The sequence below is a fragment of the Jidongwangia harbinensis genome (genome assembly GCF_020216025.1).
GTDB classification, from domain to species: domain Bacteria; phylum Actinomycetota; class Actinomycetes; order Mycobacteriales; family Micromonosporaceae; genus Actinoplanes; species Actinoplanes harbinensis.
The window spans coordinates 1-57671 of the sequence record NZ_JAIWNC010000037.1 but is presented as its reverse complement, the minus strand read 5'-3'; the positions used below and the strand labels follow the sequence as shown (position 1 = coordinate 57671).

Sequence of the window (57671 nt, the reverse complement as noted above, 5' to 3'; positions counted from 1 at the left end):
CGCTCCGCGCCCTAACTCGACACGCCCCCTCCACCCTGTCCCGGCGTGTCGAGAAAGGGCCCCCTCCGCACCCGAAAACCACACACCCCCTCCACCCTCGCCCAGCGTGTCGAGGAAGGGCTCCATCCGCGCCTGAAAACCACACAACCCGATCGACCGAGCACGCGTGTTGAGACGGGGCGCGCGCCGCACCCGGAAACCACACGCACCCGACGCCGGCCGAACCACAACGACGCCCTCGGCACGCCTTCCCGGCCCTCGGCCCGCCAAGCTTGGAGTCATGGCGGAATAAAGTCGCATCAAACAGACAATCCAGACAGCGCAGCTGAAGATCGGCGGAGACGTCCCGGCCGGCGAGGCCGCGGCCGATGGAAAGAAGGCCGGCGAGCCTGCGGCCGACGGGAAGGCGGCCGACGGAAGGCGAGAAGGCGGACGGCCGGCGGGCAGGGCGGCGAGTGATGAGACGCCGCGAGCGGACGGCAGCAGACTGCACGCCGCGGAAGACAGCACCGCGGAAGACAGCACCGCGGAAGACAGCACCGCGGAAGACAGCACCGCGGAAGACAGCACCGCGGAAGACAGCACCGCGGAAGACGGCACCGCGGAAGACGGCGGACGGCCGCGCGCACGCCGCCGTCCGCACCTCACCCGGTAGTAGACAGGTACCGGTAACCCAACCGTTCCAGGCGTCCCCGCTCCAGGCAGTGCCGACCGTCCAGCAGCACCGGCGTCCGCATCAGGCCGACGAACTTGCCCCAGTCCAGGTCCAGGTACTGCGACCACTCGGTCACCAGCACCACGGCGTCGCTGTCGTCGAAGACCTCCTCGACGGTGCTCGCCAGGCGGCCGGCCAGGTCCGGCTGTTCGCGGCGGAACCGGTCCCCGGCCACCGGGTCGTGCAGGACCACCCGGGCGCCGCGCGCACCGAGTTGCCGGGCGATGTCGATGGCCGGTGCGTCGCGCAGGTCGTCGGTGTCCGGTTTGAACGCGAGGCCGAGCAGCCCGATCCGGCGCCCCTTGAGGATGCGCAGTTCGTCCAGCAGGCGGTCCACCACCACCCGGCGCTGCTGCTGGTTGACCTCGCGGGCGGCGCTGACGATCGGCATCTCGTGGTGGTACTCGCCGGCCGTGGTGATCAGGGCGGCGGTGTCCTTGCCGAAGCAGGAGCCGCCCCAGCCCACGCCGGGCTGCAGGAAGCGGGGGCCGATCCGGGCATCCAGGCCGATACCGCGCGCCACCTGGGTGATGTCCGCGCCGACCTTGCCGGCCAGCCGGCCGACCTCGTTGATGAAGCTGATCTTGGTGGCCAGGAACGCGTTGGCCGCGTACTTGATCAGCTCGGCGGAGGCCAGGTCGGTGGAGACCATCGGCACCGCGCCGATCCCGCCGGGACGGGGCAGGAAGGTGGGCGGGGTGAAGGTCTGGTTCAGCACCGCCCGGTAGAGCCGGTTCAGCACGTCCAGGCTGCGCGGGTTGTCGGAGCCGACCACGATGCGGTCGGGGTACAGCGAGTCGAAGATCGCCACGCCTTCGCGGAGGAACTCGGGGTTCGACGCCACCGAGAACTCGCCGTCGGGGCGGCGGCCGTGGGTGCGTTCGAACGATTCGCGCAGGATCGAGTCGACCCAGTTGCTGCTGCCGATCGGTACGGTCGACTTGTTCACCACCACGGTGAAGTCGCCGCCGACGTGCCGGCCGACGGTCTCCGCGGCCGAGCGCAGGTACTGCAGGTCCGGGTTGCCGTCCGGCAGCGACGGGGTCTGCACCGCGATGAACACCACGTCGGCACCGGGCACGCCGTCCGCGTAGTCGGTGGTGAAGGTGAGGCGTTCGGCCGCCTCGGCCAGCACCGACTCCAGGTGCGGCTCGTAGATCGGTGACCGGCCGCCACGCAACATGTCGACCTTCGCCGGATCCAGGTCGACGCAGGTGACCTCATGGCCGAGGAAGGCCAGGCTGACGCCGGTGGTGAGCCCGACGTAACCCGTGCCGACGACACACACCTTCATCCTGGGGGTCCCCTTTCCGCCTCTTCGCGGGACACGGTAGCCCACGAGGGCGCGGGGGTTGGCCGGGCCGGAGCCCTCAACCGGCGGCCGTAGCTGCCGAACATCAGGAACGTGACGGTGGGGAGCGAGGTGCGTCCGGCCGGTGCCATTCTGGCACCGGAACCCGACCCTGCCCACGATCCGCAGGCCGCGCTCCTGGTGGAGCTGGTGTCCTTCATGACCCGGGACATCGCCTCGGTCGACCATCTGGTCGGCGTCGTCCACCAGTACCTGGGCACGCTGGGGCTGAGCACCGTGACCGTGTTCACGCTGGCGCCGGAGGACGGCACGCTGACCCGCCTGGCCGGGCCGGCGCACACCCGCGACGACATGATGCTGGCCGGAAAGGTGTTCCGGGTCCCGGCCGGCGGGCCCCCGGTCAGCGACGGCACCCGCATCGCGGTCCGGTTGCGGGTCGGCGGGCAGACCGTCGGCGTACTCCTGCTGGCCGGTCTCGGGCCGGACGTGCTCCGCCCGGACGTGGTAGCCGCGGTCGGCCTGCACTTCGCCACCACGCTGCAGTCGCTGGCCGCGGAGCGGCAGCGCCAGTTCATCACGCACTCCACCGCCACCATCCGCAAGCTCTTCGAGGAGGGTACGGTCGCGACCAGCGTGGAGGCGGCCGGCCGGCTGCTGGCCACCGCGGTCGCCGAGGCGTTCCGCACCGAACACGCCGCGATGCACCTGGTCGACGCGGACGGGCGGATCATGCACGCGTTCGGCGGCAACATCGGCGCCGGACTGGACGAGAAGCTCGGCCGCAACCTGGTCGGCAAGGTCGCCGCGGACTCGCCGGTGTGGCGGGCGGCGATCGAGGCCGGCGGGCCGATGCTGGTCGAGGACGTGCTGTCCACGCCGGTACGCGACGGCGGGTTCGTCGAGACGATGGGGCTGCGGTCGTACATCGCGATGCCGTTGATGTCCGCGCACGGCCCGGTCGGCATGGTGATGTGCGGAGACAGCCGGAGCCGGGAATGGAGCAGCCACGACCGGGTGCTCGCCGCCCAGCTCGCCGTCGAGGGCGCACTGATCGTGGACAGCGCCCGGATGCGCCAGGCCGAGCAGGCGCACATGGCCGAGCTGACCCGGCAGGCGTTCCACGACGCGCTGACCGGACTGCCGAACCGCTCGCACCTGCTGGAGACGGCGGAGGAGGCGATCGCCGAGGCCGGCTCGTCCGGTCGCCGGATGGCGCTGCTGCTGCTCGACCTGAACGGGTTCAAGCAGGTCAACGACACCCGCGGGCACCACGTCGGCGACGCGCTGCTGCACGCGGTGGGCCGCCGCCTGATCGGCACGCTGCGGTCGAACGACCTGGTGGCCCGGCTGGGCGGCGACGAGTTCGCCATTCTGCTGCGCGACCCGGACCCGCAGCGGGCGGCGGCGATCGCGGACCGGCTGCACGAGCGGCTGCGCGACCCCTACCTGATCGAGGGCGGAAAGGTGGAGGTCGGCGCCAGCATCGGCGTCGCGATGTTCCCGGACCACGCCGACGACGTGGCGTCGCTGATGCGCGGCGCGGACGCGGCGATGTACCGGGCGAAGCGTCAGGGTGGCGGTGTGCAACCGGCGCGCTGACCGGCCATAGACTTCCCTTCCATGCTCACCATGCAGGACGCGCTGGCCCGGTTGATCGCCTACTGGACGGAACAGGGCTGCCTGACCGTCCAGCCGATGAACACCGAGGTCGGCGCCGGGACGCTGAATCCGGCCACGTTCCTGCGGGTGCTCGGTCCGGAGCCGTGGCGGGTGGTGTACGTGGAGCCGTCCGTGCGGCCCGACGACTCCCGGTACGGCGAGAACCCGAACCGCATCCAGACGCACACCCAGGTGCAGGTGGTACTGAAGCCGGAGCCGGGCGACGCCCAGGAGCTGTACCTGGGCAGCCTGGCCGCGCTGGGCATCGACGTGAGCGCGCACGACGTCCGGTTCGTGGAGGACAACTGGGCGTCGCCGGCACTGGGCGCCTGGGGCCTGGGCTGGGAGGTGTGGCTGGACGGGCTGGAGATCACCCAGTTCACCTACTTCCAGCAGGCCGGCGGGCTGAATCTGGAGCCGCCGGCGGTGGAGATCACGTACGGCATCGAGCGGATCCTGATGGCGCTGCAGGACGTGCAGCACTTCAAGGATATCGCCTACTCGCCCGGGGTGAGCTACGGCGAGGTGTTCGGGCAGGCCGAGTACGAGATGTCCCGCTACTACCTGGACGACGCGGACGTCGGCGCCAACCGGCAGCTGCTGGAGCTGTACGCCGGCGAGGCCCAGCGGATGGTCGACGCGGGGCTGCCGGTGCCGGCCCACACGTACGTCCTGAAGTGTTCCCAGGCGTTCAACGTGCTGGACGCGCGCGGCGCGGTCTCCACCGCCGAGCGCGCGGCCGAGTTCGCCCGGATGCGCCGGCTGGCCGGCGACGTGGCGCGGCTGTGGGTCGCCAAGCGCGACGAACTGGGCCACCCACTCGGGGTCAGCGCCCGGCCCACCCCGGCCGCACCCGCCGGCACGCCGGCACCACAGGACACGCCGCGGATGCTGGTCTTCGAGGTGGGCACCGAGGAGATGCCGCCCGCCGAGGCCCGGGCCGCCCGCGACCAGCTGGAACGCGAACTGACCGACCGGCTCGCCGGCACCCGGCTGACGCACGGCGACATCCGGGTGGTCGCCACGCCGCGCCGGCTGGTCGCCGTGGTGGGTGACGTCGCCGCCCGCGAGTCCGACCACGTCCGTACGGTCCGCGGGCCCAAGCTGAAGGCGGCGCACGGTCCGGCGCTGGCCGGGTTCGCGCGTTCCCAGGGCGTACCCGTGGAATCGGTGTCCCGCGACGAGGTGGGCGTCTTCGTGCAGAAGCACGAGACCGGGCGGGCCGCCCCGGAGGTGCTGGCCGACGTGCTGGGCAAGGTGGTCGGTGCCCTGCGGTCGGCGAAGAACATGCGGTGGAACGATCCGCAGCTCGCCTTCACCCGGCCGGTCCGCTGGCTGCTCGCGCTCTGGGGCGACGACGTGGTGCCGGTGGCGGTGTCCACGCTGGCCGCCGGGCGGCGGACCCGGGTGCTGCGCACCGCCGAGGCGCCGGTGCTGGAGATCGCGTCGGCCGAGACGTTCGCCGAGACGCTCGCGGTCAACGGCGTGGTGGCGGACGCCGAGGACCGGCGCGACCTGATCGTCACCGGCGCGCAGGACCTGGTCTACCCGGACGGCCGGATCGACGTGGCCGGCGAGAGCGCCCTGATCGACCAGATCACCTATCTGGTCGAGGCGCCGAACCCGCTGCTCGGCACGTTCGACGAGAGCTACCTGGCGCTGCCCGACGCGGTGCTCACCACGGTGATGCGCAAGCACCAGCGGTACCTGCCGGTGCGGGACGCGGACGGCGCGCTGCTGCCGATGTTCGTCGCGGTGGCCAACGGCGTGGTCGACGTCGGCCTGGTGCGCACCGGCAACGAGGCGGTGCTGCGGGCCCGGTACGAGGACGCGGCGTTCTTCTACCGCGCCGACCGGCAGACGCCGCTGACCGCCATGCGCGACCGGCTGTCCCGGCTGACCTTCACCGACAAGCTCGGCTCGATGGCCGACCGCGCCCGGCGCATCGCCACCCTCGCGTCGGCCCTGGCCGCGGACGTGGACCTGTCCGCTCCGGACGCCGCCACACTGGACCGGGCCGCGCCGCTGGTCAAGTTCGACCTCGGCTCCCAGCTGGTCACGGAGATGACCAGCCTGGCCGGGGTGATGGCCCGGGACTACGCGCTGAACGCCGGCGAGAGCCGGCAGGTCGCCCAGGCCGTATACGAGGCCGAGCTGCCCCGGTCCGCGGGGGACGCGCTGCCCGCGTCCCTGCCGGGCGCGCTGCTGTCCCTGGCGGACCGGCTGGACCTGGTCGCCGGCCTGGCCGCCACGGTGGGCCTGCCGACCGGCAGCAGCGACCCGTTCGCGGTACGCCGGGCGGCGCTGGGCCTGATCGCCGTGCACCGCGCCCACCCCGCGCTGGCCGGGATCAGCCTGACCGACGCCCTGCGCCGGGCCGGCGACCTGCAGCCGGTGGAGGTGACCGGGGCGGTGCTGGCGGACGCCGCCGGGTTCCTGGCGAAGCGGCTGGAGCAGGCGCTCACCGAGGAGGGCCATCCGGTGGACCGGGTCCGGGCGGTGTTGCCGCAGGCCGGCCGCCCGTCGGTGGCCGACCGGTTCCTGGCCCAGCTCGCCACGCTGACCGGCGACGCGGCGTTCGTGGCGGTCGCCGAGGCGGTCCAGCGGGCCCGGCGGATCGTGCCCGCGGACACCCCGGCCGGCTACGACCCGGCGCTGCTCAAGGAGCCGGCCGAGGTGGCGCTGCACGAGGCGGTGCGCGGGCTGCCGCCGGTGTCCGATCCGGCCGGTCTGGGCGCGGCCGCGGGACCGCTCGCCGCGGCGGTCGGCCGGTTCTTCGACGAGGTGTTCGTGATGGCGGACGATCCGGCGCTGCGGGCGGCGCGGCTGGGGCTGCTGCGGGAGGTACGCGACCTCGGCGCCGGCCTGCTGGACTGGACCCAGCTCCGCCTGGGCGCCAGCTAGGCGGCGGCGTTGCCGGGCGGCGGGGTCAGCGTGATCCGGTGCAGCCGCTCGCCGTCCAGCCCGTACTGGGCGTGCAGCGTGCAGCCCGGCAACGTCCACCGGTCCCACGGGCCGAAGTCGCCGAGGAACTTCTCCCGGTAGGCCTCCCCGCTCTCGCCCGGCCGGCCCAGCTCCGCCCACAACGCCGAACGCCGGGACAGCCGGCCGGCCCCGCCCGGGATCTCGCCGCGGTAGGACGCGAAGCCGTCGTCGCCGTGGAAGTGCAGGAAGACCGCGGTGACCGTGCCGTGGGCGTCGGCGGCGATCTCCAGGCCGCGGTCCCGCGCCGAGTACGAGCGGGACAGCCCGGCCCGCGGCACCAGCCCGTACGTGCGGAGGAGCTGCTGGGTGCGGGCGGCGAGCACGCTGCGGCCCAGCAGCTCGGTGGGATCGCCGGGCCGGGCCGGCGGCTCGATCGGCACGCCGGCCGGGTCGGTGCTCATTCGGCGAACCGGGTCGAACAGCGGCTCGTGCGAGCCACCCGGGCGGGCGCCGGGCTTGTGGCCGTACCGGTCGACCGGTCGCTGCGGTCGGGCGCGGCGCGGGAAGAGTCCCAAGGTGTCACCCCACGAAGGCCGCTCACGGTGAGCGCTCGGATATCCACAGTAATGTTTACGGTCTTCTTGCCTCAACGGATGAACGGGTGGCCGGAGGTACTTTCCGGCGGCAAACGACCGCCGCGTGGACCAGGCGATTTCGCCGGGCCGCTACGTCGGCTTCGCCTGGTGGACGACTTGATCACGTCGACTGGCCGTCGGGAGGCGCGGCGACGGTCGCCCGCTCGTCCCGTGGAGAACCCGTGGCAGACCGCCGTCAGGTGCTGCGCTGGGGGACGCTGGCCGCCGGCGCCCCGCTCGTCGCTTCCGCCGCGCCGGCCGTGGCGTCCGCCCGGCCCGCCAGGCGCACGCTGGTGGTCGGGCACCGGGGCGCGTCCGGTTACCGGCCGGAGCACACCCTGGCCGCGTACGAGCTGGCCGCCCGGATGGGTGCCGACTACATCGAGCCGGACCTGGTCAGCACGAAGGACCGGGTGCTGGTGGCGCGGCACGAGCCGGAGATCGGCGGCACGACCGACGTGTCCGCGCGGCCGGAGTTCGCCTCCCGGCGGCGGACCGTGGTGATCGACGGGGTGTCCACCACCGGATGGTTCACCCACGACTTCACGCTGGCCGAGCTGAAGACGCTGCGCGCGGTCGAGCGGATCCCGCAGCTGCGACCGCACAACACGCTGTACGACGGGCTGTTCGAGGTGCCCACGCTGACCGAGGTGCTGCAGCTGCGGGCCCGGCTGTCCCGGGAACTGGGCCGGGACATCGGCGTGTTCCCGGAGACGAAGCACCCCACGTACTTCCGGGGCCTGGGCCTGGATCTGGAGACCCCGCTGGTGCGCGCGCTGCGGCGGCACGGGCTGGACCGGCCCGGCGCCAAGGTGTTCGTGCAGTCGTTCGAGGCGGTCAACCTGCGCGGCCTGCGGCGCGACCATCGGCTGCGGGTGCCGCTGGTGTTCCTCACCGGCGGCTCGGGCGGGCCGTTCGGGGACCCGCGGACGTACGCCGAGTACCTGACCCCGGCCGGTCTGCGCGAGCTGTCCGGGTACGTCGACGCGCTCGGCCCGGAGAAGAACCAGGTGGTGGCCCGCAACCCGGACGGCACGCTGGGTGAGCCGACCGGCCTGGTGGGCCGCGCGCACGGTGCCGGGCTGCAGGTCATCCCGTACACGTTCCGGGCGGAGAACCAGTTCCTGCCGGCCGACTACCGGGTGGGCACCGAGGCGGCCGGGTACGGCCGGGCGCTGGACGAGCAGATCGTGTTCCTGCGGGCCGGCGTGGACGGGTTGTTCACCGACCAGCCGGACGTCGGCGTGCTGGCCCGGGAGCTGGCCCGGGTCTGACCGCGCGGGGGTTCCACCGGAGCGCCCCGGCGTCGTCACGCCTCACCACCGGGTCGGCTCCGGCGGCAGCATCTTGTCCGGTATGCGGAGATGGCACCAAAAAGACCTTGGACAAGACGGTCGCCCGCCGCCGGACCGCCAGGACCCCGGGGTTGAGCGGCTTGCGCCGGGTGAGCAGGATGTCGGGATGCCCCGCATCGATCTACGACTGCTCGTCCTCGTACCCGTGCTGATGTCCGCCGCCGCCTGCGGTGACGATGCCGAACCGGCCGACCCGCCGCCCTCCCCCGTGGTTTCCGTGGCGGTGCCGTCCGAGCCGCCCTCGGCACCGCCGACGAGCGAGCCGGCGAACAGGCCGACCAGCAAGCCGGCCAGCAAGCCGAAACCGACCGACTCGGTGTACGTCGAGGAGGACGAGGACCCGACGCCCGAGGCCGGCGATCTGCCCGACGAGTCGCAGGCGCACCTGGACGAGGCGCTCGGCATCGAACTCGGCGCGCTGGAGGGCGCTCCGAAGGCGACGGCCGGGCCGCGGCGCGCCAAGCTCGACAAGCTGCCGGAGAGCCCGACCCAGGTGCTCGCCGCGCTGCGGGACTACCCGTGGTACTCCCCGGAGGCCCGGCAGGCCTACGACCGGGCGGTCAAGGCCAACCGGTGACGGTCCGGCCGGAGCGCGCACACGCTCCGGCCACCACCGTCGGCGCCGGTCAGGGCACCCGGGCACGCTCGGCGAACTGCGGCCGGACCGTGGCCGGGCGGGAACCGTCGAGGTCGGTGAAGTCGTACTCCGCGGCCAGCTCGGCGGCCACCAGGCACCGGCCGCGGTGGCGGGCGACCTGTGGATCGGCGGCCAGCGCGGCCACCGCCCGGCCAACGAACTCCGGCGACTCCGAGTTGGACAGGTCGAAGTAGTCGGCCGCCCGCATCACCCCCTCGGTGCGCACCAGGCCCGGATAGAGCCCCACCGCGGTGACGTCCCGCGCGGCCAGCTGGGCGGCGGTGACCGCGACCATCCGGTCGTCGGCCGCCTTGGCCACGGAATACGCCACCTGGTCGTCGCCGCTCGGATAGCTGCCCGGGAAGAACGACACCGTGACCACCAGCGCGCCCGGGCGCAGCACCGGCACCGCGAACACGGTGGCCGCGTAGTGGGCCCGGACCCCGGCCGCGAACATGTCGTCCCACACCCGCAACGGCTGCTCCCAGAACGGGCCCGCCATGTCGGCGTGCCGGTCCTCGTGGTGGGCGGCGTAGCCTCCCCACACGTTGTTGACCAGCAGGTCGAGCCCGCCGCTCTCCGCCCGGACCCGCTCGAACAGCGCGGCCGTCCGGTCGTCGTCGGTGTGGTCGCAGGCCACCGCGATCCCCCGGCCGCCGGCCGCCGTCACGGCCCGGGCGGTGTCCTCCACGGTGCCGCCGACGCTCGGATAGGTCGGCCGCCCGGCGGTCGAACGGCCGGTCACGTAGACCACGTGACCGGCCGCGCCGAGCGCCAGGGCGATCCCCTTGCCGACTCCCCGGCTGGCGCCGGTCACCACTGCCACCCGCTGTTCCGTCATGCCGGAGAGAGTGGCAGAGGGGTACGACAGAATCAGTTCTTGTTCACCAGCGTCGGGTAGATGTGCTCGAAGCTCAGCGCCTTGCCGAAGCCGGACGCCACGATGAACGTGATGCCGAGCGCGACGGCGAGCACCACGACCGTGAAGCAGGCGTACGCCACCGTGGTGCCGATCCGGTTCGGGGTGGGCGCGGAGACCCCGGTCGTGTGCACCCGCGGCTCGCCGCCGGTCCCGTAGGCCAGCGCCCGCACGCCGAGCGCGAACAGGGCCGGCAGCCCGGCGCCGAGGACCAGGCAGACCGCCAGCACCTGACCGGCGCCCTCCAGCGCGAATCCGAGATTGTGCATGATCGTCCTCTCAGCCGGCCGTGGTGGCGGGCACCGGGTCGGCGGCCGGTGACACCGCGCCGTCCCACTCGTCGTTGACGTTGTGGTGGCCGACCGGGGTCCGACGCGACCACAGGTACATCCCGCCGGCCGCGACCAGCAGCAGCGCGAAGATCGCGATCGCTCCGCCGAGCCCGCCGATCAGGTTGCCGGCGGCCCACACCGCGGCGCCGACGAAGCCGGCGGCGGGCAGCGTGATCAGCCAGGCGCCGACCATCCGGCCGGCCAGCCGCCAGCGCACCGCGGCTCCGCGGCGGCCGACCCCGGAGCCGAGGATGGATCCGGTGGCCACGTGCGTGGTGGAGAGCGCGAAACCGAGGTGGCTGGACGCCAGGATGACCGCGGCCGCGGCGGACTGCGCCGCCATCCCCTGCGGGGGCGCGATGTCGACCAGACCCTTGCCGAGGGTACGGATGATCCGCCAGCCCCCGAGGTACGTACCGAGCGCGATCACCACCGCACAGGAGGCCTTGACCCACAGCGGCACCGCCCCGGTCTGGCTCCAGTGCCCGGAGGCGATCAGCGCGAGCGTGATGACGCCCATGGTCTTCTGCGCGTCGTTGGTGCCGTGCGCCAGCGAGACCAGCGAGGCGCTGCCGATCTGGCCCCACCGGAAGCCCTGGTCGGTGAAGCGTTTCGCGACGCCGACCGTGACCTGGTAGATCAGCCAGGTGCCGACCGCGGCCACCAGGCCGGCGATGACCGGGGACAGCACCGCGGGCAGCAGCACCTTGCCGACCACGCCGTCGAGCTTCGAGCCGTCGCCGTTCCAGTTCACCCCGGCCCAGCCCAGGCCGGCGATGGTGGCACCGACCAGCCCGCCGAACAGCGCGTGGGAGGAACTGGACGGCAGGCCGAGCAGCCAGGTGAACAGGTTCCACACGATGCCACCGACCAGGCCGGCGAGGATGATCAGCAGCAGCGCGGTGCCGCCGTCGGCGAGCAGTTCGGCGCGCGGCGCCCCGGTCTTGTCCTGGATCTTCACCACCGCGTTGGTGACGGTCAGCGCGACCTCGACGGAGAGGAACGCACCGATCAGATTCAGGATGCCGGAGAGGGCGACGGCGGTCTTCGGCCGCAGGGCCTTGGTGGCGATGGAGGTGGCCATCGCGTTCGCGGTGTCGTGGAATCCGTTGGTGAAATCAAAGCCGAGGGCAGTGATGATCACCAATGTCAGGATCACGAAATCTTGGGTCACGAGAGGATCGTGGCGGGCGCGGCCGGGGACTTTCCAGCACGTGAACGTGTGAAGTTACGAAGTTCCGCTCGCGTTAACCCGCCGTTTCCCTAAATTCATCGATAAGTAACGATGAGGTGACGCTACGCGCATACGGCAAAGGCCGGGCGCCCCGTGGACACCCGGCCTTAACCTTCCGTTCAGTCCTGCGGCTGCAGAACCACCATCGTCGTGCCGGTCTGACCGTCGGCATCGGTGTACTCCGCCACGAAGACCGCGGCGATGTTCCCCTCACCGGAGTGCCCCGGGTCGAGGAACGTGGTGAACGATCCGGTGCAGCCCGAGGCCGTGGAGATCTCGTGCCCGTGCTCGTTGTGGCCCAGGATGAACCGGACCGTGACCGCGGAGCAGTTGACCGGTTCGTCGTCGGCCACCGCGACCTCGAAGTTCACCGTGTCGCCGAACTCGAACGGCTGGTCGTCGGCCGGCGTCACGAAGGACACCGTCGGGACCACCGGGCCGACGTGCACCAGGTACTCCGCGGACGCGGACCGGCCGGTCGAGTCGGTGACCTTCAGCGTGGCCCGGTAATCGCCGTTCTCGGTGTAGGTGAACGACGGGTACGGGTGCCGCGAGTCCACGTCGCCGTCGGCGTCGAAGTCCCACGCGTACTTCAGGGCGTCGCCGTCCGGGTCGACGGTGCCGGCGCTGGTGAACGACACCGTGAGCGGCGCGTCCCCGACCACGTTCTCCGCGTTGACCTTGACCACCGGCGTCTTGTTGGACGGCGCGTAGTCGATCCGGGCGAGCTGGGCCTCCGGGTTCTCGGAGAAGTACCCGTCGCCGTACTCCAGGACGTACAGCGCGCCGTCCGGGCCGAACTCGACGTCCATCGGGTTGTCGATGGGAATCGACGGCACCACCGACTCGATCGCGGTGACCTGGTCGTCGGCGTCCAGCGAGAACGCCTTGACGTAGTCCCGGGTCCACTCGTAGAACAGCGGCTTGCCGTCGTAGTGGGCCGGCCACTTGACCCGCGAGTCGCTGCGCGCGTCGTACTGGTACGCCGGGCCGCCCATCGGACCGATCCCGCCGGCGCCCAGCTCCGGGAATTCGGCACTGGGATCGTACGAGTAGATGACCTCCGCCTTCTTCACCGACGGCAGGTTACGCAGACCGGTGTTGTTCGGCGAGTCGTTCACCGGCTGGGCGCAGTTGAACGGCCGGCTCGCGGTCTCGGTGGCGAAGTCGTAGTCCATGTACGGCAGGCCCGGATCGACGCAGTACGGCCAGCCGTAGTTGGCCGGGGAGTCGATCGCCATCCAGCGGCCGTGCCCGGCGGGCCCCCGCTGCGGGTCCGGCTCGTCCGCGTCCGGGGAGTAGTCGGCCAGGTAGACCACGCCGGTGGTCTCGTCGACGTCGAACCGGAACGGGTTGCGCAGACCCATGGCGTAGATCTCCGGCCGGGTCTTCGCGGTGCCGGGCTGGAACAGGTTGCCGCGCGGGATCGAGTACGTCCCGTTCGGCTTCACCTTGATCCGCAGCAGCTTGCCGCGCAGGTCGTTGGTGTTGGCCGAGCTGCGCTGCGCGTCGAACGCCGGGTTGCGGCCCGGGCGCTCGTCGACCGGTGAGTACCCGGCGGAGAAGAACGGGTTGGTGTCGTCGCCGGTGGACAGGTACAGGTTGCCCTGGGCGTCGAAGTCGATCTTGCCGCCGACGTGGCAGCAGATGCCCCGGTCCGTCGGCACCTGCAGGATCTTCTGCTCGGTGCCGAGTTCCAGGGTGTTGCCGCGGAGCTTGAACCGGGACAGCTGCAGGTGGCCCTTGAACCGCGCGAAGTCGGCGGCGGTGCCGGTGAACGGCGCGTCGCCCTCGTTCACCAGCGGCGTCGCCGGGTTGTCGGCCGGCGTGTCCAGCACCGGCGAGTAGTACACGTACACCCACCGGTTGCTGGCGAAGTTCGGGTCCACCGCGATGCCCTGCACGCCCTCCTCGTCGTGCAGGTAGACCGGGATCGTCGCGGCCAGCACGTTGCGCCCGGTCCGGGGCTCGTGGATGCGTACCTGACCCTTGCGGGCGGTGTGCAGCACCCGGCCGTCGGGCAGCACGGCGAGCGCGATCGGCTCGCCGGGGAAGTCGTTGAGCGTCACCTTCTGGAACTCGGAGTCCGGCGGCGGTGCGGCCGCGGCCGGAGTGCCGAACCCGGTGACGGTGGTGACGAGGAGGACCGCGCCGGCCGCGGCAGTGAGGATTCGTCGCATGTCAGAACCGCAATCCTTCGAGGAATTCGTAGCCCACTCGGGCGGTGTCCAGTGCCTGCTCCGGGGTGCGCGGCGGGGTGCCCGCGTCGTCGCGCTCGACGATGTACTCGACCAGTCCGGCCTCCTTGGCGTGCCGGAAGATCCGGCCGAAGTCGATCAGACCGGCTCCCGGGTCGTTCATCGGTGCGTTGGTGAACGCGCTGGTGTCCACGCCCATGTCCTTGACGTGCACCTGCTTGATCCGGCCACGGTGGCGGTGGATCAGGTCGACCGGGTCGGCGGCGCCGCGCCAGGCCCAGTAGAGGTCCACCTCGAGGTGCACCAGGCGCGGGTCGGTCCGGCTGGTGAGGATGTCGAAGCCGGTGCGGTCGCCGCCGTCCTGGCGGACGAACTCCAGGTGGTGGTTGTGGTAGCCGAAACTCAGGCCGGCCCGGCGGGCCAGTTCGCCGGCCTTGTTGAGGTCGTCCGCGAACGCCCGGTACACCGCGCCGTCGCGGACCGGCCCGTTCGGCCCGAGCCCGAAGAACGCGTGGACGATGTACTTGTTGCCGACGATCGCCGCGTCCTCCAGCGTGCGCTTCCAGGTGTCGGCGTTCCACGGCTGCGGGATGCCGGCGTGCCCGGAGGTGGCCCGGATGCCGGCGTTGTCCAGGGCGGCGCGGAACTGGGTCGCGGTCCGGCCGACGAACCCGGCGTGCTCCACCCGGGTGTAACCGATCTCGGCCAGCTCGGCCAGGCTCTCCTCGAGGTTGATCTCGAGCTGGTTGCGCAGCGTGTAGAGCTGGACGCTGATGTTGTCGCGGGGCACCCGGTGGGGTCCGTCGCCGTGCCCCGAGCCGGCCTGCGCCGGTGAGCTGAGCACTGTGGAGGTTCCGACGGCGGCCGCTCCGGCCGCGGCGGCGCCGAGGAGAGTTCGTCTGCTGAGGTGGGACTCGTGCTGCATGGCGTGGTGCCTCTCGGTCGAAGTGCGGGGTGACGAGGGCGCGCGGCATCGGCCCGCGCCGTGCGTCGGGCGACTTCCGTGCATCGAGGATGTCCGCCAGGGACGTTACCGGGAAGTTAAGGCTGCCACGAGATAAAGATTGGTCAGAATATGCAAAAGTTTCAATGACATGAACCACAACTCCGTCTCATTCGGACGGATCGTTCGGTCTACCGTGGCACGAGACGGGCCGCCAGCGCGACCGCATTTAGATCACCGTCACGCAGCCGGTCCGCGGCCTCCCGCTCACCGAGACCCTCCAGCCGCTCCGCCGCCGTGGCGAGCAGCCCGGCCTCGCCGCTGAGCAGGCGCCGGGCCAGCCGCGCCTGGAACGGGCTCAGGTCCGCGTACGCGCAGCGGTCCAGCGCCGCGATCGTCTCCTCGTCCAGCGTGCCGGCCAGGGCCCGCTCCGTGACGATGTGCAGCAACCAGGACGGCCACCAGCTGTACCGCCCGATCAGCAGCCCGGACCGCACCGCCTCCTCCGGCGCGCGGTCCGCCTCCAGCAGGCGCAGCGCCAGCGGGATGTCGAACCGCTCCAGCCGCAGCGCGGCGAGGAACACCCGCAGCAACGGCTGGGTGCCCACGAACGACTCGGCCTCGGTCGCGGCCCGGGCGTATCGGCCGTGCAGGGCGTGGCTCATCGCGGCGGCCTCGACCGTGGAGATGGACCCGGTGGACCGCTCGGCCATCCGCTCCAGCGTGGTGGCCAGGCGGGTCGCGGCCGCCGACGCCAGGCCGGCGAGTTCGGCGTTGCCCGGCCGGTTCAGCCCGCGCACCACGACATCGGTGGCGATCTTCACCTCCTGCCGGAGCAGCGGCGCGGAGACCTTCCGGATGATCAGGTCACCCAGGCCGTCGACCAGGTACGCCGGGTCGAACCGGTCGGAGGACGGCGGGAACTGTGCCCACCACGTCTCGGGATGCGCCTGATCCTGCACCCGTCCAGCCTGGCGTACCGCCCGGCGTCAGGTGCGCGGATTCACGATCGTGGCCGGGTTCAGCATCCCGGCCTTGACCACGGTCCGGCTCAACGGCCGGGTCAGCTCCGCGAGGCGGGTGCACCCCGCCTCGCCCAGCACCCGGTACGCCGGCTCGGTCAGCCGGTCGGTCGCCGCCTCCACACCGGCCCGCAGTTCCCGGCCGGCGTCGCTGAGCACCGGCTCGTCCGCGGCCAGCAGGCCGCGGGCGCGCAGGCCGTCGACCGTGCCCGCCCACTCGTCCGCGCTCCACCCCCGGGTGGTCCGCAGGAACCCCGCATCCGCCTCGCCGGAGGCCACGTGCAGCACCAGCGACTCCGGGCCGGTCACGCCGGCCTGCAGCAGCGCCGCGCAGTGCCCGTCGCCGCGGAACTCCCGGAGCAGCGTCTGCGCGTGGAACAGCACCAGGTGCGGTTCGGCCGGCCAGGGCAGTTCGGCGTGCGCGGCGTACAGCGGCCGGCCGGCCGGGAACGCCGCGGCGGACTCGGCGGCGCGGCGGGCCAGCGCCGCGGCCTCGGCGACCGCCGGGGAGTCCACCGCGTCGCCCAGCCCCCGGCGCAGCGCCGCGTCGGCCGCGTCCATCCGGGCCGCGAGCATCGCCGCCGGCGTGGTGACCGCCCAGGCGGCGGGCAGCGCGCGGGCCACCAGGCGCGGGTGGAAGTTGTAGAACAGCGCGGTGACCGGGCCCGCGCCGACCGGGCCGAGGGCGGCGGCCCGGGACGCGAAGTAGCCGGTCATGCCGTCGATCCCGTGCGCCGCGTAGCGTTCGGGGGCCTCCGGCACGAAGTAGATCAGCGCGTGCAGCGGCTCGGTGACCCGCCAGGCGCGGCGTACCGGGGATTCCTGGGTCATGCCTGGTCTCCGAACGGTATGGGCATCTCCTCGGCGCGGCCGATGCCGGTGGAATGCGCGGGCGGGGGCCGGTCGTGGGTGCGGGCGTACCGGCGCCCGGGCCGGCGGGTGACCTCGAACGGGACCATCGCCACCGGTGCCGGCGGCGGCCGGAACGGGCCGGTGCCCCAGCGCACCCAGATCGCGACCCGGCCGGCCTCGGCCTCGGCGAGGAGCTTGTCGACGGTGCGCCGGCGGTCGGTGTGGTCCACCTCGACGGCGAGCGGTGGGCCGTCGGCCCGGGCGCAGGCCACGTCCAGCACCGAGTGCTGCCGCTCCAGCGGCGGCGGGAGCGTCACCACGCTGGGCGCCCGCCGGTAGACCCGCCAGCGCTGCGCCTCGCCCCACTCCACCACGGCGTCGATGATGCGCGCGGTCACCTCGTCGGTGCCCAGGTCGGCGAAGGTCAGCCGGTCCAGCCACCGGCCCAGCGCCTCCGCCTCCATGGGCGACAGCCTAGGACAGCGGCTAGTTCGCCGCGGCGACGGACTCCGGGGTGGCCGGCGCCGCGGCGTCCCGCTGGGCCGCCAGCAGCCGGGTCAGGTCGGCCGCCGGCATCGGCCGGGCGAGGTGGTAGCCCTGGCCCAGGACGTACCCCAGCTCGCGCAGCTTCGCGGCCTGCGCGCCGTTCTCCACCCCCTCCGCCACCGCCTCCAGCCGCAGCGCGTCGGCGAGCTGGATCACCGCCCGGGCGACCGCCTGGCGGGCGTCGCAGGCGGCCGGGTCACCGTCGTCGATCTCGATGCCGTCGACGAACGACTTGTCCAGCTTGACCACCGCGGCCGGGAACGAGCGCAGCAGGCTGAGCGACGACTCGCCGGTGCCGAAGTCGTCCAGCGCCAGATGGACGCCCATGTCGTCGAGCTGGTGCAGCGCCTGGGACACCTGCCGGCCGCGGAGCACCTCGGACTCGGTGAGTTCGAGCAGCAGCCGGTCGGCGGGCAGGCCGCTGTCGGCCAGCGCGGCGGACACGTCGGCCACGAAGTCGGGGTCGTGCAACTGCCGCGCGGACACGTTCGGGCCGGCCTTGTCCAGCGCGTCCGGGCCGAACTCGGCCAGCCACGCGGCGGCCTGCCGGCAGGTCTCGCGCAGCACCCAGCGGCCCAGCGGCACGATCAGTCCGGTGCGCTCGGCGGCCGGGATGAACTCGGCCGGGGACACCAGGCCGCGGGTCGGATGCTGCCAGCGGGCCAGCGCCTCCACGCCGGCCACCCGGCCGGTGACCAGGTTCAGCACCGGCTGGTAGAACACCCGGAACTCGCCGGCGTCGAGCGCCCGGCGCAGTTCCCCGCCGAGCTGCATGTGGGCCTGGACCGGCTCCTCCATGCCCGGTACGAACCGCACGTGGTTGGCCTTGCCGCGCTGCTTCGCCGCGTACATGGCGACGTCGGCGTGCCGCAGCAGGGCGTCCCGGGTGGTGCCGGCGCCCGCGGTGGCGATGCCGATGCTGGCCTGCACCAGCAGCCGGTCCTCGCCCAGCGGGCGGCTGAGCGCCTCGTGCAGCCGCTGCGCCACCGTCTCGCCGACCACGGTCCCGCCGACCATCAGCACCGCGAACTCGTCGCCGCCCAGCCGCACCGGCAGCCCGTCGCCCGCGGTCTGCTCGCGCAGCACCCGGGCCAGCGACACCAGCAGCCGGTCGCCGACACCGTGGCCGAGCGAGTCGTTGACCGCCTTGAAGTCGTCCAGGTCGATCAGCAGGACCGTGACGTCGCCCTCGTCGCCGGTGGCCAGCGCGGCGGCCAGCCGGTCCCGGAACAGCGCCCGGTTCGCCAGGCCGGTGAGCCCGTCGTGGGTCACCTCGTGCTGCAGCCGTTCCTCGGAGACCCGCTTCTCGTGCAGCAGCCGGGCGTTCTCCCGGAACGCCACGAACTGGCGCGCCGTGATCAGGCCGGCCACCAGCACGGCGGCCACGATGACGGTCCGGGCGGTCCAGTGCACCGGGCCGAACGCCACCGCGAGCAGCGGCACCGCGGCGGCGGCCACCCCGGCGTACGGAAGCAGCTTGTTGTCCCGGCGCCGGGCGGTGCGGTCCACGCCGGTCGAGTGCCACTGCGCCCGGGCGGCGAGCGTGACCAGCACCGGGGCGACCGGCATGACCACGGACTGGGCCGGCACGCCACCGGCGTAGCCGTACCGCACGGCGAGCACGGCAACCGCCGCGGCGGTCAGGCCCATCGCCGCGATCAGCCGGATCGCGGTGCGGTCCACCGCGCCGGCGGCGAGGTACGACACCTTGGTGATCCCGCCGACCGCGAGCAGGAAGGAGAGCGCGACCAGCACCATGGCCTGCGAACTCCACCGCTCGTCCGCGGTCAGCATGGGCGCCAGCCCGAAGTGCCACAGCACGGTGGAACAGCCCAGGAACGCAATCATGCGGTCCAGGTGCAGCCGCCAGCGCTCGCCCGGCGCCGGTGAGCCGGCCGGCACCCGGGCCACCGCCCACATGGCCACCGTGAACCCGATCGCCACCAGCGCGGCGGCCGGGACCGGCATGGTCCGGGTGGCCGCGTCGGGATGGTGCACCAGCATGTCGACGCCGAGCCAGCCGTACCCGACGGTGAGCAGGCCGACCGCGACCAGCAGGCGGCGCCAGAAGCGCACCGCCACCGGGCCGAGCGCCACGCCGCGGCACAGGCGGAACACCGCGAACCAGGAGATCAGCCCGCCGATCGGCAGGAACGAGTAGGCGAGCGCCTCGGTGCCGGCACCGACCGTCACGTACGCGGCGTACCAGGCACACCCGGCGACCAGCACCGCCACCGTGGCCAGGACGGGGCGCAGCGGCGGGTCGGGGTCGCGGGCCATGTCGCAGTGATCGGCGGAGCCGGACGGCACTGAAGGAAACCGGCGTCGCCGCCGGTAACGCGGATCTTCGGCCCAGATCACCCGATCACGCTAGGCAGTCACCCCGGCGCCGCACATCCGTCGACCGGCCAACCCGGGTACCGCACGTGATCAACCAGCGGCCCACCCCGCCTGGCTTTCCCCACGCCGCACCGACAGGATGGGGGGACGCGCTAGGCGGAGGTGCCGCATGCCCGACCCCATGGAGGCCGTCCGCCGGCTTCTGGACCTGCGGCACCGAGGCCGCACCGAGGATCTGCCCGGCACGCTCGCCGACGTGGCGCCGTTCCTCGACGCGACCGAGGTGGCCGTCCTGCTCGTCGACTACGAGCAGATCGCGCTCTGGCCGCTCAAGGGCACCCCGCCCGGCCCGGACCGGGAGATGGTGGTCGACGGTACGGCCGCCGGCCGGGCCTTCCGCAACGCCGAGCCGATGCTCGACGAGACCGACGACGGCGTCCGGCTGTGGCTGCCGCTGCTGCACGGCGCCGAGCGGCTGGGCGTGCTGCGCGCCCGGCTCAAGACGGACCCGGACGACCGGCTCCGCGACGACCTGCGGGTGATCGCCGCCCTGGTGGCGGAGCTGATCGCCAGCCGCCGGTTCTACGGCGACGCGGTGGAGCACACCCGGCGGCGGCTGCCCATGCAACTGGCCGCGGAGATCGTCTGGAACCAGCTGCCGCCGCTGTCGTTCGCCGCCAACGACACCATCGTGACGGCCGTGCTGGAGCCGTGCTACGACGTGGGCGGCGACGCGTTCGACTACGCGGCGAACGACGAGATCCTGCACGTGGCGCTCTTCGACACGGTCGGGCACGGCATCGACGCGAGCGCGCTGACCACGCTGACGCTGAACACGTACCGCAACGCCCGCCGGTCCGGGCTCGACCTGGCCGACACGTACCGGTCGATCGACAAGTGGATCCGCGCCCAGTATCCGGGCGCGTTCGTCACCGCGCTGCTGGCCGAGCTGGACACGGTGACCGGCACGTACCGCCGGATCAGCGCCGGGCACCCGAGCGAGCTGCTGATCCGTGGGACGGTGGCGCTGCCGTCGCTCCCCACGCCGACCGCGCTGCCGCTCGGGCTGGGGCACATGGTGCCGCGCGGCCCCGGGGTCACCGAGCAGCAGCTGCGGCCGGACGACACCCTGGTGCTGTACACCGACGGCATCACCGAGGCGCGGTCCGCCGACGGGGAACTGTTCGGCCTCGACCGGCTCGGCGACTTCCTGGTCGACCGGCTCGGCCGCGGCACCCCACCGGCCGAGATCATGCGCCGGCTGATCCACACCATCGTGTCCTACGAGAACGGCGAGCTGCGCGACGACGCCAGCGCTGCCCTCCTGCAGTGGCGCCCCGGCGGCCGGCACGGCTGACCGGCGGCCCGGTCACCGGCGCCGCCGGGGCAGCAGTCCCTGGGAGACCGCCACGCCGGCCAGCACCACGGCGGCGCCCACCGGCTGGTTCCAGTGCAGGTCCTCGCGCAGGACCAGCACGCCGACCAGCGTGGCGACCACCGGCATCAGGTAGGTCACCGACGTCGACGTGCTGGCGCCGGCCACCCGGATCACCTGGAAGTTGAGCACGAACGCCACGCCGGTGCCGAGCGCGCCCAGCGCCAGCACGCTGAACAGCACGTCGCCGGAGAGCGCGGCCGGGTCCGGCGGGGCGCCGGCCAGCAGCGGCGCCGCCACGGCGAGCTGGACCAGGGCGGCCAGCAGCTGCGCCGCGGCCATCGAGACGCCGCTGCCGGCGCGGCCGGTGATGAACTTCTTCTGGTACGGGATCGCGAACGCGTAACACATCGCCGCGCCGAAACACATCAGCTGCCCGGTGAGCTGGGCACCGCCGACGCCCTGCCACACGCCGAGCACCACCAGCACCCCGGCGAACCCGATGCCCAGCCCGGCCGCCCGGCGCGAGGTCATCCGCTCGGTGCGGAACGCCAGCACCGCCACCGGCAGCGCGGCCAGCGGCGTGGCCGCGTTCCAGATGCCGGCCAGCACCGACGACACCCGCTGCTCGCCGAAGCCGAACAGCGTGAACGGCAGCACCACGCCGGTGCACGCGACCACCGACAGATGCCCCCAGAGCCGCAGGTCGCGGGGCAGCCGGTCGCGGGTCACGGCCAGCACCAGCAGCAGCGTCAGGACACCCGCGGCGACCCGGCCGAAGGTGAGCCACAGCGGGTGCACCTCGCGCACGCCGACCTTGATGAAGAGGAAACTGGTGCCCCAGATCGCCGCGAGCAGCAGATAGCTGGGCAGCCAGCGGCGCAGCTCGCCGGGCGCGGCGGCCGGAGCGGTCAGGTCAGGACCGGTTCGGGTGGTCACCCCTGACACTCTGCCCAACGGGTACGACAATCTCCGGCGGTTTTCCGGCCTCGAATCCGGCCGGCGGTGTGTCGTCCGTCTCTTTGCCTCAGCCGCCCTTCCGGGTCAGCACGCCGCGCGCCGGCACCGACCAGATCTGCCCCGGCCGGGCACCGTGCCGCTGCAGGATCGCGTTGGCCGCGATCGCCCCGGACACCGCCGCCCGTTCCATCAGCGCACTGGGCATGCGGGTCCGCACCCAGTCACCGGCCAGATACACGCCGTCCGCGTCGGTACGGACCCCGGGCCGCGTGGCGTCGCTGCCCACCCCGAACGCCGGCGCGTCCGTACCGACCCGCTCCTCGGCGTCCAGCACGGCCATGGCGCCCGCCTCGTCCCACAGCCCGCACAGCTCCGCCCACATGGCGCCGCCCAGGTCCCGGGCGTCCCGGCCGTCCGGCGCCGCGTAGGCGTGCAGTTCCACCACCGCTCCCCCGGTGCGCCGGGCCCACTGCCCGCTGGCCCGCTCGATGCGGTGGTACAGCGTGATCGAGTCCAGCGTCGGTTCCTGCGACACGCTGGAGAACACGCTGCGCCCGGGCCGGAAGTCACGGTCGGTCCAGAGCCGGCTGACCGCGTACGGTGCGGTGGTCCGTACCGTGGCCATCTGCGCGGCCAGGCGCGGAGCCTGCCGGGTCAGTCCCGGCGAGGCCGCCACCAGGTCCCGCGCCGCACCCGGATCGGCGGCCAGCACCACGTGGTCGGCGGCGATCCGCTCCCCGCCGGCCAGCCGGACCGCCCAGCCCGGCTCGATCTCCTCGACCGCGGCGCCGGTGCGCAGGTCCACGCCGAGCGCCGCCAGCTGCGTGGTGAACGGCGACCAGATCGCGGTCTGGTAGTCCTGCGCCGGCGCGTCGAACTCGAGCCCCTCCGGATTGCGCAGGAAGTAGAAGTGGAACTGCATGATCATCTCGGCGGCCGACATCTCCGCCGGATGATTGAAGAACGAGTGCGCGAACACGTCGAACAGCACGGCCCGGGCCCGCGGCGGCATGCCGAGCCGGTCCAGGAAGTCACCGGCCGACACCGAGTCGAAACGCCGGTACGTCTCGTCCCGCGAGTACTGCAGCAGCGGTAGCGCCGCGTCCCCGTCCACCCCGCGCAACTCCCGCAGCCGCAGGCTCGGCGACCGGGCCACCAGCGCCAGCAGATTCAGCGGCGGGCGGCCGGGCAGCCCGGTGAAGTCCTCCTCGGGCCACTGCCGCGAGACGATCGGATACCGGCCGGCCGGCCGCAGGAACCCCAGCTCCGGGTCGATCCGGCGCAGCACGTCCCGCCAGTTGTAATACTGCCGGAAGAAGCCGTGGAAGCCGTGCTCCACCATCTGGCGGGTACCGTCCGGCAACGTGCGGGGCCAGGCGGCCAGCCGTCCGCCGAGCTGCGGGGCCCGCTCCAGCAGGGTCACGGCGACGCCGCGCTCGGCGAGCAGCAACGCGGCGGTGACCCCGGCGATGCCGCCACCGACCACGGCGGCGCGAACCGGGCCGGACACGGTCCTGGGCAGCGAGCGGCGAAAATGGACCAGCGGGCGGGCGTGTGAATCGGCGGTACGCAGGGTCATCTGTCCTCCGCGCGCCATTGTGCCGGGAAACATCACGCTCCGCGTGATTGATCGCACCGCAGCACTCTCCCGGTGCCCGCACCCCGGGCCACGGCCGGCATCGTGGAGGTACGACGCCCACCACGTCGCATCGCCCGTGTGGTTATCAGGCGCGCAGCGCACCGCGACCCCACACGACGGGCCCGGGCGACCGAGGCGCGTCGAGTTGCGGCACGTAGCGCGCCACCACGCCACACGCCACCGCCGAAGGAAGTGCGGGTGGCGCGAAGTCGTACAGCTGTGGTCGACATACGACCACAGGTTCACAGGATCTCTAGGCGGCCGAAGCGCCTCCCGCGGTCCGTCGTGCACGGCGGTGCCATGACGACGCTGCCGTTCCAGCGGAGCGCTCCAGTGGAACACCGACGCCGTCACCCGAGCGCCATGACAACGCTGACGTACCACCGACCCGCGAGCCGCCCGCCGCCCGCACCCCGCGGAACGGATCAGCCGATCGGCGGAGTGTCCGCCGGGCGGAGCGTGGCCCACCCGTCGTCCCGGGCCCGCGCCGCCGCCAGCAGACCACCCACCGTCGCCGCGTTCGTGATCTCGCCGCGCAGCACCATGGCGACCGCCTCGTCCAGGTCGAACCAGGCGATCTCCAGGTCCGCCTCCTCGTCCCGCCGGTCGTGCCGCTCCGCCTCGGGCACCACGGCGACGTCGCGGGCCAGGAAGATCCGGATCGTCTCGTTGCTGAAGCCGGGCGACGTGTGCAGGTCGATCAGCAGGTCGAAGCGCTGCGCGGTCCAGTCGGTCTCCTCGGCCAGTTCGCGGGCCGCGGTGAGCACCAGGTCCTCGCCGTGCACGTCGCGCAGGCCGGCGGGCAGTTCCCAGAGCCGCTGCTTCACCGGGTGCCGGTACTGGTGGACGAGCACCACCCGGCCGACGTCGTCGAGGGCGATGACGCCGACCGCGCCCTTGTTCTCCACCACGTCGCGGGAGGCGGTGCCGCCGCCCGGCATGGTGACCTCGTCGGAGAACACCGAGAAGATCGGCCCGGCGTAACGGTCGGTGCGGCGGACCGACTCGTGCGGGAAGACGGTCACGAGGCCGGCACCGCTTCGGCCGCGGTGGTGGTGGCGGCGGTGTCGGCGAGCGGCTCTACCGGCAGTTCGTCCGCGGCCGCGTACGTGACGGCGGCCTTGACGAACGCGGCGAACAGCGGGTGCGCCCGGGTGGGGCGGCTCTTCAGCTCGGGGTGGGCCTGGGTGGCCACGAAGAACGGGTGGGTGTCGCGGTCCAGCTCGATGAACTCGACCAGCCGCCCGTCCGGGGACGTGCCGGAGAACACCAGGCCGGCGTCGGCGAGCTTGTCCCGGTAGTCGTTGTTGACCTCGTACCGGTGCCGGTGCCGTTCGGTGATCTCGGGCTCGCCGTACGCCTCGGCGACGACCGAGCCGGGGGTCAGCGCCGCCGGGTACGCACCCAGCCGCATGGTGCCGCCCAGGTCACCCTTGCCGGCCACGATGTCCTGCTGGTCGGCCATGGTGGAGATGACCGGGTACGGCGCCTGCTCGTCGAACTCCAGGGAGTTGGCACCGTCCAGCCCGGCCAGGTGGCGGGCGGCGTCGATGGTCATGCACTGCAGCCCGAGACACAGGCCGAGGATCGGGATGCCGTTCTCCCGGGCGTACCGGGACGTGTTGATTTTGCCCTCGATCCCGCGGATGCCGAAGCCGCCGGGGATGACGATGCCGTCGACGCCCTTGAGGGCGGCGGCCGCGCCGGCCTGGGTGTCGCAGTCGTCGCTGGGCACCCAGCGCAGCTGCACCCGGGCGTGGTTGGCGAAGCCGGCCGCGCGGACCGCCTCGCTCACCGACAGGTACGCGTCGGGCAGGTCGACGTACTTGCCGACCAGCGCCACGGTGATGGTGCGCCGCGGGTGGTGCACGCGCTCCAGCAGGTCGTCCCAGGTGGACCAGTCGACGTCCCGGAACGACAGGCCGAGCCGGCGGACCACGTACGCGTCCAGGCCCTCGCGGTGCAGCACCTTCGGGATGTCGTAGATGCTGGGCGCGTCGGGGGCGGCGACCACGGCTTCCCGGTCGACGTCGCAGTACAGCGAGAGCTTGTGCTTGAGCTTCTCCGGGATCTCCCGGTCGCTGCGGCACACCAGCGCGTCCGGCTGGATACCGATGTTGCGCAGCGTCGCCACCGAGTGCTGGGTGGGCTTGGTCTTCAGCTCACCGGACGGCGCCAGGTACGGCACCAGCGACACGTGCAGGTAGAACACGTGGTCGCGGCCGATCTCGTGGCGCACCTGGCGGATCGCCTCCAGGAACGGCAGCGACTCCATGTCGCCGACGGTGCCGCCGACCTCGGTGATCACCACGTCCGGGGTACGGCCGTATTCGTCCGGAGCGGCCATCGCGAAGATGCGCTCCTTGATCTCGTTGGTGATGTGCGGGATCACCTGCACGGTGTCGCCGAGGTATTCGCCGCGGCGCTCCTTGGCGATGACCGCCGAGTAGATCTGCCCGGTGGTGACGTTCGCCTTGCCGTTCAGCGCGCGGTCCAGGAACCGCTCGTAGTGGCCGACGTCCAGGTCGGTCTCGGCGCCGTCGTCGGTGACGAACACCTCGCCGTGCTGGAAGGGGTTCATCGTGCCGGGGTCGACGTTGAGGTACGGGTCCAGCTTCTGCATGACGACCCGGAGCCCGCGCGCGGTCAGCAGGTTTCCGAGGCTGGAGGCGGTGAGGCCCTTACCCAGCGAGGAGGCGACGCCCCCGGTGACGAAGATGTGCCGCGTGTCGCGCGCTGTGAGGGCCAATGCTCACTCCCGTGGTCGAACGATGCGCTGAGGCGAGCGCCCCATCCACGGGATTCCACGGTAACACCATCGGTCCCGCCCGCTCGTTCGGCCTGCTCGTCGCGCGTGTCACCGGGCGGCCAAATGATCTTCATCCGGCGTTCGCAGGGACAAACCGGGCCCGCCCGGTCCGTCCGTCTCGCCGTCCGGCCGGGTGCGGTCGGCGGCGTGGTCGAGGACCCGCAGCGTGGTCAGCACCGCGGTGGGTACGGCCACCGCCGCCGCCGCACCGACCACGGTCAGCGCGGACCCGCCGAACACCCCGGCGACCAGGGTGGCCACGCTGGTACCGGCGCCGGCCGCGCGCAGCGCCGGGTGCAGCCCGAACAGCCGGTTCAGCCCGCCCCACGGGGAGAACTGGCAGAACACCATCATGAGGACGCCGAACACCGCGATCAGCGTCAGCGGACTGTCCACCAGGGACTGTCCGTTGGCCGCGGCGACCCGCTGCACGGCCGGGCCGGCGGTGCCGTCGGCCAGCGCGGACAGCACCCGGCCCAGGCTGCCGCGCTCCAGCGGTGGGCGGGCCAGGTCCATCACCGCGAAGCCGATGGTGACCGCGAGCCCGGCCATCGCCGCCCAGACGAACCGGGCCAGGGTGAGCCAGCCGCCGGCGCTGACCACCGCGGCCACGCACACACCCGCGGTGACCGCGATCGCGCCGATCGGATCCGCGCCCAGGTACGGGCTGCCCACCATGATCACCGCGAAGCCGCCGAGCAGGACCACGATCACCGGCCGCCACGGCTTGCGGAGCCACTGCGCCAGGCAACCGGCCAGCACCAGGACGCCGGTGACCAGTACGCCCAGCCCGACGCTGCCGACCCCGGCGTACCGTCCGCCCTGCGCGGCCGAGTAGCCGGCCACGCCGTTGAGCTGCAGTTGCGCGCCGGTGAGCAGGTCCACACCGACCACCGCGGCGCCGATCGCGGCGACCACACCGAGCGGCCACAGCGTGCGCCGGTAGCGCGGCGCCAGCCGGATCGCGGCGGTGCCCAGCACCATCAGCAGCAGCGTGACCGCGCCGAACGCGAGGCCGGGCCGGTCGCTGCGCCACCACGGTGCGGCGTCGGCGACCAGCGCGGCCGGAATGGCCAGGGCCGCGGCGGTCAGGGCGATCTCCGCGGCGTCGATCAGCAGGCGCGGCGGCGACGCCGGACCGCGCGGCCCGGCATGCCGCCGGGCCCGCACGATCAGCGGCACGGCCAGCACGAACAGCACCAGTTGCAGGATCGTCAGCACGGTGAAGAACTCGCGGGCGACGCCGCGCTGCGCGGTGGCGCGCCGGTCCGCGTCGCGGTCGCCGCGGACCGCGTCCGCGAGGTCGGCCGGGCGGCCCGGCACCGAGGTGGCGGTCCGGCCGGCGAACACCTTCTCCGGCGACGCCCGGCCCAGCGCGGACAGCACGGTCGGCGCCAGGTCCACCAGTTCCAGGTAGCCGTCGCGCCCGGTGCCGGCGGAGGTGAGCCAGCCGCCGTTCCAGCCGTCGCCCTCGGCGAACGCCACGTGCAGCCGGGACGAGGGCCCGGTGTCGGACACCCCGGCCACCACGATCAGCGAGCGCGCCGGGCGGGCCGCGACCACCCGGGCCAGCATCGCGTCGGCCCGGGCCACGGCGGTCTCCCGGGCCCGGCCGGTGCCGGTGACGGTGCCCAGGTCCACGATGCTGAGCACGCAGGTGGACAGCAGGCCGCGCGGGTCGGCGGGCAGCGTGGCCTCGTACCGGTCGACGCGGCCGAACGGGCGGGCCGCCGCGACCGCCGCTCCGGTGCCGACCGCGACCGTGCAGCGCACCGACTCGGCCAGGGCGCCCGGCACCGCGCCGTACGGCAGCTGCTCGTTCGCCCGGACCAGGGTGCGCTGCTGGCCGAGGTTCGCGCCGAGGTCGTCCGGCTGGGTCAGGTCCGGGCCGAGCGGCGGGCACGCGGACCGTACCGTCCGGCTCTCCCAGGCGGCGTAGTTGCCGGCGCCCAGCGTCAGCCAGCCGTCGGACGGGCAGGTGGTGCGGTGCGCCGACCGGACCGACATCCAGCCGATCGAGCCGCGGGACGCCTGCCGCCACAGCGCCGGGGTGCGCTGCGGATCGAGGTCGTCCCAGCGCAGCCCGGCCGCGCCGGCCAGGACCACGTAGTCCACCGGCTGCTGCGGCGGGCCGGTGGCCGGCCGGACCGCGAGACCGGCGAGGCTGGCCAGACCGGCGAGCACCACCAGCGCGTACGGCACCCAGTCGGAGACCCGGCGGACCGGGATGCCGGGGCGGCGTACCCGGCGGATCCGGTCCAGCGCCGCGGCGAACCACCGGGGCCTGGTCGTCACCCGGGCTCCGACCGGTGGCCCGCCACCGAGGCGTACGCGGCCCGGACGTCGTCCACCGTGTCGTCCTCGGACGGCCACTGGGCGGCGCGGCGCGGTCCCCGGGCGGCGTAGTCGGCCCGCTTCGCCGGGTCGTCGAGCAGCTCGCCCACCGCGGCGTCGAGCGCGTCCACGTCACCCGGCGGAATCAGCACCGCGGCGTCGCCGACCAGGCCCGGCAACCCGCCGACCTGGGTGCAGACCAGCGGTACGCCGGCGTGCAACGCCTCCTGGGCGAACAGCTGCCGCGCCTCCCAGTCGCTGGTCACCACGGCCAGATCGGCGCCGCTCAGCAGGTCGGGCACGTCGGTGCGGTGCCCGAGCAGGTGGACCGGCGCGTGCACGGCGCTGGCCTGCTGGGCGAGCGGCATGTAGCTCGGCCCGGAGCCGGCGACCACCACCATCGGCGCCGGTTGCCGGGACCGCCAGCGGGCCGCCGCGTCGATCAGCACGTCGTAGCGTTTCTGCGGGTGCAGCCGGCCCACCGACAGGATCAGGGGTACGTCGGGCGCGATCCGGAACTCGGCGCGCACCGCGCTGCGCGACCGTCTCGGCGCACCCATCGTGGGCGCCGCGACCGGGCTGAGCCGGACCTGCCGGGCACCCAGCGCGACCGCGCGCTCCACCAGGTCGTCGGACGCGCCGAGCACCAGCGTGGCGGCCCGGGACACGATCCGTTCCAGCAGCGCCGCGGCCTGGCCGCGCAGGCCCTTGGCGATGACCGCGTTGTGCAGCGTGACCACCAGCGGCGCGGAAGGCCGGGCCAGGGACGCCACGAACCCGGCCCGCAGTCCGTGGGCGTGCACCACGTCCGCGGCGCGGGCGGCCAGCGCCCGGCGCAGCACCCGGACCGCGCCGGAGTCACCGGGACCGGGCGTCGCCGGGATCTCCACCGGCGCGAAGGCGGCACCGGCGGCGGCGAACCCGAACTGCTCGTCGACGGCGGCCGGCCCGCACACCAGCACGTCGCAGCCGGCCGCGACCAGCCCGCGCACCAGCGAGGACACGTGCTGACCGACGCCGCCGGTGCTGGAGCCCAGCACCAGCGCGACCGAGCCGGTCCAGCCCGGCGCCTCGCTCGCGGTGCCGTCGGGGTGCATGCGCTCCCGGTCCTCGCGCCCGAAGCGGTCGCTCACCCGGTGCCCTCCTTCGCGGTGGTGCGCCGCACCCGGCGGGCCAGCGTGGCGATCAGCGGGCGGACGTCGGGGCGGTCCAGCAGGTACGTCGTCGCGGCGTATCCGGCGGCGACGGTGACGCCGCCCAGCATGCCCTGCAGCAGGCTGCCGGCCGTGGTCGGGGTGGCGCCGGACGCCAGCGCGGCGACCACCGCCCGGCCGGCCAGCGCGGCGGTGACGGCCGCCACGATACCGGCCCCGGCCGCGCGGGCCAGCCCGGACAGGGCGGCGGCACCGGCGTGGCGGCGGACCGCGAGCACCAGCAGCAGTCCGATCGTGGTCATGCCGACCGTGTTGGCCAGGCCGAGCGCGAACACCTGCCGGCCCTCCCCCAGCCACGCGGACAGGGCCACCGCGGCCAGCGCGGCGACGCCCCAGCCCACGGCGGTGGCGACGGCCGCGGCCACGGTGGCGCCGCGGGCGTACAGGGCCCGGGACAGCAGGGCGAACAGCGCGTACCCGAACAGGCCCGGGGCGAAGCCGACGACGCCGGGCGCGGCCCGGTCGGTACCCACCAGATGGGCCACCGGGCCGGCCAGCGCGGCCAGCGCGGCCGCGCCCAGGCCGGCCAGCAGCAGCACCGACCGGGCCGGGCCGGCCAGCGCGCCGCGGTAGGCGTCGTCGTCGCCGCGACTGGCCGCGGCCGACAGGGTCGGATAGACCGCGGTGGCCAGCGGCACCGCCAGCACCGCCCAGGGCAGCAGGAAGACGGTCTGCGCCGCGGTGTACGGGGTGAGCCCGCCGCCCACCGAGAGCAGGATCGCGGCGGCCACCATGACCTGCTGGGAACCGACCGTGACCGCACCGGCCCAGCCCAGCCGGACCGCCCGCCGGCCCTCGTCGCCGGGGAACGCGTAGCGCGGCCGCAGCCGCACCCGCAACCGGCGCAGCGGAACGACCAGGCACAACGCCAGTACCACCACGCCGACGGTGGTGCCGATCGACAGGGTGAGTTCGCCGGCGGTGGAGAGCCCGGCGAAGTCGCTGCGGGCACCGTCCACCATGGCGTACGTCAGGTAGGCCGACATCACCACGACGCTGGACAGCAACGGGGCGATCACCGGCCAGGCGAACCGGTGATGGGCCTGCAGCACGCCGGTGAGCACGATGCCGACGCCGTACAGCGGCAACTGCGGCGCGAAGACCCGCAGCATGCTCGCGGCCACCTCGCGGTGCTCGTCCGGCACGCCCGGCAGCAGGCCGGCGATCGGCCCGGCGGCCAGCGCCACCACCACGGCGAGCGGCACCAGCAGCGTGAGCACCCAGGTGAGCAGCGCGGACGCGACCGCGTCCACCCGTTCCCGGTCGCCGGCCGCGACCGCGCCGGCGAGCAGCGGCACCACCAGGCTGGCCAGGGCGCCGCCGGCCACCAGTTCGAAGACGATGTTCGGGATGGTGTTGGCGGCGTTGTAGATGTTCGCCAGCGCGTCGTCCCCGACGGTGTGCAGGAACACGAAGGTACGGCCGAAGCCGGCCAGCCGCGCCACGATCGTGAGCACCGTGATGAGCGCGGCGGCACCGGCGATCCGGGCGGCGGCCCCGGCCCCGGACGGGTTCCGCGCGCCGGTCCCTCCCGCGACCGGCGACGGATCGGCCCCGGACGGGTCCAGCGCGCCGGGTTCTCCGGCGGCCGGGCGGGTTGCGGGAGGTTCGGTCACGCCGTCGGGGAGTCGCGGCCCGGCCGCGGGGCCGGGGCCGGCTCGAGGCGGCCGAGTTCGTCCAGGCGGCGCAGCCACGGGGTGTCCTGGATGACCTGGGTGAAGCTGGTCTTCTCGCTGGCCGCGGTCAGCCCGGCCAGCACGGTCAGCGCGACCGCCCGTCCGGCCGGGCCGGTGCGTGCCGCGAGTGCCACGCCGAGCAGGGCGCCGAGCGCGTTGGCGCCGGCGTCGCCGAGCATGATGTCCTCGTCCAGGTCCGGCGGCAGTAGCGCGGCGCCCGCGCCGAGCGCCCCGGCGGTCATCGCCCCGCCGCGGCCCAGCACCAGCGGAACGCCGATCACGGCACCGGCCTTGAGCGCCCGGCCGGGCCGCAGGTCGAGCAGGTTCAGCAGATTGGCGGTGCCGGCGATGACCCCGGCGCCGAGGAGCACGTCCGCGGTGCCGCGCAGGACGCCCCGGCGCGGCCGGGACGGGTCGGCGGCGAGCAGTGCGGCGGCGGCGAGGCTGCCGGCACCCACCCCGGCGATCTTCACCAGGCCGCTGGTGACCCGGCCCTCGCGGAGTGCGCCGAGGTGGCCGGCGAAGCCCTTGGCGGCCTTCTGCTCGGGGCGGTGCCCGACGATGTCGTCGTAGAAGCCGACCGATCCGGCGACCGTGCCGGCGGTGAGGGCGGCGGCCGCGGCGGCCGCGCCGGGGGCGCCCAGCACGGCACCCACCGTGGCGCCGGCGGCGAGCGCGGGGCCGCCGGCCAGCGTGACGGTGCGGCCGTGGAAGTTGGTCCGGTGCAGCGCCGCGGCGCGGGGGTCGTTACGCACCCAGGCGAGCGCGGTCCGGGCGACCAGTGACCCGATGCCGAACGACGGCACGAACCCCATGCCCATGACTGCACTCCCCTGCGCTCTCCGGTGCCGCCGGGCGACGGCCGTGGGCGAGTCTATGACGTACCGGCGCGCGGCAGGGCCCGCGACACCTGGGTGCCGCGGGCCCGTCCGGTCACCGGTCCGGTCAGATGACCGGTTCGATCCAGATGTTGCGGTACCTGACGTTGGCCCCGGGGTCACCGTGGTCCTGCAGGCGGATGGGTTCCACCGACGGCCCTTCCGCCGCGCCGCCTCCGGTGGACCCGTCGATCTCGATGTTGTTGTGCACGACGGTGCCGTTCCACACCACGGTCGCCCGGGCGTTCTCGGTCTTCGTGGTGCCGTTGTAGCGGGCCGCCCGGAACGTGATCTCGTACGTCTGCCAGGTCTCCGGCGCGGTGGCCCGGTTACTGTCCGGCGCCCGTTTCTGGTAGAAGCCGCCGCACTCGTCGTGGGCCGGGGTGGTGTCCCCGAACGAGTCCAGCACCTGCAGTTCGTAGCGGTCCTGCAGGTAGATGCCGCTGTTGCCGCGGGCCTGCCCGGTCACGTCGGCCGGCAGCTGCGGGATGCGGAACTCGACGTGCAGCTTGAAGTCGCCGAAGCTCTGCTTGGTCCGCAGGTCGCCGCCGAGCACCTCGGCCGAGCCGTCCGCCACCGGCCAGGTCGCCGCGCCGCCGCCGGCGTGCTGCCACTTGCTCAGGTCGCCGCCGTCGAACAGGGTGATCCGATTCGATCCGCCGGCGGTCCCGTACGCCTCGAGCTCGTAGATCCGGGCGGTGTTGTCGCCGGAGCTGGCGGCCGCGGTGATCGCCAGCCGGACATGCCGGGCGGTGACCGGGGTGACGTCGTGCGTGGTGGTGGACGCGGTGTTGCCGGTGACCGTGGCGACGTTCGTCCACGACGTGCCGTTGGTGCTGACCGCGACCGTGAAGTCCCGGGTGTTCCAGGCGGTGTTCTCGCCACCGGCGCCGGCGTGCTTGACCACGAACCGGTTCAGGCTGGCCTCCTGGCCGAGGTCCACCTGCAGCCACTTGGACGCGCCGGACGAACACCACTTGTCGGCGTTGCCTCCGGTCACGCTGCCGTTCACCGCCTTCGCGGCGTTCTCGTCGGCGTTGCAGGACGAGTCGGCCGTGGCGGTCTTCCCGCGGGCCAGGTTGACCGGCGGCGGGCCGGTGCTGCCGTACGCCTCGAACTCGTAGATCCGGGCCGCGGTGTCGCTGTTACTGGTCGGCGCCGTGACGTTGAGCCGGAGGTAGCGGGCCGACACCGGACTGACGGCGTGGGTGGTGGTGGACGCGGTGTTGCCGGTCACCGTGGCGACGTTCGTCCACGACGTGCCGTTGGTACTCACCGCGACCGTGAAGTCCCGGGTGTTCCAGGCCGCGTTCTCGCCACCGGCACCGGCGTGCTTGACCACGAACCGGTCCACCGTGGTGGCCGCGCCGAGGTCCACCTGCAGCCACTTGGTCGCCCCGGTGGAGCACCACTTGTCGAGGTTGCCGGAGGTGGTGGTGCCGTTGACCGCCCGGGCCGGTCCCTCGATGGCGCTGCACGAGGAGTCGGCGGTGGCCGGCTTGCCGAGCGCCAGGTTGACCGGTGCCGCGGCGCCGGGCACGGCGTTCAGCGTGTACCAGGCCTCCGTGCTCCAGAGCGAGTGGCCGTCGGCGGAGCTGAACGGGCGCGGCGAGCGGAGGTGCACGACGTGCCCGGCCTTGAGCCCGTCGACGGCCAGCGTGACCTTCTTGCGGTCGGCGGACAGCGTGGCCGAGCGTACGGTCAGCGCCGCCTCGTCGATCTTGGGTCCGCCGTACGCCGCGGTCGGCACGTAGCGCCACTGCTTGACCTTGTACGCGCCGGTCAGCGCCGCGGCGGTCGCGTCGGACAGCGGCTTGGTGTACTCGATCTCGAAGCCGTTCGACCTGGCCCGCATGGCCAGCATGTCGAACGTGGCGGCGCCGTTCGGGGTGAGCTTCTGCAGGCCGAACTTCAGCTTGCCCTCCTGGCCCCAGTTCCCCTCGGCGCCCAGCCCGCCGGCGTAGATGGCGCCGTCCGGGCCCTGCGCCAGCTCGGTGACGCCGGCCTCCAGGCCCTGCGTCATCCGGAACAGCGCGCCCTGGTACTCGCCGTTGACCTTCTCCAGGTAGGCCCGCTGGATGCCGCCGTAGGTGACGTCGGAGATGGCGAGCTGACCGGCGAACGGACCGGAGGTCAGGGTGAGCGGGGTGCTGGGCGAGTTGGCGATCTCGTTCTGCGGCATCCACAGCACCGGCGCGGTCACCGGCCGGTTGTCGAACGGGCCGGCCGGGTTCATGTAGTGGTTGAAGAACCGGTCCTGCTTGACGTGCAGCAGCTTGGACGAGGGCAGCCAGCCGCCCTGGTTGTCGGTGACGAAGATGCCGTCCTCCGGGCCCCACCCGATGCCGTGCGGGGTACGCAGGCCGCCGGCCACGTACGAGATCTGGCCGTTGCTGCGGTTGACCTTGACGGTGGTGCCACGGTTCGCGGCCGGCTGCGGGTCGGTGGTGGCGCCGCCGAGGTTGATCGACACTGAGAGGTTCAGGTAGAAGAAGCCGTCCCGGTACAGCAGCCCGAAGCCGAACTCGTGGAAGTTGTTGCCGAACGGCCAGGTCGCGACGGTCCGATAGGTGTCGGTCACCTCGTCGCCGTTGCTGTCGACGAGTTCGGTGAGCCGGTGCTTCTCGGCGACGTAGATGCTGCCGTCGACGACCTTGATGCCCATCGGTTCCTTGAGCCCGGTGGCCACCCGCTTGGTGGTCACCCGGGTCGGGCCGGTGTCCCCGGTGACGTTGCCGAGGATCCACACCTCGCCGGTGGTGGCCTCGCTCGCGCCCCAGGTGGTCACCGCGAGCCGCCCGCCGGACAGGAAGTCCATGCCGGTGACCTTCGGTTCGAAGCCGGCCGGCCGCAGGTTGGTCAGGTTGTACGCGGGGTGCACGCCGGCCAGCGGCAGGCCGTCACCGGGCGTGTCGTTGATGCCCTCGCACAGCTTCTGCCCGGGCGCGGTCACCCGGACCACGCCGGCGTCCGTGCTGAGCACCGAGTTGGGCACGAGCGTGAACGACGAGGCACCCGGCGGGCGCCACTGCAGGGTGATGCGCTGGTCGCCGCCGGCCTCGAAGTGCTCGATCCGCAGGGCGTGGTAGCCGGTGGCCAGGTTGATCGTGGCGTCCTTCGGCGGGTCGGCGCCATGCAGCCCGTCGTGGTCGATGAGCACCCGGCCGTCGATGGACAGCCGGGAGCCGTCGTCGCTGATCAGGCGGAACGCGTGGTCGCCGGCCTGCGTCACGTTGACGTTGGCCAGCACCTCGGACACGAAGTTGTTGGCGAGGCCGAACTGCGCGTCGGTGGAGAAGTCGATGGTCGGCATCAGCTTGTCCACGTTCGGCGTCTGGCTCGGCTTGAGCGTGCAGAGGTTGTTCAGGGCCACCTGCACGTCGAACACGCGGAGCGTGACACCGGGTTCCTGGGGCGGAATCGCGGCGGCTGCCGGGGCGGCGGGGATTCCGGCACCGGCGAGGACGAGAAGGAAGGCGATCGGGGCGAGGGCATGGCGGTACCGGCGTCTGTGCACGTACGGCTCCTGACGTGACGGCGCGAGCGAGAAATCGTAAAGACTGTTTCCGAGTGATCTCGTTCTACCGCGCACGGCCATCGGCGTACGTCAATGCTGGGGACTTTTGCACATCGCGTCAAAAGAACTGGCGGTCCAGCCGCAACTTTGCTCGCTGCTGTAGGAAACCTCGCCGTAACGGAAATCAGCTGGGCGAGGGCGGCACCAGGGACGACGCGCCGGCGGCCACGCCGTACTGGCCGATCTTGCCCTGGACCAGGCGTTCGATCAGCGCCAGCGCGGTGGCCAACTGGCCCTGGGTGGTGCTGGCGTTGTCCACCGTGCTGATCTGCTTGACCAGCGTCGGGTCCGCCCGCACCTCGGCCACCAGGCCGCCGTCCACCACGCCGTCCGCGGCCACCACCAGCGGCCTGTTCTTGGCCAGCCGGGAGGTGAGCATGACCGCCGACTGGCTCTTCTTCGTGGCCGCGTTGTCCGTCGCCGGGAGCCCGGCGACCACCACGGTGGCCTCCGCGCCGGGGGCCGGGTCGTCGTCGACGGCCAGATACCCGTTCTTGGTGTACGCGGTCAGCACCGTGGTGAACTCGCTCGCCACCACCGGCGTGGTCTGCTGCTGCAACGCCAGCGCCAGCAGAGCGCCGGACGTCTCCACGCCGTCACTGTTGTTCGGCAGTCCGGAGGCCGGGATCGACGGCTGCGACGCCCGCTCGGCCAGGTCCAGCAACTCCACGTTGTTCGCCGGGTCGAAGAACTTGTCCTGCACCGTGACCTTGGCGGTGACCGTCGCGCCGGCCACCTTCAGCATGGCGATGACCTGGTCGACGTAGTTCTCCGCGCGGGGCAGGCCGACCACCAGGATGCGGCGGTTGGCGAGCTTGCCGCCGACCAGCGCCGGCGCGACCTCGGTGGCGAAATCCTGGGCCCGGTTGAGTTCCTCGCGGTACTGGTTCTGCTGGTCCCGGTAGTTGCTGTTGTCCCGGCTGAGCCCGGTCACCTGGTCCCGCAGCCGGTCCGCCGCCGGACCGTTCAGCGCGGCGGTGCCGACCACCAGGCCGATGGCCAGCGCCAGGAAGACCGCGGTGAGCGACACCACGTGGTACCGGAAGTTGATCACGCCTACAGCCTCTTGGTCACTCGGGCATTGTGGTCATCGGGGAATCAAAGGATGTGTCCCAGCTGGAACACCACATTGTCCCACCAGTCAGACACCACGGCGAGGTAGGCCTTGCCGACCGTGGACACCGCGACCGCGGACGCCATCGCCGCGACCGCGGAGAGTACCAGCAGGAGCAACGCCGAACCGGAGATGTTCTGCCGGTACAGCCGGCTGACCCCCTTCGCGTCGACCAGCTTGCCGCCCACCTTGAGCCGGGTGAGGAACGTCGACGCCATGCCGCCGCGGCCCTTGTCCAGGAACTCGACCAGGTTCGCGTGGGTGCCGACCGCGACGATGAGCGAGGCGCCCTTCTCGTCGGCGAGCAGCATGGCCAGGTCCTCGCTGGTCGCCGCGGCCGGGAAGGTGAGCGCGTCGACGCCGAGCTGGCGGACCCGCTCCAGCCCGGGGGCCCGCCCGTCCGAGTACGCGTGCACCACCACCTCGGACCCGCACCGCAACACGTCGTCGGTCACCGAGTCCATGTCGCCGATGATCATGTCGGGCGTGTATCCCGACTCCACCAGCGCGTCCGCGCCGCCGTCCACGCCGATCAGCACCGGCTTGAACTCCCGGATGTACGGCCGCAGCACGTCCAGGTCGGCCTTGTAGTCGTACCCGCGCACCACGATGAGCACATGCCGGCCGGCGATGTCGGTCTGCACGTCCGGCACACCGACGCCGTCGAGCAGCAGGTCACGTTCCTGCTTCAGGTAGTCCATGGTGTTCGCGGCGAACGCCTCGAGCTGCACCGACAGCCCCTCGCGCGCATCCGCCATCGCGGCCGCGACACTCTCCGCGTCCTGGCGCACCCCGGTCGCCACGGCCTCGCCGTTGACCAGCACGGTGTCGCCGTCGATGCCGACGGTGTCGCCCTCCCGGATCCCGTCGAACACCTCCTCGCCGAGGTCGTCGATCAGCACGATCCCGGCCTGGATGAGCACCTCGGGACCGAGGTTCGGGTACCGGCCGGAGATCGACGGCTTGGCGTTGAGCACCGCGGCGACCCCCACCGCCACCAGCGAGTCGGCGGCGACCCGGTCGATGTCGACGTGGTCGATCACCGCAACGTCACCCGGGCGCAGGCGACCGACCAGACGCTTGGTCCGGCGGTCGAGGCGGGCGACGCCGGAGACGGTTCCCGGTTCGACCGTCCGGGACCGGCGCAAGGTGGGAAGTCGCATCGTGCCCATCCTGGCATGCCCGGTCACGCGGCCCGCGCACGACATGCGCTAGGTCACCCATAAACCGCGCAATTCCACCATCAATCCCATACCACGGGCGCCCGGTGCCGGGCAGCCCCGGACCACCGCGGCGCTACTGGTGCTTCTCCCGGCCGGCCACCGCCAACAGCTCCTCCGCATGCGCGATCCCCAGGTCCGAGTCGGGCAACCCGGCCAGCATCCGGGCCAGCTCCCGGGCCCGCTCGGTGTCCTCCACGATCCGGACCCCGCTGGTGGTGACCGCTCCCCCGGTGTCCTTGGCGACCACCAGATGCCGGTCGGCGAACGCCGCCACCTGGGGCAGGTGCGTCACCACCAGCACCTGATGGGTGCGGGCCAGCCGCGCCAGCCGCCGCCCGATCTCCACTGCGGCCTGACCGCCCACCCCGGCGTCGACCTCGTCGAACACCAGCGTCGGCGGGCCGCCCGCCCCGGCGAACACCACCTCGATGGCGAGCATCACCCGGGACAGTTCGCCGCCGGACGCGCCCTTCTGCAGCGGCAGCGACGGTGCACCCGGGTGGGCCAGCAGGCGCAGCTCCACCTCGTCCGCGCCGTCCGGGCCGACGCCGAGGTCGCGGTCCTCGGCCGGCACGGCCGGCTCGTCCTTGCCGGCGGCCCGCGGCACCACCGCCACCTCGACCCGGGCGTGCGGCATGGCCAGGCCGGCCAACTCGACGCTGACCGCCTCGGAGAACCGGCCGGCCGCCTCGACCCGCGCCGCGGTCAGCCGCGCCGCCAGCTCGGCGACCGTGCCGGCCAGGCGCTGCCGTTCCCGGTCGAGCTCGTCCAGCAACTCGTCCGAGCTGTCCAGCAGGGCCAGCCGGCTGCGGGCGTGGTCGGCCCAGGCGATCACGCCGTCGACGTCGTCCGCGTACTTCCGGGTGAGCGCGCGCAGCGCCGCCCGCCGCTCGTAGATGGTCTCCAGCCGGGCCGGGTCGGCGTCCAGCGCGCTGAGGTATCCGGACAGCTCGGCCGACACGTCGTCGACCAGCGTGGCCGCCTCCTCGATCCGGGCCGCCAGGTCGCCCAGCGCCGGGTCCACGGTGGCCTGCGCCTCCAGGGTGCGCCGGGCGGTGCCGAGCAGCTGGGTCGCGTCGGGCGTCTCGTCGGTGACCTCCATGCCGCCGGTCAGCGCCTGCGCCGCCAGCGCGGCCGCCACCCGCAGGCCCTCGGCGTGCTCCAGCCGCTGCACCTCGGCGCGCAGTTCGTCGTCCTCGCCCGGCTGCGGGTCGACCCGGGTGATCTCGTCCAGGCCGAGCTTGAGCAGGTCGGCCTCCTGGGTCCGCTCCCGGGCGTTGCGGCGCCGGTCGGCCAGGTCGTCGACCACGGTCCGCCACCGCGAGTACGCCTCGCGGTACGTCTCCAGCAGCTTCTCGTGCTCCGGTCCGGCGAACCGGTCCAGCGCGGCACGCTGCTCGGCCGGCCGGAGCAGCCGCAGCTGATCGGACTGGCCGTGCACCGCGACCACCTGCTCGCCGACCTCACCGAGCATCGCCACCGGCATGCTCCGGCCGCCGACGTGGGCGCGGGACCGGCCCTCGATCGTCACGGTGCGGCTGAGCAGCACCGTCCCGTCGTCGTCCACCTCGGCGCCGGCATCGGTGATCCGGGTGGTGACCGCGTCGGCCGGCGCACCGGACAGCCGGAGCCGGCCCTCCACCACCGCCCGGCCCGGGTCCGCGCGCACCCGCCCGGCATCCGCGCGGCCGCCGAACAGCAGGCCCAGACCGGTTACCACCATGGTCTTGCCCGCGCCGGTCTCACCGGTGATGACGTTCATCCCTGTCGTCAGCCGCAGCGTCGTGTCGTCGATGACGCCGAGGCCGGTGATCCGCAGTTCCTCCAGCACAGGCAGACAGTATCGGTGGGCTACGACAAATGCCCACCGCGGGCTGTGCACAGACCCGGTCGATCAGCGTCGATTGCCGCGCCAGCCGTCCACCGGGAGGGCGAACTTCGCCACCAACGTGTCGGTGAACGGCCGTGGCGCGAGCCGTACCAGCCGCACCGGGAACTCGCCGCGCTCCACCGTGACCTGCGCGCCCGGCGGCAGATCCCAGGTACGCCGGCCGTCGCAGCAGAGCACCGCGAACGACGTGTACGGGTCCACGGTGATCGCGAACGTCGAGGTCGGCGCGGTCACGATCGGCCGGCTGAACAGGGCGTGCGCGCTGATCGGCACGAGCAGCAGCGCCTCCACCTCGGGCCACACCACCGGCCCGCCGGCGGAGAACGCGTACGCCGTGGACCCGGTCGGCGTGGCGCACACCACGCCGTCGCAGCCGTACCGGGACAGCGGCCGGCCGTCCACGTCGACCAGCAGTTCCAGCATCTGGGCGCGCTGTCCCTTTTCGACCGTGACCTCGTTCAGCGCCCACGACTCGGCGATCAGCCGGCCCTCGTACTCGGCGCGCACGTCCAGGGTGAGCCGTTCGTGCACCGCGTACGTGCCGTCGACGATGTCGCGCACCGCCTGGTCGATGTCACCGGTCTCGGCCTCGGCCAGGAAGCCCACCTTGCCGAGGTTGATCCCGAGCAGCGGCGCCCGGACCGGCCGGGCCAACTCGGCGGCGCGCAGGAACGTGCCGTCGCCGCCCAGCGCGAACACGATCTCCACGCCCTCGGCGGCCTTCGGGTCGTCGACCGGGATGACGCCGGCCGGCAGTTCCAGGTCGTCGACCTCCTCGGCCATCACCCGCACCTCGAAGCCGGCGGCGAGCAGATCCCGCGCGACGGTCCGGGCGTGCTCGGTGCTCTGCCGGCGCCCGGTGTGCGTGACCAGCAACGCGGAGCGGCTCACGGCACACCTCCGGAGCCGGACCGTAGCGGCACCGCTTCACTCATGGCCTACCTCCGGGAACGGCGCCGGCGCGAGGGCGCGGTCCGGCGACGACGGGAACGAATCCGGCGCGATGCCCCGATCCGGCGACGACGGGAACGAATCCGGCGGGGCGCCCCGATCCGGCGACGACAGGGACGGATCCGGCATCGCCGGCCCGGCGGAGGCTACCGCGCCGGAGGGCCCGGCGGCGACCACGGCGTGCACCCGGTCCGGATCGGCGGGCGGCGCGCCGCGGCGGAACCAGACGAAGAACTCGACGTTCCCGCTCGGTCCCGGCAGCGGGCTGGCGGTCACCCCGGCCACACCGAGGCCCAGGCCGGCCGCGGTGGCGGCGACGTCCAGGACGGCCTCGGCCCGCAGCGCCGGATCACGGACCACGCCGCCCGACCCGACCCGCTCCCGGCCGACCTCGAACTGCGGCTTCACCATCAGCGCGAGGTCGCCGCCGGGCGCGGTGCAGGCGGCGAGCGCCGGCAGCACCAGCCGGAGCGAGATGAAGGAGAGATCGGCCACGGTGAGATCCACCGGGCCGCCGATCAGATCCGGGGCGAGGGTACGGACATTGGTGCGCTCGTGGACGTCCACCCGCTCGTCGGTCCGGAGCGGCCACGCGAGCTGGCCGTACCCCACGTCCACCGCGACCACCCGGGCGGCGCCGGCGCGCAGCAGCACGTCGGTGAACCCGCCGGTGGACGCGCCCGCGTCCAGGCACCGCCGCCCGGCGACGGTGAGCCCGTCCCTGGTGAACACGGCCAGCGCGCCGGCGAGTTTGTGCCCGCCGCGGGAGACGTACTCGGTGCCCGGGTCCGCGCCGGTGACCACCACCGGATCGGCCGGATCGACCATCGCGGCGACCTTGCGGGCCACGGTGCCGCGCACCTGGACCCGGCCGGCCGCGACCAGCGCGGCCGCCTGTTCCCGCGACCGGGCCAGCTTGCGGCGGACCAGCTCGGCGTCGAGACGTGCGCGGCGAGCCATCAGTTCACCCTTTTCCGGTACGCGGGATCAGCGGTCGATGCCGGCGAGGGTCTCCTGCAGAACCCGGTGCGCGGCCTCGTACTCGGCGATCTGCTCGGCGGGCGGCAGCTGCGCGGCGTTGGCGAGCGACTGCAGCACGGCGTCCACGGCGGGGTGCCCGGTGCCGTCCGCCGCCGCGCCCTCGGTCTCCGGCCAGGTGTCGGACTCATCCCACTCGTCGTCCCCGGACGGCGGCATGGGCGGTCCCGGCCGCGGCCCACCCGGCGGCGGCGCCGGACGGTACCCACCCGGCGGCGGGGCCGGACGGTACCCACCCGGCGGCGGGGCCGGACGGTATCCACCGGGCGGCGGGCCGGGGCGCACGCCGGGCGGCGGGCCAGGCTGCGCGCCAGGCTGCGGGCCGGGCTGCGGGCCGGACGGCTCCGGGGAGTGCGGGAACGTCACGGGTCATGCCTCCGGGAGCGTGGTGCCGGGCGACGCCTTCTTGGCGGGCGCCTTCTTCACCGCCTTCTTCGTGGCCTTCGCGGCCGCCGGTGACGGGGCGGGCGGGAACTCGGTGGCGGCCGCGGCCTCGGTGACGCCGGCCACCGGAGCGACCGCCGTGCCCGGCACCTGCTTCGCCGGCCCGACCTGCTGCGCCGGCCCAGCCTGCTTCACCGGCCCAGCCTGCTTCACCGGCCCAGCCTGCTTCACCGGCCCGACCTGCTGCGCCTGCCCAGCCTGCTTCGCCGGCGCCGCGGCCTTCTTCGCCACGGCCTTCTTCGCGACCGCCTTCTTCGCCACCGGAGCACCCACGACGGCCGGCGAGGCAGAAGCCGGGCCGGGCGCCGCACCGGGGGCCGGCGCGGTGGAGGCGGGCGAGGTCGCCGCGGCCGGCATCGCGTTCGGGGTGGCCTTCGCCGCCTTCCGGGCCGCCTTCTTCGCCGTCTTGGCCGGCAGCGGGGCCGGTCGGTTCAGGCGGTCGCCACCGATCCCGCCGTCCGCGCCCACCGCCGCCCGGGCGACCGGCTCGGCGGATCCGGCCGCCGCGCGGGCCTCGCGCAGCTGCTTCTCCAGTTCCCGGACCCGCGTGGTCAGGTCCGCGACCTCGTCCGCCGTGGCCAGGCCGACCACGCCGAGCGCGCGGTCCACCTCGTACCGGACGATGTTGGTGAGGGCCTCACGGTTCGCCATGCCGGTGCTCATCAGGTCTTCGACCAGACCCTGCACCTGTACCGCGGTGGCGCCGCCCCGGTTGACGAGGTCGCCCGCCACCTTCTGCGCCTTCCGCCGGGGTGCCTCGGTCAGTCCGAGCGCCATCTCCAGGTACGCCCGCCATGCGTCCGACATGAACCGCTCCCTCCGTCGCGTCTGCTCTCACGCTACCGGTCGGCGGTACCGGCATCGTGCGGTACCGTGCGTCGTGTCGTGACCGGCCACACCGCGGCCGGAAGGCGGACCAGGACGGTGTCGCGGGAGGGGAACGAGACGATGGCCAGCGTGGACGAGTGCCGCCAGGCGTTGCACGACCTCGCCGCCCGCCTGGACGCGAACGCCGAGACCCGCGGCAAGCTGGACTTCGACCGTACGCTGGCGTGCCGGGTCCCGGACCTGTCCGCCGCGTTCCACGGCCGGCTGCTGGACGGCCGGCTGGTGGACATCGCCGACGGCGACGACCCGAAGGCGAAGATCGCGCTGACCGCGGCCAGCGACGACCTGATCGCGCTGGTGCAGGGCCGGCTGGACGTGACCCGGGCGGTGGCGTCCCGGCAGGTCGCCATCAAGGCCAACCCGTTCGACCTGCTCAAGCTGCGCAAGCTGCTCTAGGGCGTGGTCCGGGGTGGGAGACGGGCGCCGGTGACCTCGCCGGTCGCGACCGTGTTGCTGGTGTTCGGGCGCGGCGTGGTCGACGCCGGCGGGCGGTTCACCCTCACCCCCGCCGCCGACGCCCGGGTACGGGCCGCGGTGCGCTACGCCGACGCCCACCGGGAGACGTTCGCGGCGGCGCACGCCCGGGGCGAGGCCCGGATCGTGTTCACCGGCGGCTGGCCGGAGGCGCGGGACGGCGCGGCACAGCCACCGGCCGGCTGCCGCGAGGCCGACCTGATGCTGCGGGCGGCGCTGGCGGAGAACCTGGACCGGTACGCGGATCTGCGGGTCGAGACCGGGTCCCGGAGCACGCTGGAGAACCTCCTGCACACCGCGCGGGACGGACTGCTCGACGGGTACGCGTTCACGCCGCACCGGCCGCTGGGCCTGGTGTCCCACGCCGACCATCTGCCGCGGATCCGGATCTTCGCGGGCCGGGTGCTGGGCCTGCGTGGCGCGGCGCTGCTGGACGTGCCGGCGACCGGCGGCGAGGTGCCGGACGGCCGCCGGTCCGAGCCGGTCGCGCGGGTGGTGGCACGGCTGGGTTATCTCGGGGTCCGCGATCCGGCCGGCCTGCTGCGCCGGGAGCGCCGGCTGGTGGGCTGGCTGCGCCGCGCCGAACACCTGGCTCCGGGCCCGCCCCGCCGGGTCTGACCGGAAGCCCGCCGGCCCCGCGGATCGGCCCCGCCGGGTCTGACCGGAAGCCCGCCGGCCCCGCGGATCGGCCCCGCCGGGTCTGACCGGAAGCCCGCCGGCCCCGCGGATCGGCCCCGCCGGGTCTGACCGGAAGCCCGCCGGCCCCGCGGATCGGCCCCGCCGGGTCTGACCGGAAGCCCGCCGGCCCCGCGGATCGGCCCCGCCGGGTCTGACCGGAAGCCCGCCGGCCCCGCGGATCGGCCCTGGCGACGGTGGCCGGCCCCGCGCGGTACCGACCACGGCAGCGGCGTCCGGTCAGGGCCGCTGCTCACCGTCCGTCCCCGGGTCGGCCGGCGCGCTCCCGGCCGGGCCCTCCGCACCACGATGGACGGCGGCGGGCGGATAGCTGCCCAGGCGCAGCTTGGCGTGGATGGTCGCCGCCGGGTTGCGCGCGGCCCGGGACGCCAGGTCCTCCAGGTAGATCCACAGGTTCGGGTTCTTGCGCTCCCGGTCCGCGTACACGAACGGCACGATGATCTCCCAGACCCGGATCACCGAGTCACCGCGACCGCCGATCACCAGTTCCTCGCCGACGATGCCGTGCGCCACCAGCTTGCCGAGGTCGTCGTAGAGGCCGCCGACGTTACGCAGGTGGGCACGGATCTCCGGGGGCAGCGCGGTGACCCCGACGACGTCCGGGACCTCGGCCCGGAAGCGGTACAGCACGTACTGGTACGAGGTGAAGAACTCCTCGGTCCGGAACTTCGCGAACACGTCCAGGACGACCGGCAGGGCGTAGCCGTCCTTGGCGATCCGCGTCTGGCGGAGCACCAGCCCGCCGGACACGGCCAGGGACAACACCGAGATCACCACCGTGACGATGCTGACGACCAGCGATGCATTCATGTCCGTTGATCGTATCGATCGCCGGCAAGCCGGCTCAGAGCCGGGGGTACGCCTGACGCGACGGGTCCTCCGGTGGCGGTGCCTCGGCACCACGGTGCCCCACCGGGGTGAAGAAGTTGGCCGGCGGCGGCGCCTTCTCGGGCACCGGGTCACCATCGATGATCTCGGTCATCCGGCGTACCGTCGGATCGCCCTCGTCCGCGACGTAGTCGTGGTCCGTGGTGCGGTCCCGGCCGTCCGCCACCCCGGCGTTGCGCAGCAGCGGGGTGAGCAGGGCGACGACGACCAGGTTCACCGCCAGGGCGACGATGCCGACATAGATGGTGGCGTCGGTCTCGAAGCCGATCTTCTCCAGGGGCCACGCCGAGCCGCCGAAGTGTTCCCGCACCACGGTGCGCCCGTCCGCGCCGCCGAGCTTCGGCACCTGCCACAGCATCACGATGCCGGTGACCAGGCCGGCGGTGATGCCGCTGACCAGCGCCCAGCGGTGGAACCAGTTGGTGTACAGGCCGAGCGCCACCGCCGGCAGCGTCTGCATGATCACCACGCCGCCGATGAGCTGGAGGTCGATGGCGAACTGGGTGTTGAGCAGCAGGATGACCAGCAGGGCGCCGAACTTCACGGTCAGCGACACGGTCTTGCTGACGTAGGTCTCCTCGCGGGACGAGGCGTTCGGGCGGATGTACTCGCGGTAGATGTCGCGGGTGAACAGGTTGGCGGCGGCGATGGACATGATGGCGGCCGGCACCATCGCCCCCACGCCGATGGCCGCGAACGCCAGGCCGGCGCACCAGGCCGGGGCGTTCTCGTTGAACCACTGCGGCACCACGGTGTTGCCGTTGCCGCCGATCGCGGTGGTGCCGTCGAACACCGCCGCGAAGCCGACCAGCATGAGCACGCCGAGGCAGAGCGTGTAGATCGGCAGCGCGGCCAGGTTGCGCCGGAGCGTGCCGCGGTTGCGGGAGGCCAGCACGCCGGTCAGGGTGTGCGGGTAGAGGAACAGCGCGACGGCCGAGCCCAGCGCGAGCGTGATGTAGTTGAGCTGGTTACCGGCCGTCAGCAGCAGGCCGTCGTCGGGACGCGGGCTGGCCGCGAACTTCTCCGACGCCACCCGGAACACCGGGTCCCAGCCGCCCGGCGTCATCGACATGATGATGACCACGGCCAGCACCGTCCACAGCACCAGCGCGTCCTTGACGATCGACACCAGCGCCGGCCCGCGCAGCCCGGAGTTGAAGGTGTACAGCGCGAGCACGATGAACGCGATGGTCAGCGGCCAGCCCTTGGGCAGGCCCATCACCTCGAAGACCGCCTCGATGCCGATCAGCTGCAACGCGATGTACGGCATGGTGGCCACGATGCCGACGACGGCGACCATCGTGCCGAGGCCGCGCGAACCGAACCGGGCCCGGACGAACTCGGCCGGGGTGACGAACCCGTGTACGTGGCACACCGACCAGAAGCGCGCCAGCACCACGAACAGCATCGGGTAGACGATGACCAGGAACGGCACCGGGAAGAATCCGGCCGCGCCGACGCCGTACACCAGGGTGGGCACCGCCACGAACGTGTACGCGGTGTAGACGTCGCCACTGAGCAGGAAGAACGTCACCCAGTTGCCGAACGCGCGCCCGCCGAGTCCCCATTCCTCGAGGCTGTGGATGGAGGTGGGCCGCCGCCAGCGGGCGGCCGCGAACCCCATCAGCGTGACCGCGCCGAAGACCAGGACGAAGACCGTGACCTGCGTGGTGTTCTCGCCGAAGTCGGGCACGGGCTACTTCACTTTCCGGTGGACGAAATAGATGACGGCACTGGCCAGGAACGCGAAGCCGAGCTGGCTCCAGTAGAAGAACGGCAGGCCGAACAACGTCGGCTCGATGCGGTTGTAGAGGTTGGGCATCAGCGGCACCACGATCGGGATGAGCAGCAGCCAGTGCCAGCGGCTGGCGTCGGCCCGCCGGGTGCGGGTGGGCGGGGCCGCCGGTGTGGCGGGCGGGCGCTGGTCGCCGACCGTGCGCCACTCGCCGGAGCTGTGCCGGGGGGCGGTGCGCCGGTCGCTGTCGGTGGCCGACGCGGCGCTCCCGTGCCGGGGCGCCGCGTACGGATCCGGCGCGGCGGTCGGTGCGTACGGCGCGTAGGGCGGTGCGGTCGGTGCGTAGGCGCCGGGTTGGCTGCCGTAGGGCGAGGTCGGTGCGTACGCACCGGGTGGGGTGCCATAGGGCGCGGGCGGGGCCTGCGCGCCGCCGTACGGTTCGTAGGGTGCCTGGGTGCCGTAGGGCGGCGGGGCGGTCCGCGCGTCGGCGGGTGGGTAGCCGCCGGGCGAGCCCGTCTGGCGCGGGATGCGCGGCGACCCGTACGGTTCACCGGCCGGGCTGGCCGGTGGCCATTCCGGCGGCCCGTACAATTTGTCCGCCATGTGGCCCTCCCAGAGGGTGATCTTTTGCTTGCCGGGCGAAATGCTGGCAGGTGAGCTTGATCACGCGCAAGGGGAAAATGGGTCAGAATGATCGCCATTTTGACGGAGGAGGTCGCCCATCTCACGCCGCGTTATGGAAATCGATTGCCAATCGCAGGCTGTGACGGACCCGTTCGGGTGAACGTCGGACGGCCCGATCGGGGTATAGGACCCGCGTCGCCGGCCGCGTCCCCCGGCGGGAAAGGGATCCGATGATCGTCCTGATTCCGGCCTTCCAGCCGGGTGAGGCCCTGCGCTCACTGCTCACCGATCTGCGCACCGCCGCGCCCGGCACCGACATCGTCGTGGTGGACGACGGCAGCGGCCCGGAATCCGCGCCGGTGCTGCGGGCGGCCGGCGATCTCGGTGCCACGGTCCTGCGGCACGACCGGAACCGCGGGAAGGGCACCGCCCTGAAGACCGGATTCCGGTACGCCGCCGAGCACCGCCCCGGCCACGACGTGGTGAGCGCCGACGCCGACGGTCAGCACGGGGTCGCCGACATCCTGCGGGTCGCCGACACGGTCCGGGACACCGGCCGGATGGTGCTCGGGGTGCGCCGTTTCGAGAGCCGTACCCCGCTGCGCAGCCGCTTCGGCAACACCGTGACCCAGGCGCTGTTCCGGGCCGCGACCGGGCAGGGGGTACGGGACACCCAGACCGGGCTGCGCGCCTACCCCGCCGGGCTGCTGGAGTGGCTCCCGACCATCCCCGGCGAGCGCTTCGAGTACGAGATGAACGTGCTGCTCTGCACGGCCCGCGCCGGCCATCCGATCGAGCAGGTGGTGGTCGCCACCACCTACCTGGACGGCAACGCCTCGTCGCACTTCGTCCCGCTGGCCGACTCGGCCCGGATCTACCGGACGTTGCTGCGGTTCGCCGCCTCCTCGCTGTCCGTGCGCTCCCGCCGGTAGCGGCGCCCCGGCGCGGGGTACCCGGCGGTCAACGGCTCAGCAACGCGCGCAGCGCCCGCACCACCTCGGCCGGCGCCTCCTCGGCCATGAAGTGGCCGCAGGTCACCGTGCGGTGCTCCAGGTCCGGAGCCCAGGTCCGCCACAGCGCCGCGGCGTCGAACCCGAGCGCGGCACCCCAGTCCTGCTGCAGCACGGTCACCGGCATCCGCAACTGGTGCCCGGCCGCCCGGTCGGCCCGGTCGTGCTCCACGTCGACGCCGGCGCTGGCCCGGTAGTCGGCCACGATGGACGGCACCGCCGCCCGGGACGCCGCCAGGTACGCCGCCCGCACCTCGGCCGGGATCGCGTCCGGGTCCCGGGTCCAGATGTCCAGGAAGTGCCCGAAGAACGCGTCCGCGCTGGCGCTGATCATCTGCTCCGGCAGGCCCGGCGGCTGCGCCATCAGGTACAGGTGGAAGCCGACCGCCGCGCTGACGCCGTGCAGCACGTCCCACATGTCGAGGGTGGGCAGCACGTCCAGCGACGCCAGATGGGTGACGGTCTCCGGGTGGTCCAGGCCGGTCCGGATCGCGACCAGCGCGCCGCGGTCGTGTCCGGCGAGCGCGAACCGGTCGTGCCCCAGCGCGCGGGCCAGCGCCACCACGTCGGCGGCCATGGTGCGCTTGGCGTACCCGGTGCCGTCGGTCTCGTCCGGCTTGTCGCTGTCGCCGTAGCCGCGCAGGTCCGGGCAGATGACCGTGTGGTCCGCGGCCAGGTCGGCGGCCACGTGCCGCCACATCAGGTGGGTCTGCGGGAAGCCGTGCAGCAGCACGATCGGACGGCCGGAACCGCCGACCGCGGCGTGCAGCGCCACGCCGTCGGCGACGGTCACGCGCCGGTAGTCGAATCCGCTGATGGTGGGTGCCATGGTGTGCCTCTCGTCCGGGTTCGCCGTCGAGGTTGCCCGGCACCGGTCAGCGGCGGATCAGCATCCGATGAGTGCCGGTCCCGACGGCCTAGATTGGGGGCATGACCGGGCCGGTGATCACTCCAGCGGTGACGTTCGGAGTGCTCGGACCGGTCGAGGCGACCGGCGCGGACGGCCCCGTACCGCTGAAGGGCCCGCGCCCGCGGGCGGTCCTGGCCCGCCTGCTGATCGCCCGCGGCCGGGTGGTTCCGGTCGACTCGCTCGCCGCCGACCTGTGGGCGGAGCCGCCGGACGGCGCGGTGCCGGCGATCCGCACATTCGTGTCCGACCTGCGGCGGGCGCTGGAACCGGACCGCCCGCCGCGGCAACCGGCCCGTCTGCTGGTGACCACGCCGCCCGGCTACGCGCTGCGGGCGGCGCCGGACGCGGTGGACGCGTGGCGGTTCGAGGCGGCGGTGGCCGGATCCGGCGAGCTGCTGGCGGCCGGCCGGGCCGGAGACGCCCTGGCCGCGCTGGACGGCGCGCTGGCGCTGTGGCGCGGGCCCGCGTACGCCGGGTACACCGACCAGCCTTGGACGCGCGCCGAGATCGACCGGCTGGACGACCTGCGCCGGCTCGCGGTGGAACGGCGTGCCGAGGCGCTGCTCGCGCTGGGCCGGGACGCCGAGGCGGTGTCCGATCTGCGGGCCCACACGACCGGGCACCCGCTGCGCGAGGACGCCTGGCGGTTGCTGGCGCTGGCGCTGTACCGGTCCGGCCGCCAGGGCGAGGCGCTGGCCGCGTTGCGCCGGGCCCGGACCGTCCTGGTCGACGAGCTGGGGGTGGACCCGGGTCCGGCACTGCGCCGGCTCGAGGCGGACATCCTGGCCCAGGCGGAGCACCTGCATGCGGCTGATCCACCGGCGCCGGTCGCGGCCGCCGGTCCGCGCCGGCGCTCGTTCGTGGGCCGCGACCCGGAACTCGCCCGCCTGGCCGGGGCGGCGGCGGACGTGACCGGGCACGGCCGGCCGGGCCTGGCGCTGCTCTCCGGCGACGCCGGGTCGGGCAAGACCGCGCTGGCCGAGGCACTCACCCGGCGGCTCGCGGCCGCCGGCTGGACCACGGCCTGGGGTCGCAGCCCCGAGTACGACGGCGCGCCGGCCGCCTGGCCCTGGCTGCAGATCATCGAGGCGCTGCCCGACCCGGCCGCCGATCCCGCCCCCGCTTCCGCTTCCGCCCCCGCTTCCGGTGTCGGTGTCGGTGTCGGTGTCGGTGACGATCCGGCGGCGGCCCGGTTCCAGCTGCGGCGGGCCGCCGTGGCCCGGCTGACCGCGGTGGCCGCCCAGGCCCCGGTGCTGCTGGTCGTCGACGACCTGCACCGCGCCGACGACGGCACGCTGGACCTGCTGGCCGCGCTGACCGGCGAACCGCTCCCGGCCGCGGTGCTGATCGTCGCCACGTTCCGGGCCACCGAGATCACCACGGGACTCGCCGCCGCGCTGGCCCGGTTCGCCCGCGCCGAACCGGTCCGGATCTACCTGGGCGCGCTGTCCGAGCCGGCCACCGCGGCAATCGCCCGGGACGTCGCCGGCCCGGCCGCCGACGCCACCGCCACCGCGCTCATCCACCGCCGCAGCGGCGGCAACCCGTTCTTCGTGCGGGAGCTGGCCCGCCTGCTCGCCACCGAGGGTGCCGCGGCGCTGCACCGGATCCCCACCGGGGTACGCGACGTCATCCGCCACCGCCTGGCCCAGCTGCCCGAGCCGGCCCAGACGGTCCTGCGGCAGGCGGCGGTGACCGGTCGCGACGTCGACCCCGACGTGCTGGCCGCGCTGTCCGGCCCGGACGCCGCCCTGGACGCGGTGGACCGGGGCCTGCGGGCCGGCTTCCTCACCGAGCGGGACGGGCTGACCCGCTTCACCCACATCCTGGTCCGCGACACGCTCTACGACGACCTGTCCGCCCTGCGCCGGTCCCGCTGGCACGCCGCCGCCGGGGAGGCGGTCGAGGCGCTGCGCCCGTCCGACTTCGGCACGCTGGCGTACCACTTCGCCCGGGCCGCGAGCCGGGACACCGCCTCCCGGGCCGCCCGCTACGCCCGCGCCGCCGCCGAGCAGGCCGAGGCGCGAGCGGACCTGCACGAGGCAGCCCGGCTGTGGCGGCAGGCGGTGGACGCGGGCGAGCGGGCCGGAGCCGACGCCGACGCCGACGCCGGGGACCGTCTGCCGGCCGTGATGGGCCTGGGCCGGGCGCTCGCCGTGACCGGCCATCTGGACGAGGCGAGGCGGCTGCGCGGCGAGGCGGTGACCGGCGCGGAGAAGGTCGGTGACCCGGTGCTCACCGCCCGGGTGATCACCGCGTTCGACGTACCCGCGATCTGGCCCCGCAACGACGACGAGGCGTTGAGCCGCCACCTGGCCGACGCCGCGGACCGTACCCTCGCCGGCCTGCCGGACGACCGGGCCGAGCTCCGCAGCCGCCTGCTCAGCACGCTGGCCCTGGACCTGCGCGGCACCACCACGGACCGCGGCCGCCGCGCCGCCCGCGAGGCCGAGTCGATCGCCCGCCGCACCGGCGACCCCGGCCTGCTGGCGTTCGCCCTGAACGCCCGCTTCATGCACACGTTCCACCGCGCCGGACTGGCCCCCGAACGGGACCGGATCGGCGCCGAACTGATCGACCTGGCCGCGGCGCACGAGCTGGTCACGTTCGAGGTGCTCGGCCGGCTGATCCGGCTGCAGTCGCACTGCGCCCTGGCCGACTTCGCCGCCGCGGACCGGCAGGCGGCCGCGCTGGACGACCTGGCCGCCCGCTACGACCTGCCGGTGGTCGGCGTCTTCACCGACTGGTACGCCGCGTTCCGCGACGCGCTCGGTGACGCGCCGGGCGCCGAGGCGAAGTACCGGGCCGCCCACGCCCGCCTCGTCCGCCAGGGCATGCCCGGCATGTCCGAGGGCCTGCTCCCGCTCGCGTTGCTGGCCCTGCGCGGCACCCCCGACGGCCTGGACGGCTGGGGACCGTACGAGCCGTGGGTCCGCCCCCTGATACTGCTCGGCGCCGGCCACCGGGACCGGGCCGCCGCCGCCCTGCGCGCGCTGCCCGAGTCACCGTACGACCTGCTCCGCGAGGCCCGCCTGGTGTTGGCGGCCCGCGCCGCGCTGGCCCTGGACGACCGCACCGCCGTCGCCGCCCTGCTCGCCGACCTGCGACCGGCCGCCGCCGAACTGGCCGGCGCGGCGAGCGGCGTGCTGAGTTTCGGCCCGGTCGCCGAGCACCTGCACCGGCTCAGCCGGCCTTGAGCCCCCAGGTCCCGAACAGGTCCCGCGCCTCGTCCGACCCCGCCCGCAGGTCCGCCACGTCGGTACCGGCCCAGGTGACGCCGGTCAGCAGCCGCAACGCCGCCACCGGGTCCCCGGCACCGTCCAGCGTCACGGTCGCGCCGTGACGCTCCAGCCGCCAGCCACCCGCCTCGTCCGCCTCCAGCGGCAGCCGCGCGTCCCCGGCCACACCGAACAGACCGGACAGATCCGCGGCCACATAGGTGGGTCGCCGCTCGGGCGGCGCGGCCAGCAGATCGGCCGGGCCGCTGACCCCGGTGAGGACGAGCAGACTGTCCATCCCGGCCCGCACCGCACCCTCGATGTCGGTGTCGAGCCGGTCGCCGACGGTCAACGGCCGGCGCGAACCCGACAGCGACGCCGCCGTCTCGAACAGCGCCGGCGCCGGCTTGCCCACCACCACGTCCGGTTCCCGGTCCAGCGCGGTCCGCAGCACCGCGACCAGCGAACCGTTGCCGGGCAGCGGGCCACGCGGGCTCGGCAGCGTACGGTCGGTGTTGGTCGCCATCCACCGCGCCCCGGCCCGCACCGACAGCGCCGCCTCGGCCAGGATCGCCCAGCCCACGTCGGGCCCGTACCCCTGCACCACCGCGACCGGCCCGTCGGCGAACCCCGCCACCGGCGTCAGCCCCGCCTCCCGCACCTCGGCGCGCAGCGCCTCCGCGCCCACCACCAGCACCGGCGAGCCGGGCGGCAGCTCCCGGGCCAGCATGGTGGCCGACGCGCCGGCCGAGGTGAGAACCTCGCCGGCGGTGGCCGGCACACCCATGCCGGAGAGCAGCGCGGCCACGTCGGCCGCACGCCGCGAGGCGTTGTTCGTCGCGTACGCCACCGCGACCCCGTCCGCCCGCAGGCGCTCGACCGCCTCCGGCGCGCCGTCGATCGGCTTGTCGATCAGATAGACGACGCCGTCCAGATCGAAAATGACCAGATCGTACGCGTCAACCAGCCGAGCGCTCACGCCTGCGGCCGCCGCTCGTCGTCCTCCACATCGGCAGCACCCACGAACTCGTCCCCGGCCGCCTTCTCGTCCCCGGCCGAGTCGTCGGCCGCGTCCGTGTCGCCCGCGTCCGTGTCGCCCGTGCCGGCGTCGGCCTTGTCGGCGTCGGCCTCGTCGACGTCCGGTGCGCTCTCCACGTCGTCGATGAACGCATCCGTGCGGTACGGCGTCTCGTCGTCCTCGTCCTCGTGGTCGTCCGCCGACGCCGGTTCCTCGACGGCCACGTCGCCCTCGTCCAGCGCCACAGCCACCTCGCTCCCGGTCTCGTCGTCGTCCGTCTCGCCGTCTTCCGTCTCGCCGTCTTCCGTCAGGTCGTCGCCGGTTCCGCCGTGGCGCCGCGCCGTCGCGTCGCCGGCCTCGTCGCCGCTGGCCTCGGTACCGCCGGTCTCGTCGTCGGCGTCCTCGTCGTCATCATCGTCCGCGCCGTCGTCGATCGTGATGCCGTCGAGTTCGAGCAGCCGCTCGGCCGCGTCGGTGAGCCCGTCCTGGTCGGCCGCCGCCGCACGCGAGAACCACTCCCGCGCCTCGTCCCGCCGGCCGGCCGCAAGCAGCGCATCCGCATAGGCGTACCGCAACCGCGGCGTCCACTCCGCCTCTTCGTTCCCGGACAGCTCCGGCACCTGCAGCATCGCCACGGCGGCGTCGTGCTGACCCAGGTCGCCCCGCGCACCGGCGGCCACGATCAGCAGTTCGAGTGAACCGGCCTGGTCCAGCGCCGCGCGGTCGGCACCCCGGAACAGGTCGATCGCCCGTTCCGGTCGCCCCAGGGCGCGCTCACAGTCGGCGATTTCGGCCAGGTGGGTCTGCCGCCCGGTCATCCGATGGTACGTCCGCAGCTCCGCGATCGCGGTGGCCCAGTCACCGGCGGCGTACGCTGCCAGCCCCACCGCTTCCCGCACCACGGCGATGCGCGACGCGATCCGGCGCGCGGCGATGGCGTGCTGCAAGGCCAGTTCGGCGTCCTCGTCGATGATCTGCCCGGCCGCTACCAGGTGCCGCGCGACCCGGTCCGCCATGTCCCGGGACAGCGACAGCAGCTCGCTGCGTACCTCCTTGTCGAGGTCGGCCGCGACGATGTCCTCGGGAATCTCCGGCGCCTGGAACGCCGGCTGCCGGTCGTCCCCTTCCCGGTTGTCGTCGCGACGGTCCCGGTAGGCGTCACGCTCTTCGCGCGGCCCGCGAGAGTCGTCACGCACCCGGTATCCGTCACGCTGGCCCCGCTCGAACGGACGGCCACCACGATCACCGCCGCCGAAGCCACCCTGACCCCGGTCACCCTGTGCCCGGTCACCCTGCGGCCGATCACCCTGGGGCCGGTCGTTCTGGGGCCGGTCGTTCTGGGGCCGCTCATTCTGCGGACGGTCGCCCTGCGGCCGGTCACCGGACGGACGGTTGCCCGGACGGTCGCCACCGCGGAACCCGCCCCGGTCGTCCCGGGACCCGCCACCGGCGTACCCGCCGCGGTCCCGTCCCCGGAAGCCTTCCTGCGGCCGGTCCCCCCGGTATCCACCCTGGTAGCTCTCCCGAGGCCCGCCGGCGTCCCGGTCACGGCCGCGGAAGCCCTCCTGCGGCCGGTCCCCCCGGTACCCGCCGCCCTCACGGCCGTCCCGCCCAGGCCGGTCGCCGGAGTAACCGCCCCGGCCACCCGGCGCACCGCGATCCCGGTCGCCACCGCGGAACCCGCCGCCCTGCGGACGGTCTCCCCCACGGAAGCCACCACCCTGCGGACGGTCGCCACGGTAACCACCGCGGTCACCACCACCCGAGTAACCACCGCGGTCACCGCCGCCGGAGTAACCACCGCGGTCACCACCACCGGAGTAGCCACCGCCGCTGTGGCCGCCGCGGTCGCGGTCGCCACCGCGGAACCCGCCCTGGGGACGGTCCCCACCTGAGTAGCCGCCCTGCGGACGGTCCCCACCGCGGAAGCCGCCCTGGGGCCGGTCGCCCCCGCGGTCACGGTCTCCACCGCGGAAACCACCCTGGTCCCGGCCGCCGGCGTATCCGCCGCGATCCCGGTTTCCCCCACGATCCCGATCACCACCGCGGAAGCCGCCGCGGTCGCCCTGGTATCCGCCCCGGTCGCCGCCGGCCGAGGGCGCGCCCCGGTCCCGGTCGCCACCGCGGAACCCACCCTGCGGACGGTCCCCACCACGGAAGCCACCACCCTGCGGACGGTCGCCACCCCGGTATCCGCCACGGTCGCCGCCGGAGTAACCACCACGGTCACCGCCACCGGTCTGACCGCCGCGGTCACGGTCGCCGCCCCGGAAGCCCTGATCCCGCCCACCGGCGGACCCGCCGCGGTAGCCGCCCCGATCGCCCTGCGGCCCACGGTCCCGATCCCCACCACGGAAGCCACCCCGGTCCCCACCACCGGAGTAACCACCACGGTCGCCACCGGAGTAGCCGCCCCGGTCACCACCGGAGGAACCGCCTCGGTAGCCGCCGCCGGACCCACCACCGGAGTAGCCACCGCGCTCGCCACCACCGGAATAGCCACCACGGTCACCACTACCGGAGGAGCCGCCTCGGTAGCCGCCGCCGGACCCACCACCGGAGTAACCGCCGCGCTCGCCACCGGAGGAACCACCCCGGTAACCGCCGCCGGACCCACCACCGGAGTAGCCACCGCGCTCGCCACCGGAGGAACCACCCCGGAAGCCACCGCCCGAGGAACCACCCCGGAAGCCGCCGCCGGACGCACCGCCGCGATCCCCGCCACGGTCACCCCCACCGGAGTAACCACCGCGGTCCCCGCCACCGGAGTATCCGCCCCGGTCGCCGCCGCCGGAGTATCCGCCCCGGTCGCGGTCCCCGCCCCGGAAGCCGCCCTGAGGCCGACCGCCGCCGGAGCCGCCACGGTCCCGGTCGCCGCCACGGGCGCCGCCGGAGTAGCCGCCACGGTCACCACCGCGGTAACCGCCGGCCGAACCGCCCCGGTCCCGGTCACCGCCGCGGTATCCCCCGCGGTCGCCGCCCGGAGCGCCGCCCCGGTCGCCGCCGGAGGAGCCGCCACGGAAGCCACCCCGGTCTCCACCGCGGGAGCCGCCGGCGTCGCGGCCGCGGTCGGAGCGGTAGCCGCCCTGGCCGGACCTGTCGCCCCCGTCACCACGAGGGGTCGCCTCGCCGCCTCCGTCGCGACTGCGGCCGGCCCGGCCTTCGTCGTCGCGGTTGCTGGAGCCGCCGTCCTGCGGTCCTGTAGTCACGGGTCATTCCTTCCGATACGGCGGTCCCACGGGTACGCGGGGAGGCGCCTCGACGTTCAAAGCTACTAGGCACCGGACATGACAAAGCAGTCGAGGGCCGACCCCCGTAGGGGCGGCCCTCGACTGTTTCACGTTGAGTCCGGCGGCGTCCTACTCTCCCACACCCTCCCGAGTGCAGTACCATCGGCGCTGGAGGGCTTAGCTTCCGGGTTCGGAATGAGACCGGGCGTTTCCCCACCGCTATGACCACCGAA

At 73.7% G+C, this 57671-nt stretch carries 41 protein-coding genes, 1 rRNA gene and 2 pseudogenes (1 of these 44 running past the window's edge); 9 read left to right on the top strand and 35 right to left on the bottom strand.

All coding sequences use genetic code 11. The annotated features are described in order from the left end of the window. On the bottom strand, positions 1 to 643 hold the 5' portion of the coding sequence (locus tag LDL48_RS45215; protein WP_225259207.1) for a pentapeptide repeat-containing protein. The gene continues 323 nt to the left of window position 1, outside the view; only the first 643 of its 966 coding nucleotides appear in the window; its start codon is at positions 641 to 643; its stop codon lies off the left edge, out of view. Between the two features lies 1 nt (position 644). Then, positions 645 to 2009, bottom strand: coding sequence for a UDP-glucose dehydrogenase family protein (locus LDL48_RS33850; protein WP_225259206.1), 1365 nt, complete (start codon positions 2007 to 2009; stop codon positions 645 to 647). Between the two features lie 111 nt (positions 2010 to 2120). On the opposite strand from LDL48_RS33850, the gene LDL48_RS33845 reads away from it, so the two are divergent. Further along, positions 2121 to 3626 carry a sensor domain-containing diguanylate cyclase gene (locus LDL48_RS33845; RefSeq protein WP_225259205.1) on the top strand — a complete coding sequence of 502 codons (1506 nt, stop codon included), beginning with the start codon at positions 2121 to 2123 and terminating at the stop codon, positions 3624 to 3626. Between the two features lie 21 nt (positions 3627 to 3647). Beyond that, positions 3648 to 6590 (top strand): glycine--tRNA ligase, encoded by a 2943-nt coding sequence (locus LDL48_RS33840; RefSeq protein ID WP_225259204.1) that lies wholly within the window; start codon positions 3648 to 3650, stop codon positions 6588 to 6590. Here the strand turns inward: LDL48_RS33840 and LDL48_RS33835 are convergent. Next, positions 6587 to 7186: a DUF6392 family protein gene (locus tag LDL48_RS33835; protein WP_225259203.1), complete on the bottom strand. Its 600-nt coding sequence runs from the start codon at positions 7184 to 7186 to the stop codon at positions 6587 to 6589. The two genes, LDL48_RS33840 and LDL48_RS33835, sit on opposite strands and share 4 nt — an antisense overlap. Before the next feature lie 242 nt (positions 7187 to 7428). On the opposite strand from LDL48_RS33835, the gene LDL48_RS33830 reads away from it, so the two are divergent. Beyond that, the gene (locus LDL48_RS33830) at positions 7429 to 8520 is read left to right on the top strand and encodes a glycerophosphodiester phosphodiesterase (RefSeq protein ID WP_225259202.1); all 1092 of its coding nucleotides are present in this window, start codon (positions 7429 to 7431) and stop codon (positions 8518 to 8520) included. Between the two features lie 187 nt (positions 8521 to 8707). Continuing rightward, a complete protein-coding gene (locus LDL48_RS33825; protein ID WP_225259201.1) occupies positions 8708 to 9178 on the top strand; it encodes a hypothetical protein in 471 nt (156 codons plus the stop codon). A gap of 49 nt (positions 9179 to 9227) precedes the next feature. Here LDL48_RS33825 and LDL48_RS33820 read toward each other — a convergent pair whose 3' ends face one another. From LDL48_RS33820 to LDL48_RS33780, 9 genes are all read right to left on the bottom strand, one after another. Further along, entirely contained in the window at positions 9228 to 10079 is an 852-nt protein-coding gene (locus LDL48_RS33820) for an SDR family NAD(P)-dependent oxidoreductase (protein ID WP_225259200.1), read from the bottom strand. Positions 10080 to 10111: 32 nt separating this feature from the next. After that, the gene (locus LDL48_RS33815) at positions 10112 to 10426 is read right to left on the bottom strand and encodes a hypothetical protein (protein WP_225259199.1); all 315 of its coding nucleotides are present in this window, start codon (positions 10424 to 10426) and stop codon (positions 10112 to 10114) included. Between the two features lie 10 nt (positions 10427 to 10436). Beyond that, a complete protein-coding gene (locus LDL48_RS33810) occupies positions 10437 to 11663 on the bottom strand; it encodes an inorganic phosphate transporter (RefSeq protein ID WP_225259198.1) in 1227 nt (408 codons plus the stop codon). Between the two features lie 179 nt (positions 11664 to 11842). Further along, positions 11843 to 13903 (bottom strand): PQQ-dependent sugar dehydrogenase, encoded by a 2061-nt coding sequence (locus tag LDL48_RS33805; RefSeq protein ID WP_225259197.1) that lies wholly within the window; start codon positions 13901 to 13903, stop codon positions 11843 to 11845. Between the two features lies 1 nt (position 13904). Next, entirely contained in the window at positions 13905 to 14846 is a 942-nt protein-coding gene (locus LDL48_RS33800) for a sugar phosphate isomerase/epimerase family protein (RefSeq protein WP_225259196.1), read from the bottom strand. A gap of 209 nt (positions 14847 to 15055) precedes the next feature. Further along, on the bottom strand, positions 15056 to 15826 hold the full coding sequence (locus LDL48_RS33795; RefSeq protein WP_225259195.1) for a hypothetical protein: 771 nt from the start codon (positions 15824 to 15826) through the stop codon (positions 15056 to 15058). A 27-nt stretch (positions 15827 to 15853) separates the two neighbouring features. Beyond that, entirely contained in the window at positions 15854 to 16717 is an 864-nt protein-coding gene (locus tag LDL48_RS33790) for an SCO6745 family protein (RefSeq protein ID WP_225259194.1), read from the bottom strand. Continuing rightward, complete coding sequence (locus tag LDL48_RS33785; RefSeq protein WP_225259193.1) at positions 16714 to 17202, bottom strand: hypothetical protein; 489 nt, start codon at positions 17200 to 17202, stop codon at positions 16714 to 16716. Before LDL48_RS33785 ends, LDL48_RS33790 begins: the two co-directional genes overlap by 4 nt. A gap of 22 nt (positions 17203 to 17224) precedes the next feature. Beyond that, on the bottom strand, positions 17225 to 19564 hold the full coding sequence (locus LDL48_RS33780; RefSeq protein WP_225259192.1) for a putative bifunctional diguanylate cyclase/phosphodiesterase: 2340 nt from the start codon (positions 19562 to 19564) through the stop codon (positions 17225 to 17227). A gap of 229 nt (positions 19565 to 19793) precedes the next feature. Between LDL48_RS33780 and LDL48_RS33775 the strand changes: the two genes are divergently transcribed. Beyond that, the gene (locus LDL48_RS33775) at positions 19794 to 20981 is read left to right on the top strand and encodes a PP2C family protein-serine/threonine phosphatase (protein WP_225259191.1); all 1188 of its coding nucleotides are present in this window, start codon (positions 19794 to 19796) and stop codon (positions 20979 to 20981) included. A 12-nt stretch (positions 20982 to 20993) separates the two neighbouring features. Here the strand turns inward: LDL48_RS33775 and LDL48_RS33770 are convergent, their stop codons facing one another. The 16 genes and pseudogenes from LDL48_RS33770 to LDL48_RS33695 all read right to left on the bottom strand — a co-directional run. Then, positions 20994 to 21938 (bottom strand): DMT family transporter, encoded by a 945-nt coding sequence (locus tag LDL48_RS33770; RefSeq protein ID WP_372472251.1) that lies wholly within the window; start codon positions 21936 to 21938, stop codon positions 20994 to 20996. 88 nt (positions 21939 to 22026) lie between these two features. Continuing rightward, complete coding sequence (locus LDL48_RS33765; RefSeq protein ID WP_225259190.1) at positions 22027 to 23538, bottom strand: hydroxysqualene dehydroxylase; 1512 nt, start codon at positions 23536 to 23538, stop codon at positions 22027 to 22029. A 485-nt stretch (positions 23539 to 24023) separates the two neighbouring features. Next, entirely contained in the window at positions 24024 to 24623 is a 600-nt protein-coding gene (locus tag LDL48_RS33760) for an NUDIX domain-containing protein (RefSeq protein WP_225259189.1), read from the bottom strand. Continuing rightward, positions 24620 to 26347, bottom strand: coding sequence for a CTP synthase (gene pyrG / locus LDL48_RS33755; protein ID WP_225259188.1), 1728 nt, complete (start codon positions 26345 to 26347; stop codon positions 24620 to 24622). The genes LDL48_RS33760 and pyrG overlap by 4 nt, the downstream gene beginning before the upstream one ends. Before the next feature lie 108 nt (positions 26348 to 26455). Further along, the gene (locus LDL48_RS33750; RefSeq protein ID WP_372472250.1) at positions 26456 to 28702 is read right to left on the bottom strand and encodes a hypothetical protein; all 2247 of its coding nucleotides are present in this window, start codon (positions 28700 to 28702) and stop codon (positions 26456 to 26458) included. Continuing rightward, positions 28699 to 29838, bottom strand: a complete 1140-nt coding sequence (locus tag LDL48_RS33745) for a glycosyltransferase family 4 protein (RefSeq protein WP_225259253.1) — start codon at positions 29836 to 29838, stop codon at positions 28699 to 28701. The genes LDL48_RS33750 and LDL48_RS33745 overlap by 4 nt, the downstream gene beginning before the upstream one ends. Positions 29839 to 29870: 32 nt before the next feature. After that, complete coding sequence (murJ, locus tag LDL48_RS33740; RefSeq protein WP_225259187.1) at positions 29871 to 31571, bottom strand: murein biosynthesis integral membrane protein MurJ; 1701 nt, start codon at positions 31569 to 31571, stop codon at positions 29871 to 29873. After that, positions 31568 to 32446 carry a hypothetical protein gene (locus LDL48_RS33735; RefSeq protein WP_225259252.1) on the bottom strand — a complete coding sequence of 293 codons (879 nt, stop codon included), beginning with the start codon at positions 32444 to 32446 and terminating at the stop codon, positions 31568 to 31570. Before LDL48_RS33735 ends, murJ begins: the two co-directional genes overlap by 4 nt. 130 nt (positions 32447 to 32576) lie before the next feature. Next, complete coding sequence (locus LDL48_RS33730; protein WP_225259186.1) at positions 32577 to 36026, bottom strand: 3-keto-alpha-glucoside-1,2-lyase-like domain-containing protein; 3450 nt, start codon at positions 36024 to 36026, stop codon at positions 32577 to 32579. 184 nt (positions 36027 to 36210) lie between these two features. Then, positions 36211 to 37140: a copper transporter gene (locus tag LDL48_RS33725; RefSeq protein WP_225259185.1), complete on the bottom strand. Its 930-nt coding sequence runs from the start codon at positions 37138 to 37140 to the stop codon at positions 36211 to 36213. 44 nt (positions 37141 to 37184) lie between these two features. Further along, on the bottom strand, positions 37185 to 38363 hold the full coding sequence (gene steA, locus LDL48_RS33720) for a putative cytokinetic ring protein SteA (protein ID WP_225259184.1): 1179 nt from the start codon (positions 38361 to 38363) through the stop codon (positions 37185 to 37187). 133 nt (positions 38364 to 38496) lie between these two features. Continuing rightward, entirely contained in the window at positions 38497 to 40254 is a 1758-nt protein-coding gene (recN, locus tag LDL48_RS33715) for a DNA repair protein RecN (RefSeq protein ID WP_225259183.1), read from the bottom strand. A gap of 63 nt (positions 40255 to 40317) precedes the next feature. Then, complete coding sequence (locus tag LDL48_RS33710; RefSeq protein WP_225259182.1) at positions 40318 to 41205, bottom strand: NAD kinase; 888 nt, start codon at positions 41203 to 41205, stop codon at positions 40318 to 40320. Positions 41206 to 41403: 198 nt separating this feature from the next. Next, a pseudogene (locus LDL48_RS33705) lies at positions 41404 to 42225 on the bottom strand (TlyA family RNA methyltransferase); the annotation flags it as partial. Positions 42226 to 42252: 27 nt separating this feature from the next. Further along, positions 42253 to 42462 carry a hypothetical protein gene (locus tag LDL48_RS33700; RefSeq protein ID WP_225259180.1) on the bottom strand — a complete coding sequence of 70 codons (210 nt, stop codon included), beginning with the start codon at positions 42460 to 42462 and terminating at the stop codon, positions 42253 to 42255. 399 nt (positions 42463 to 42861) lie between these two features. After that, positions 42862 to 43554 (bottom strand): annotated as a pseudogene (locus tag LDL48_RS33695) (phasin family protein); the annotation flags it as partial. A 141-nt stretch (positions 43555 to 43695) separates the two neighbouring features. Between LDL48_RS33695 and LDL48_RS33690 the strand changes: the two are divergent. Both LDL48_RS33690 and LDL48_RS33685 read left to right on the top strand, forming a co-directional pair. Continuing rightward, positions 43696 to 44031 carry an SCP2 sterol-binding domain-containing protein gene (locus LDL48_RS33690; RefSeq protein ID WP_225259251.1) on the top strand — a complete coding sequence of 112 codons (336 nt, stop codon included), beginning with the start codon at positions 43696 to 43698 and terminating at the stop codon, positions 44029 to 44031. Between the two features lie 30 nt (positions 44032 to 44061). Next, a complete protein-coding gene (locus LDL48_RS33685; RefSeq protein ID WP_225259178.1) occupies positions 44062 to 44727 on the top strand; it encodes an ElyC/SanA/YdcF family protein in 666 nt (221 codons plus the stop codon). A 297-nt stretch (positions 44728 to 45024) separates the two neighbouring features. Here the strand turns inward: LDL48_RS33685 and LDL48_RS33680 are convergent, their stop codons facing one another. Genes LDL48_RS33680 through LDL48_RS33670 form a run of 3 tightly spaced genes read right to left on the bottom strand, consistent with a single transcriptional unit; the run spans position 45025 to position 48031 of the window. Then, positions 45025 to 45615: a DUF4760 domain-containing protein gene (locus LDL48_RS33680; RefSeq protein WP_225259177.1), complete on the bottom strand. Its 591-nt coding sequence runs from the start codon at positions 45613 to 45615 to the stop codon at positions 45025 to 45027. Between the two features lie 34 nt (positions 45616 to 45649). Further along, positions 45650 to 47386, bottom strand: a complete 1737-nt coding sequence (gene mctP / locus LDL48_RS33675; protein WP_372472249.1) for a monocarboxylate uptake permease MctP — start codon at positions 47384 to 47386, stop codon at positions 45650 to 45652. 3 nt (positions 47387 to 47389) lie between these two features. Then, the gene (locus LDL48_RS33670) at positions 47390 to 48031 is read right to left on the bottom strand and encodes a DUF3311 domain-containing protein (protein WP_225259176.1); all 642 of its coding nucleotides are present in this window, start codon (positions 48029 to 48031) and stop codon (positions 47390 to 47392) included. Positions 48032 to 48282: 251 nt separating this feature from the next. Here LDL48_RS33670 and LDL48_RS33665 point away from each other — a divergent pair, with 251 nt between their 5' ends. Next, the gene (locus LDL48_RS33665) at positions 48283 to 48984 is read left to right on the top strand and encodes a glycosyltransferase family 2 protein (RefSeq protein WP_225259175.1); all 702 of its coding nucleotides are present in this window, start codon (positions 48283 to 48285) and stop codon (positions 48982 to 48984) included. 28 nt (positions 48985 to 49012) lie between these two features. On the opposite strand, the gene LDL48_RS33660 is transcribed toward LDL48_RS33665, so the two are convergent. Beyond that, the gene (locus tag LDL48_RS33660; RefSeq protein WP_225259174.1) at positions 49013 to 49891 is read right to left on the bottom strand and encodes an alpha/beta fold hydrolase; all 879 of its coding nucleotides are present in this window, start codon (positions 49889 to 49891) and stop codon (positions 49013 to 49015) included. A 101-nt stretch (positions 49892 to 49992) separates the two neighbouring features. Here LDL48_RS33660 and LDL48_RS33655 point away from each other — a divergent pair, with 101 nt between their 5' ends. Continuing rightward, positions 49993 to 53169: an ATP-binding protein gene (locus LDL48_RS33655; protein ID WP_225259173.1), complete on the top strand. Its 3177-nt coding sequence runs from the start codon at positions 49993 to 49995 to the stop codon at positions 53167 to 53169. Here LDL48_RS33655 and LDL48_RS33650 read toward each other — a convergent pair. From LDL48_RS33650 to rrf, 3 genes are all read right to left on the bottom strand, one after another. Continuing rightward, positions 53156 to 54169 (bottom strand): HAD-IIA family hydrolase, encoded by a 1014-nt coding sequence (locus LDL48_RS33650; RefSeq protein ID WP_225259172.1) that lies wholly within the window; start codon positions 54167 to 54169, stop codon positions 53156 to 53158. The genes LDL48_RS33655 and LDL48_RS33650 overlap by 14 nt on opposite strands. Beyond that, positions 54166 to 55224: a tetratricopeptide repeat protein gene (locus LDL48_RS33645; protein WP_225259249.1), complete on the bottom strand. Its 1059-nt coding sequence runs from the start codon at positions 55222 to 55224 to the stop codon at positions 54166 to 54168. The genes LDL48_RS33650 and LDL48_RS33645 overlap by 4 nt, the downstream gene beginning before the upstream one ends. Positions 55225 to 57554: 2330 nt before the next feature. After that, positions 57555 to 57671: ribosomal RNA gene (gene rrf / locus LDL48_RS33630) — 5S ribosomal RNA — on the bottom strand.

Bases quoted from the DNA above. Each gene is read 5' to 3' on its own strand.
- LDL48_RS33850 (WP_225259206.1), bottom strand. From the start codon at position 2,009: ATGAAGGTGTGTGTCGTCGGCACGGGTTACGTCGGGCTCACCACCGGC.
- LDL48_RS33700 (WP_225259180.1), bottom strand. From the start codon at position 42,462: ATGCCGCCGTCCGGGGACGACGAGTGGGATGAGTCCGACACCTGGCCG.
- LDL48_RS33765 (WP_225259190.1), bottom strand. From the start codon at position 23,538: ATGACCCTGCGTACCGCCGATTCACACGCCCGCCCGCTGGTCCATTTT.
- LDL48_RS33665 (WP_225259175.1), top strand. From the start codon at position 48,283: ATGATCGTCCTGATTCCGGCCTTCCAGCCGGGTGAGGCCCTGCGCTCA.
- LDL48_RS33805 (WP_225259197.1), bottom strand. From the start codon at position 13,903: ATGCGACGAATCCTCACTGCCGCGGCCGGCGCGGTCCTCCTCGTCACC.
- steA (WP_225259184.1), bottom strand. From the start codon at position 38,363: ATGCGACTTCCCACCTTGCGCCGGTCCCGGACGGTCGAACCGGGAACC.
- LDL48_RS33690 (WP_225259251.1), top strand. From the start codon at position 43,696: ATGGCCAGCGTGGACGAGTGCCGCCAGGCGTTGCACGACCTCGCCGCC.
- LDL48_RS33825 (WP_225259201.1), top strand. From the start codon at position 8,708: ATGCCCCGCATCGATCTACGACTGCTCGTCCTCGTACCCGTGCTGATG.
- LDL48_RS33775 (WP_225259191.1), top strand. From the start codon at position 19,794: ATGCCCGACCCCATGGAGGCCGTCCGCCGGCTTCTGGACCTGCGGCAC.
- LDL48_RS33660 (WP_225259174.1), bottom strand. From the start codon at position 49,891: ATGGCACCCACCATCAGCGGATTCGACTACCGGCGCGTGACCGTCGCC.
- LDL48_RS33670 (WP_225259176.1), bottom strand. From the start codon at position 48,031: ATGGCGGACAAATTGTACGGGCCGCCGGAATGGCCACCGGCCAGCCCG.
- LDL48_RS33645 (WP_225259249.1), bottom strand. From the start codon at position 55,224: ATGGCGGACCGGGTCGCGCGGCACCTGGTAGCGGCCGGGCAGATCATC.
- LDL48_RS33680 (WP_225259177.1), bottom strand. From the start codon at position 45,615: ATGAATGCATCGCTGGTCGTCAGCATCGTCACGGTGGTGATCTCGGTG.
- LDL48_RS33745 (WP_225259253.1), bottom strand. From the start codon at position 29,838: ATGCACCCCGACGGCACCGCGAGCGAGGCGCCGGGCTGGACCGGCTCG.
- LDL48_RS33655 (WP_225259173.1), top strand. From the start codon at position 49,993: ATGACCGGGCCGGTGATCACTCCAGCGGTGACGTTCGGAGTGCTCGGA.
- LDL48_RS33820 (WP_225259200.1), bottom strand. From the start codon at position 10,079: ATGACGGAACAGCGGGTGGCAGTGGTGACCGGCGCCAGCCGGGGAGTC.
- LDL48_RS33815 (WP_225259199.1), bottom strand. From the start codon at position 10,426: ATGCACAATCTCGGATTCGCGCTGGAGGGCGCCGGTCAGGTGCTGGCG.
- LDL48_RS33840 (WP_225259204.1), top strand. From the start codon at position 3,648: ATGCTCACCATGCAGGACGCGCTGGCCCGGTTGATCGCCTACTGGACG.
- LDL48_RS33790 (WP_225259194.1), bottom strand. From the start codon at position 16,717: ATGACCCAGGAATCCCCGGTACGCCGCGCCTGGCGGGTCACCGAGCCG.
- LDL48_RS33800 (WP_225259196.1), bottom strand. From the start codon at position 14,846: ATGCAGCACGAGTCCCACCTCAGCAGACGAACTCTCCTCGGCGCCGCC.
- LDL48_RS33780 (WP_225259192.1), bottom strand. From the start codon at position 19,564: ATGGCCCGCGACCCCGACCCGCCGCTGCGCCCCGTCCTGGCCACGGTG.
- LDL48_RS33735 (WP_225259252.1), bottom strand. From the start codon at position 32,446: ATGGGGTTCGTGCCGTCGTTCGGCATCGGGTCACTGGTCGCCCGGACC.
- LDL48_RS33785 (WP_225259193.1), bottom strand. From the start codon at position 17,202: ATGGAGGCGGAGGCGCTGGGCCGGTGGCTGGACCGGCTGACCTTCGCC.